The sequence below is a fragment of the Marinifilum sp. D714 genome (assembly GCF_030851345.1).
In the GTDB taxonomy this organism is placed as follows: Bacteria; Bacteroidota; Bacteroidia; order Bacteroidales; family Marinifilaceae; genus Marinifilum.
On sequence record NZ_JALPNU010000009.1, the window covers coordinates 57,672 to 115,342 of the forward strand.

The window sequence follows — 57,671 nt, forward strand, 5'->3', positions numbered from 1 at the left end:
CACCAAGAAGAGTACAAAGGCTCAAGTCGAATCCGATAGGACGACAACAACGCAAACCGAAACCTAACTCAACCGGACGAGTTCCAATTTTTAGTCCGTAAGATTTGATCTTGCGCTGAATCAACATGTTAAATACGTGAGATTTACTTACGTTGAACAACTCTGGATGACCGTGAGCATCATAAGTAAAGTTCACACCTGTACTTTCAATTTCTTCGTCGCTCATAAAGTGGAAAACACCTTCACTAATTACAGCAGCACCATAGTTCAAGCCTAAAATTCTACGCTTAATGATAGATGAGATCACCAATTGAGCAATTTTCTCTGCAGAGATAGCAGTTTTGTTGAACATCTCAGGGATAATAATCATTGGGAAATGACATGCAGCGCCAATTCCGAATGCCAGGTGACCGGCTTCACGCCCCATAGCTGCCAAAACGAACCAGTTTTGAGAAGTTCTTGCATCTTCATAAACCGTTGTTGCAATCTTAACCCCTTCGTCTTTTGCCGAGTGGAATCCGAATGTAGGAGTTCCTTCTGGCAGTGGAAGATCATTATCTATTGTTTTTGGTACGTGAATGTTTGAAATGTTCACATTGTTATCAGCCAAATATTTGCTGATTCTGTTTGCAGTAGATGCCGTATCGTCTCCACCAACAGTAACTAATAGTTTTACGTTGTTATCAATAAAGAATTTGGTTGAAAAATCGCTGTCTTTTGGCTTAAAACGACTCATCTTAAGGTGAGAACCACCTTTGGTGAAAATTGCATCAAGAGTTACAAAGTCTAGTTCCTCCATTTTACGATCTTCAGAGAAAAGACCTTTATAACCTTCGTGTAAACCAATAACTCGGTAACCATTTCTTAAAAACACTTTACCAACGCTACTAATTACAGTATTAATTCCTGGTGCTGGACCTCCACCACACAAAATAACAACAGATTCTTTCATACTATTAGTCTCAAATATCATTTTTATAAAGATTGGGCAAATATAGAGCTTTTGAATTGAATTGATTGATTGCGAAAGCTAATTCTTAAGCAGAATTAAATGATTTGAACAGGATATAAATATTTTGTAAAGCCGATACAATGTTATAAATTTACACCTGACACCACTCTTAATACTTAATTCTAAAAGTATTTCTAACCTTCATTAAAAAAATATGAAACGTAATTATCTGATTTTATTGATTTTTATTGCTGCTCTTGTGTCTTGTGAGCCAGCAAAAGAAAAGATTACAGTACCATCGTACAGTATCGAACAATTCTACAAAAATATTAGTGTAAGCGGAGGATCATTTTCTTCTGATAAATCTAAGTTATTGGTAAGTAGTAACGAAACAGGTATCTATAACCTGTTCGAGATACCTGTTGATGGTTCGGCTCAGAAACAATTAACTTCCTCCGAAAAGGAGTCCTACTTTGCCATTTCCTATTTCCCAAATAGTGATAAGGTTTTGTTCTCGGCTGATCAGGGTGGGAATGAGAACAATCACATTTACATGAGAGATGAAGAAGGGAATATTACAGATCTCACACCTTTCGAAAATGCCAAAGCAAGTTTTTGGGGATGGGATCGTGATGAAAAATCTTTCTTTTATCAATCGAACAAACGTAATCCTAAGTTTATGGATTTGTACCAGGTAAGTGTTGAATCTATTCTTAATGGCAAACCAAATCATAAGCTAATTTACACCAATAATGATGGTTTTGATGTTGCAGCAAAAAGTAAGAATAACAGATACCTGGCCCTTACGCAAAGTCTGACTACTACAAATAATGAGATGTATTTGTACGATAGAAAAACAGGCAAGCGTACACACATTTCGGAGCATCATGGAGATGCAACTTATAATCCACAATTCTTCAGTTTAGATAACAAGTACTTGTATTATTTGTGCAATGAAGATTCTGATTTTGTTTATTTAAACAAGTATAATATTGAAACTGGGGAGAAAAGTTTGGTTTATAAAACCAATTGGGATATTTGGTATGCTTACCACAGTTATAATGAAACTTATCGAATTATAGGTATCAATGAGGATGGCAAAACAAATATTAAAGTGGTTGAAATTGCAACGGGAGAAGAAGTTCAATTGCCTAAAATTCCTGGTGCCGATATCAAATCGATTAGCTTAACCAAAGATGAACAAAGAGGAAGGCTGGTTGTTGGAACATCTGTATCGCCAAATAATATTTATGTATTTGATATGGGAGACACAGAAGCCAGAAAACTTACCAATACGCTAAACCCTGAAATTGATCCGGCAAATCTTGTTGAAGCAGAAGTGGTTCGCTACGAATCGTTTGATGGTTTGCCAATTCCTGCAATTTATTATCAACCCAAAGTTGCAAGTACCGATAATAAAGTACCTGCTTTAGTTTGGGTTCATGGTGGTCCTGGCGGACAATCGCGTGTAGGCTATTTTTCGTTAATTCAATATATGGTGAATCAGGGCTATGCCGTTTTGGCTGTAAATAACCGTGGAAGTAGTGGTTATGGTAAGAAATTCTATGCTATGGACGATAAAAAGCATGGCGATGTGGATTTGAAAGATTGCATCTGGGGAAAGAAATTCTTAATTAATACTGGCGTTGTGGATCCTGATAAAATTGGTATCATTGGTGGATCGTATGGTGGATACATGACCATGGCTGCGCTTACTTATACTCCTGAAGAGTTTAAAGTGGGTGTAAATATTTTTGGAGTAACCAACTGGTTGAGAACGCTAAAGTCAATTCCTCCATATTGGGAATCGTTTAGAAAAGCTTTATATGCTGAAATGGGTGATCCTACTACGCAAGATTCTGTTGCCTTGTATAACAAATCGCCACTATTTTTCGCTGATAAAGTAACCAAACCATTAATGGTACTACAAGGAGCTAACGATGTACGTGTTCTTCAGGTTGAATCGGACGAAATTGTTGAGGCAGTAAAGAAAAACAATGTTCCTGTGGAATACATCGTATTCCCGGATGAAGGTCATGGCTTCCGTAAAAAGGAAAATGAAATTAAAGGATATGGACAAATTGTTACTTTCTTGGATAAACATTTAAAAGGGAAGAAAGATCAAAAAGAATAAAAAAAGAAAAGGGAAACCAAACGGTTTCCCTTTTTACAAATCTATGAAATTGTTATTCTGAAACTTCAACTAGTTTCTCATCTGAATGCCATAATCCGTGTTTTGTACAGAAAGCAGTTGCAGTTAATTTCATTTTACGAGAAGGAACCACGTAAAAATCAACTTCGGTTTGGTTCGCTGCACCACCAAGTACTCCTGAAGAGAAGTTAGCTTGAGTTAACATTTTCTCACCATCCCATAATTGAACCCATGCTACATAGTGATCGAAATCATCTGGATGAGCATAAGCATCACCTATTTTCACTTTTACCTTGAATTTTTCACCTTTTTTTGCTGATTCATCACAGTGAATGAAAGCTGAGTGTCTATCGATATAATCTTTTTTTGCTTCACCTTCGATAGTGGTGATATCTTGATAAGTGTTAATTTTCATGATCTTGTTTTTTTGATTTTAACCACTTAAGTGGTATAGAGATTAATTTTGTTTTTTATTCTTAGTTCTTGCTTAAGTATTCGGCAACACCAGCAGCAGTAGCTTGCATAGCTTCTTCACCTTTGCTCCAGTTTGCTGGACATACTTCACCGTTTTCTTCGAAGTGGTGCAGTGCATCAACCATACGAATTGCTTCATCAACGTTACGTCCCAATGGAAGATCGTTAATAACAGAGTGGCGAACAACACCTTGCTTGTCGATTAGGAATAATCCACGGTAAGCAACAGGAGCACCTGTCGAAACAGCATTTCCTTCAGCATCGTAATCATACTCAGAAGCCAAAACACCGAAGTTTTCTGAAATTGTTTTAGACAAGTCAGCAACAAGTGGGTAAGTTACACCTTCGATACCACCTTTGTTTTTTGGAGTATTTAACCAAGCAAAGTGTGAGAATTCTGAATCAACAGAACAACCTACTACTGCTACATTTCTTTTTTCAAATTCAGCTAATTTGTCTTGGAATGCGATTAACTCAGTTGGACAAACAAATGTAAAGTCAAGAGGGTAGAAAAAGAATACTACTTCTTGTTTTCCTACGAATTGATCTAAAGAAAATCCTTCAACAATTTGATTTCCGTTTACTACAGCGCTAGCCTGAAATGATGGAGCTTTTTTTCCGATTAAAGTTTGCATCTTAGATTTATTTTAAAGTTATTTTTCTTTTGTTTTTGTAACGATACAAATGTAGAATTGATTTGAATAACGCACAAATTATATTAATCAGTTATTTTTATGCCTATATAGAGAGAATTAATAATAGGGTACTGAAACCGCTTAAATATGCAGTGTTTCAGGTAAAACCAAAAAATGGAGAGATCATGTATCGCAAAAATTTTTTATTGGGTTATAATTTTTAGTTTTGTAGAAGTTACAACTTTATTTTGGTAAATACTTGCTCTTAATTTAGATTTTATAAAAAGATAATATCCTGAATATGAATGCCTCTAAATATTGTTTTGAAAGCTATGATGAAATAAAGAATGTCTCTGCTAAAGATGGGAAAATAAGCTTTTTTGTTTTCAATAGCAGATCACGTTCCTGGGTTCCATACTTTGTTTATTTGCCACCCAATTTTTCTAAAGAAAGAAACTATCCTTTGATACTTTTTATGCATGGACAAGGTGGAGATGAGACAACTTTTAATAAATACGTTAATGAAGAACAGCTTAATAAATGGATACTGGATGGAGAAATTGAACCTGTTGTAATTGCTGGAATACGAGGAGATAATGATAGAGAGAATGTGCAATGGTTTACCCCAGAGAATGAAAGTTTAATTGCAGATGGTCAACTAGGAGAGTTTGTCCAGTATTGTCAGAGGAACTTTAATGCAGGTGTTGAAAAGAAAGCTATTTCAATAGAAGGACATTCTCGTGGTGCAGCAGGAGCCATTCATTATTATTTGAAATATCCGGGAAAGTTTGTTTCAGTTGTTGGAATAGGATATGTTAGCGATTATACTTTACCATCAAATAAAAAATTAGCATTACAAAATCTGGAATTATTAAAGGAATTACAAATTCCATTGCGATTGGAGATCGGTACAGAAGATAGCTTTGTACTGACTAAGAATCGCAGATGCATTTACGATTTGCATGACTATTTGAACGAATTAGATTTGGAGCATGAATTTGAAGTTTTACATGGGGTAGAGCATAGGTTCGATTACTTTTGGCATTATTATACCGACGAAGGATTGATTAATGGATTACGACATCTAAAATTTCATGAGAAGGCCAGAAAACTTTTAAAGAAGTAACTTTAGGAATGAATATTGCTGCATCCACTTAAAACACATTAATATGAAACCAAATCTACTTTTACTCTTTTGTTTGATCTTTTTTTCCTCTTTAAGTTATGGACAAAAAACAGTTTACTTCGATGAAAATTGGCTTTCGATAGAAAAAGCTGATGCCAAATACTATAGCGTTATTTATCCCATTTCTGAAGGTAAATATCAGGTTAAAGATTATACAATTTCAGGTACATTACTATCCGAAACGGATTATTTGCCAAAAGTTGAATTTATAGAGTGGGAAAAATTGTATGAAAAAGGATTTCAGGAGTTAGCAGTTGAAGATGGCAAGAGTACAGAATATTTTCCTAATGGAAATAAAAAGAAGCAGTTTTCCTATAAAAAGGGAGTGCAGGAAGGAAATATTCGTTTATGGACCGAAGACGGTAAATTACTACGAGATTTTATTGCACAAAACAACATTGCCAATGGATTGTATCTAGAATATTATCCGAATGGAAAGGCTAGTTTATCGGTAAACTTTAAAAACGATACTTTAAATGGACCAGCTGCCTATTATTACTCAAATGGGGCATTCTCGCAAAAAGGAAACTTTAAAAAGGGTAAAAAAAATGGGAAATGGACTTATTGGTCGGAGAAAGGTGAAGTGGTTGGTACAGAAACCTATCGGAATAGTTTTTTTATTGAAGGACCGGATATCAATATCGGTTTTCCAAAAGGAAATTGGTGTTTGGAAGATCAATTTAAGGATGGTAAGCTGATGAACTTTGTTTTTTCCAGAAGTGCAGCTGTTGAAACACTAAAAAGCGGAGTTGTGCCGTCTTGTATTTTGTCTTTGGAATATATCGGAGAAGAAAATAAACTACTCGACTACTCATCATTTAAAAGAAGAAGGTTAACTGTTGATATTCACAAGGTAATTGCAAAGGAACAAGAATTATTTTCGTTAGATAATTCAATGGGGTATTTGGGTTCCTATAATGATGATGAATCGAAGAAACACACGGTTGTAGTTTTTCATACTATCCAAAAAGGAATTGGTGTTGAAATGATTCTTGATATCAGACATGAAGATTACGAGAATTTAAAGAAAGAGGTAGTTTATATTTTAAGATCCATTAAAAAATAATTTCTATGAAAGTAGTGTCGACTAATAAAGGAACATCAGTAGAAATCAATTATCATGGAAAGCTAGTGAATACAGGCATGTATAAATTTCCGGTTGATGAGGGGATTTATTTGGGCAAAGAGGATGTTAAAGATGATTTTGTAATTGACAGAAGGTATCATGGTGGAGTAGACAAAGCATGTTATTGGTATTCTACAAAGCATTATGATTTTTGGAAGGATAGATTTCCTGATTTGGAATGGAATTATGGCATGTTTGGTGAAAACCTAAGTATTTCAGAATTGGATGAAGGAGAGGTGAAAATTGGTGATGTGTATGAGATTGGTGAATGTTTGGTACAAGTTACTCAACCAAGACAGCCATGTTTTAAACTAAATTATCGATTCTCTTGTGATACCATGGTAAAAGAATTTATTGAGGCTGGTTTTCCTGGCATATATATTCGTGTTTTACGTGAGGGAACCATATATAATGGAGATGAGCTGATTTTGAAAGAACGAAATGAGCAAAGTTTGTCGGTTCGTGAAGTTTATCAATTGCTTTATCAGGAGGATAAAAATCCCATACTTCTTCAAAAGGCAATTGAAGATAAAGCATTAGCAGCCAGTTGTAGAAAAGATTTAAGCAAATAAAAAAAGGACGGGGCACCGTCCTTTTTTTATTATTGGGAATATTATACCTCTAGCTTCCTAGTATTATATCTCTAACCAAAGCTTCAGCATCAACAGCACTAACATCCATATTGAAACCGATTTTGTAGATCAAACCATTGTACCAAGCGTAATATTGGTAAGATCCTGTTGATTCTTTATAAATTCTTTTGTCTGCTTCTACATATTTGTAATAGTCAAACATTCGTGGCCACATGATATCATCCGACTTAGGCAAATAGTATAAAGTATCTGTATCGGTTAATTTTAAGTTCTGGTATCTTCTTTTTTCCAGATCTTCTCTCAAAGTTTCCAATTGCTTTTCACTCATTTCATCAAATGGATTGTTAGGGTGTTGAGTTACTGAAATGGTAAAGAAATCTTTAAAATTGGCCGCATAACTTTCATCATTCTCCAGATATGAGATTTGAATTTGAAATACGAGTTTATTTTTATCATTCCATGAGGTAACTATATTTGCTTTCTGAGTATTTACGTCAAAAGGCAATTCTGATGAGGAAATAAGAGTTATTTTATTTCTCATTTCAGCAGGAATTCTGTTTAAAGCCTGACCAATGCTCACAGGTATATAGTAGTCAACACTTTCTCTTTCCTTCAATATATTAAAATCGTAATTGTAAGTGTGATCGTAGCCTTCAACCTTGCTTAAGCCAACTAATAACTCTTCATTCGGATCTATAAAACCAGTGTGTTTGTCATTTTCCGAACAAGATATTATTCCAATGAATAATAGTGCAATACTAAGGTATTGGTAGGATTTTTTGATATTCATAATTGTATGATAATTGAATTCACAATGAACAATACAAACTTACGTAAAAAAAGAATTTATGTTTTCTTTTTGTTTAAGATTTAATAATCTTACCGAAAAATTATTTATAACAACTTAATGAGAGTTCTTCTAATTTACTCTTGATTAGCCAATTCTATGGCAGTAAGAAAAATTAAACTACTTACTTTTTTAATGGCTTCATAATCTATTTTATCAGGAGTATCGGTGGTTTTGTGATAATCATTGTGTAATCCGTTAAAATAAAAGACTGCAGGTATGTTTCTTTTTACAAATGACGCATGATCTGATGCAGAATAGAGAAAATTATCTGCAGTATCGTAGGAATAATCCAACTCGAGTTTTGGATATTGATTGTTTATACTATCAGTAATGGTTTTAAGCTTTGGGTTCAGATGATTTGCTCCAAGTAGGTATACAAAATTAGTATTCTCATGTCTATCATCTATTCTACCTAACATATCAATATTTAAATTAGCTTTAATATTGTCATGTGGAAACGTTTTATTTTCGACAAAATATTTTGATCCCAGCAGACCTTTTTCTTCCCCCGAAAAAGTGGCAAATAATATGCTTCTTTTCAGTTTTAACCCTGAATTTACTGCCTTTTTTAATGTTCTGGCAATTTCAATTAATGAAGCTGTACCCGAAGCATTATCGTTAGCTCCATAAAATATTTTTTTTCCGTTTGCACCTACATGGTCATAGTGAGCGCTAATAACAATGTATTCATCTTTTTTCTCGGAGCCAGGGATACAAGCAATTACATTTTCGGTTGATTGTGAGTTGTAAGTATTGGAGAACTCAAGATCAATAGTCAATTTATTTTTATATTTAATCTCTAATGGGTTTCCAGCGATACATTTTTTAAGATTTTTTAGTTTTACATTAAGGATTTTCGCTACAACTTTTTCGCTTATTGGACCTTGATAAGTTGTTCTCAACCTTTCAAAACCATGATACAATTTACCTTGTGATATTGAATCGAAAGGATTCTTTTTTTCAAAAATACTTGGGTCTAGTAATTGATTTCTACTAAACATCTTCTTTTGTCGTTGTATAATGTTTTGTATTTGGTGTGGATTATTTGGATTACAATAAAATACAATCTTGGCTTTCGTTTCCTTCATTATATCAATAGCCTTGGCTGGTCCAGCATAAAGGTTTGAGGTTAGAAAAAGAACCGCTTTATCGGAATAATCCTTATTCTTAAAAATGCTATCTTGAGCTAATCCAATAAATACCAATTCAATCTTGTTGCGTTTTAAATTAGAATAACCTGTTATTGAAAAATCTTCGTAGGCTTTATATTCATTTTCATTAATTGACAGTTTAATTATTGGAATATACTTTTTATAAACAGAGAAATCTTGAAAATAACTTAGGCTATCTGTTTTAAACTGATAGCTAATTAATCCGGCTTCCTTAAATTGCTTGTAAATATACGCAGCAGCTAATTTTTGTCCAGGTTTAGCAGTTTCCCTTCCTTCCATTTTCTCAGAAGCTAGTTCATAAACATCTTTTTTGATGTTTTCAGCTGAAATTTTTTGTGATAGATCAATCACATCAATTTGCTGAGCAATTATCTTAAAAGAAATTAAAAAACAGATTGATAGAGCTGTAAATATCTTCATGTAATAATGATTTTAAATCGAGTTATTGGTCAATTGTGAATTTAATAAAATAAATCTCCTTTTAGGTAAATTGGTCATAAAAGATGTACACAAGGATATTTCATTAAGCACTGATAAAGTCGTAAATTTATAGTATACAACTAATAAGGTATATTTCAATATCAAAAATGGTATAAAATGAACTTTAGTTTAATATACGGTTTAGTTTTGCTAATTACTGGTATTGTTATTCCTGTGAGACAAAATGTTCAGAATATGGATTTTAAAGAGCTGAGGTTTAAAATGGTGGCTGAACAGATAAAATCCCGGGGAATAAATGACTCCGAAGTAATTGCAGCCATGCAAAAAGTAAAACGACATTTGTTTGTGCCCCATTATTTGCAGAACTATGCTTATCAAGATCGTCCACTACCAATTGGACATGGACAAACTATTTCACAACCATATATTGTTGGATTGATGTCTCAATTGCTAGAGGTGGAGGAAGGAGAGAAGCTATTGGAAATAGGAACAGGATCAGGTTATCAGGCCGCTATTCTGGGAGAATTGGGTGGCGAAGTATATAGTATAGAGATTGTAAAACCGTTGCAAAAAAGAGCAGCTTTTGTTCTGGACTCTTTAAACTACGAAAATGTTAATACCCGATATGGTGACGGATATGTAGGTTGGCCGGAAAAAGCTCCTTTTGATGGTATAATAGTAACTTGTTCGCCAACAAAAATACCACAAGCTTTGATTGATCAGTTGGCTGAAGGAGGTAAGCTTGTGATTCCTGTTGGATTGAAACATGTGAAGAAATTGGTTCTTCTGGAAAAAAAGAATGGCAAAGTGATTCAACGCAATGTTATACCCGTTAGGTTTGTGCCAATGGTTGATGAAGATGGAAATATGTATTAACCTGAATTCGATTATTGATTTGATTTCTTATAAATCCCTTGAAATTGAATATTCCAACTCTTCCCACCATCAATAGTTGATTCCCAAACTTGTTTTACATTACCATTTGTTAGCTGTGTCCATGTTATTCTGTGTATAGAATTTGGTTCGCCCATATTAGAGTCCAAACCACTAGTGAGAATCATTTTGCCATCAGAAAAAACACCTGTAAGAAGAAGGTTGTTGCCATTTTTATCAATCCAGATTTGATGCCATTTGGCTGTTTTTGAATTGTAGAAACTGTAGCTGGTACCAGTGAAGTTTTCCTTCTCAGAAACCCAATTCTCCTGAATTACATTTTTATTTTGGAGAAATACAATTGTATTTTTGCCAACTAAATTTTCTTCTGTATAAACATCCCACTCTCCAACCCAAAAGTCGAACTGTCGATTTGGATCAATAGTTGGCTTTTTTTCTTGCGCCAATGTAGAGTGGGGAATGTACATTACTGCAATAATTAGGATCAGAAATGATTTCATAGTTAAAGGATTTGTTAATTAATCTTCGAGATAGGTAAGAGAACGCTCCAGTTTCTTCTTTAGCTCGATAGCAAATGGTTGCAACTCTTCGTTTTCAATTACATTAAAAGCTGCCGTTGGATCCATAATTGAAATATCTACATGGCCATTATCCTGTTCGATTACGGTAATATTACATGGCATCATGATTCCAATTTGATCTTCAACTTGGAATGCCTCGTAGGCAAATGTTGGATTACATGCACCAAGAATGCGATATTTTTTAAAATCAACATTAATTTTTTCTTTCAAAGTTGCTGTTACATCAATATCTGTTAAGATTCCAAATCCTTCAGTTTGAACAGCTTTGGTAATTCGTTCAATAGCATCATCGAAGCTAAAGTTTGTACTTCTTTTAATATAGTAGCTCATATTTTAAATTTTAGGTTCGTAATTGTTTATATATCATCCTTAAAACGATCTGTTTGCAGTCCTTTTCTTGGAGACATATCGCAAACTTTAAATAAAGTCCATATTAACACAGGAAATGATAAAATTCTAACATATCCTAGAATGGGTTCATACTCTGGGCCCAATGGTCCTGGAATGTAATTCATAATCATAAAAATGCTTAATGGGATGAATAGTGCGAGAAGAATCATTAGTAATATGGCAGCTTCCTTGTATACGCGTCTGATTAATAAACCTACTCCACATATGATTTGGATGAATCCTGAAATGCTTGTAGCGGTATAGGTCGATTTAAAAATGGTTGAGAATAGATGGCTAAAAAATGTTGGGAACATAATATGTAATGCACCTACTATAATTGCAGCAATACCAAATGCAAAACGAAAGTGTTCGTTTCTGGAAAAAGCTTTTAGATAATTGCTGAATATTGAAACAATTCTAATAAGGATATAGCTTGATAATATCACAAGAATTAGAAGCATGGTTGCATATTTTTATATTCTCATCATCAAGTTACGAATTTGTTGTTCTGCTTGCAAATCAGACTATACTATAAAAAAAGGATCACTTTTTCGTGATCCTTTCTATATATTGATATTGAATTTTTATTTTTTTAATGTAATCTCGATAACTCCTTGTTTTCCTTTTTCTCCATACTTGTCAATGGCTGATTTATCCTTTAAGACATTAATGCTTTCGATTTCCTTAGATTTAATGAAATCCGTTTCTTTTCCTGAAATTATCTTACCATCCACAACGTAGATAGGTCTATTATTATCCAGTTTCCCTTTAATTTTAATAGCAGTGTTGTCAACATCTTGCTTATTTTTTAGTGAAACAAGTACAACTCCATTTTTACCATTTTCACCAAACTGCTCAATTGCCGATTTATTCTTTAAAACCGTTACACTTTCAATATCATTTTGTGACAATTTATTTAAGGCTTTTATTGTTGTTTTCTTTCCGTCAACAATGAATAAAGGAGCATCTTTTCCGGCAAAGTTTTCTAAGCGAAACCGATTGGACGTTTCTTCTGATTCACCTTTGCTTGTAGCAACTACAACACCACTTTCAGCAGCTTTCCCATATAAGGCAGTGGCCGACTCATCTTTAAATAAAGTTACGCTTTCAAAGCTGCTTGAATTAAGCTTTTTAAATTGTTCATAATCTACTGGTTTTCCATCCAAAATAAAAAGAGGGTTCTTTTCACCTGAAACTCCTTTTACTTGAACCAAATGTGCAGATTTTCTTTTGTTTTCAGTGGTACTAATAATAATGGCTCCGTTTGATGCTTCTTCACCATATAATTCGATTGCAGTTTGGTCCTTTAGTACCTTGATTGAATTAATGGTATTGGGATCTATAGAGTTAAAAGTGTTTTTGTCAATTACTTTTCCATCAAGAACAATTAGTAAATTATCAGTTTCAGGGAAATTCTTAATTCGAATGGAATGATTCTTCTTATTATTTTCTTGTTTGATTTGTTCTTCAAGTTCTTTTCTATACTCAGGAGTGTTTAGTTTTTCCAAATGCTTTTGAATACTTTCCTTGCTTCTCTCAAGTTTCTCTTGAAGTTCCTTCTGGTATTCTGGAGAATTGAACTTTTGAATTTGTTTTTTTAAGGATTCTCTTTGTTTTTGAACTTGTTTTTCAAATTCTCCTGATTCCATTTTTTTTAGATGCTCTTGAAGAGATTTTTGAGATCTTTCGATATTATTCTTCAATTGCTCTTTAAATTCTTTTGAATTAACTCTTTCAATCGTCTCCTGAATTCTTTTCTTTATTTCAGCTTTTTCTTTTTCACTGAGCTTTTTGTCAGATTCAATTTCTTTCAACTCTTTACTCAGTTCTTCTTTCTGAAGTTCTTTTTCCAATTCAAGTTGCTTGATTAAATTTTTGCTTGTCAATTCTTCAAGCTCTTGTCTTAGTTCGGCTTGTTGTTCTTGCATTTCTTTCTTAATCTGCTCAACATCCAAATCTTTCAGAGCATTTTCCATTTCCAAGCGCATTTCATCAAAGTTCATTTCTACTTTGACATCCTCTAATTCCTTAGCTGCTTTTTCTAATTCAATTTTTTGCTCCCTAATTATTTCATTTACCTTATTCTGCAACCATTTTTTAGATTTTAAAGAATCTTGAGGAAAGTCAAAATCAACATCAAAATCCATTGGTACTTCCACATCATGACCCAATTCAGCAACAGGTTCTACCTCCACTTCAGGAGCAATTTCTATTACATCTTCCAGCTCTACTTCAGGAACAATTTCAACGACATCATTAATTTCTGGTTCTACTTCAACTGTTTCTTTTACTTTTTTGTTTTTTTTAGATTTCTTTTTCTGCTTATCAGGTGCAAGCAGCATGGCATCAGATCCATTTTGTTGATTTTGATCTAAAACATTAATCTTCGAAAAGAACTGTTTGCCAGTTAATGCATTGCCAGAAATGGCAAAATTCGAAATCAAAATCAATCCACTTAGCAGAAAAACAAATAAACCACTAAAAACGATTTTGTTTGTTTTTTTGACTGATGCTTTTGGTCTTATAATTCGTTGTACTCGATTAAAAAGGTTATCCTTTTTACCTGATAAACCCAATACCAATTCGAATCTCTTTTTTCTAATTGCTTCCATATTATTTAATGCTTTAATGAGGGTTAAGGATTCACCACAAACCTTTACCGCCAGATCATCACAAATGTGTTCTCTTTCGGTATTAACCACAGAAGATAGCCACCAAACCACAGGATGATAGAAAAATAACAATTCTATTATTCCTTGAATAAATTGAAATAAATAATCGTGACGCTTGATGTGCGCCAATTCGTGTGCTATAATAATTTCCAATTGATTTTCCGGTATTCCACTAAGCATGCTTACCGGCAATAAAATTACTGGTTTAAAATATCCTACTAGTGATGGAGTTTGAACATAGCCAGACTCCAATATTGTAATTTTTTGTTTTAAGTTGATCTTTTGAATGAGTTTATCAGCAATGGTTTGCGTTTGTTTCGATACCGGGTAAGTAAGGTGTTTACGCAATTTTATGGTTTGCAGATAATTGAATGTCATGTGACAAGAAAGAATACAAACGCCAATAATCCAAATGTTTACCATGATTGGGAAATATTGGTCGATGTGTAAATTTTCAAAGCTAAATTGATTTAGAGTTTCAGGACTACTATTGAGAAGATACAACAGTAGTTCAGGACTTAAATTCAGATCGGAACCATTGCTATGATTTGATAATGGCAGGTAATGGAAAAATGTAATGGTAAAACTCACAAATATAAATGCCATAGCCAAGTTCGCCACTCCATACCTAAGTTTGGCATTATCTTTTGATATAAACCGAAAAAGAATCCAAACGATAAGTCCAAAAATCACAATTTGCCATACAGAATGTAAAAGGGCCCAGCCCAAAGCATCAACCAACTTGTATATACTAAAACTATTCATGGGATTCAGACTTTTGTGATGACTCGATATCATCAATTAAATTGCGAATTTTATTCAGTTCCTCAGTACTGCATGTTTTATTGCCCAGTGCTTGCAATACCATTCCCGATGTTGATCCGTTGAACAGGGTAGATATGAATTTATCTATGAGAAGATTTTTGGTTTCTTTTTCTTCCACAATAGCCTCATAAATATGGGTTCGAGAGTTTTTTTCTCTTCGAAGCATATTTTTTTCCGTCATGATTTGCATCACCTTCAAAGTAGTTGTGTATCCAACATCTCTGCCGGTTTTTAATTTTTCGTTTACAAAACGTACTGTCGACGGACCATAAGTCCATAATACTTGCAAAATTTCTAATTCTGCTTCGGTTGGCTTAATCTTCTTTGGCATTTTGTGGTGAATTCCGTTATACGATTAATTTCGTAGATAAAATTATACGAAAGAATTCGTAATACAAAATATTAGTACGATAATTTTCGTAGAAAGCTCTGTTTTTTTATTTTTTTAACATTTGAGTGTTTGTCTAGATTCTTTATTTAAAACTCTTTACCCTTTACTTCCATCTTTTTTTTTCGTATTTTAATAGTTCCCTCTAAGACTTATTAAATTGGGATGGAAGTGAGAAAAGAAAGGAATATAACTCAATCGGATTGACCGATTAAAGGCGATGAAGCCTTATGCAAATTGCAAATTTTAAACCATAGAACAAGAACGCTATGCCTATTCGAAAGTTAAAGCAATATTTAGATGAAAGACAGATAAAATATGTTACGATTCGGCATTCTTCAGCTTATACAGCTCAACAGATTGCGGCATCGGCCCATATTCCCGGGAAAATGCTCGCAAAAACGGTAATGATTAAAATAGATGGTAGAATGGCAATGGCTGTATTACCAGCTTCCTATTTGATTGATTTTGACTTGTTAAAGCAAATGTTAGGCTGTAAAAAAGTTGAATTAGCTCACGAACAGGAGTTTAAAGATATTTTCCCTCAGTGCGAAGTAGGAGCAATGCCTCCTTTTGGAAATCTTTACAACTTAGAAGTTTATGTGTCAGAAAGTTTAGTAGAAGATGATGATATCGTATTCAATGCTGGAACTCATACCGAATTAATCATGTTATCGTATGAAGATTTCCACAATAGTGTTGAACCAGTAGTTTTGAAATTTACACATAAGTGTTACGCTTAGAAATTATATAAATGATTAAAAATAAAACACTTTTCTTTTCTTACTTTTTCATTTGTCCCTTATAATCATCAATAATTCCTTCACATAGCCATTTTGCCAAAGCTTGCCTGTTATCAGTTTTGGTAAATCTAATTTGGTCTCTGTAGTTGTTAATATTTCCAAGTTCAACGAATACTGATGGAGGTGTAGTGGTTTTCAGCATGTATAATCTTCTTGTACCAACGGTTCCTGTATATCTTCTGTTAGGCTGATATTTTGCGTATTTTGCTTTCATCTTTTTTTGAAGCGTTAATGCAAGCTTTTTGCCTTTCTTACTATTGGCGTGATGATAAAAGTATACATCGGTCCTGTTTCTTTTACTTCTTGAATCAAGGTGCAATACAATCAAGCGTTGATAGCTTCCTGGTTTCTCTTTCCTGGCTAAAATGTTAACAGCAGCTGCTCTTTGTCTTAAGCGCGGTGTCTGCTTTCTTGGAATTACCTGTGATGGATAGCATATTTCATCTTTATCAGGTTTTAGAAAAGAGGCATCTCTAATTCCATCATTTTTATCTCTAATGATGAAATGCACTTTGGCACCATGAGATATGAGTTCCTTTCCCAACCTTAAAACAATATCATAAGCATACTCATCTTCACAAATTTTATTACCTGATACTTTACCAACTGCACCAGGATCAGGACCTCCATGACCAGCTACCAAATGAATGACTGCACCTTCCAATGAATTGTTGACTTGTTTTACGCTCGCATGTTCTTTTCCAAGTAATGGAATAGAATGGATGTAGTATCGCAGTGGAACCTTGTATTTTTTGCCAGCAATTAAATGACCACTTTTTGTGAAACGGCCTTTATTTAAAGTTTTGAACTTTGCACTATGCTTGGCTGGAGTAAGTTGATTCCTGTACAAAAAGGCGTTGAATCCTTCACCTTTTTTTACAGTTACCCATTTAAAATTGTCTTGTGCAAATATGGGATTGGTTATGCTTAAAATTAATATTATTAAGAGAGAAAGGTATTTTGACATTGAAATGAGTTTAATCTTGGTTCAATAAAAATAAATCAATTTTTAATATAACCATTAATGTCATTTAATTATTGTTTGGATACAATTTTATAATCCAGAGCGTAGCTTGAAAAAATTCCAAAAGCTCCTTCCACATTCGAATAGAGGTTTGTTTTATTAGAAAAAGGGATGTCGCCTTTGTTTTCAAGTGATACAAAAGATCTTTCGTAATTAAAATAATCTTGGCTTATGTGATACAACTCAATTTTATATTCTTGATAACCCACAAAAAAATCATCATTCAAAATATAAAATGAAATCTCAGTTTGTGAACTTTTAAAGTTTTCATCGGAAAAACTTCGGCTACCGCGCAACATATTTTGTTCGAATCCATTATCATTTACATTCAAATTCCCTTCGAACACAATATCATTGCTATAATATTGAATCACATCCGAGATGTTATTTGATATGCCTTTTACAAGTAACATATAGTAATTGCTTTGTGAAGGATCATCAGTAAATTTTAATTTAAAAGTGGTTTTGCCTTCTGATGCATCATCCAAAAGCTTAATGTCATTGATTAATACTTTTTCTGGAGCTATGGTATTTGTTGTTACTTTATTGAAATCTGGATGTGTCATCGTAATTTCATATTCCGTTTCGCTTTCCAGGTATTGATTTGGGAGTTCATAAGTGCCATTTTCTCGATAAGCCAATTTACCTAATTCTTTATTATTTTTATAAGCGGTAACTGTTGCATCAGAGATGTATTTGATTTCAACAGGAGATCCAACACTCTTCGATAAATTAAGCTTAATTAAACTATCTACTCCCATTAGTGAGTTGATTGATACGATTGGATCGGACTTAGTTTGTGGAAGCTCTTCTTCCTCTTCACATGAAACAAGTAGTGAAAATAAAATTAAACAGGTTAATAATTTAAAATAATTCATGTTTAAAGGATTAAAATTTATAGGAATAGCTAACACTTGGTATAAATGAGAACAGGTTGATTTTTTTCAATTTTGGATCATTAGATATATTGTTATCAAAAGATACATACATATAGCTGGTGTTTTTTCTATTGTAAAAATTATAGATGCTAATATCCCAAGATCTTGTTCCATGTTTCTTTTTCTTCATAAAGCTAATTGACAAATCTAAACGATGATAGTCAGGAAGTCTGTAAGAATTTCTTTCTGTGTAAACAGTTTTAGTCTCAAACGAAGAAGGATCATAAGGAGAAATAGCTGCAATTTTGGATGTTGATAAAGTAGCAGGAAGTCCTGTTCCATAGGTCCAGAAAGCTGAAAACTTGGTTTTATTGCTGATGAACTGATTGACCTGAATGGAAAAATTGTGTCGGCGATCATAAGGAGAAGCATAGGACTTACCATTGTTAATGCCTTTAAATCTTACTTTTGATTGAGATAGTGTATAGGCAATGTTTCCATTTGTTTTTCCTAGACTTTTGCTTAGCTCAACTTCCAATCCTTTGCTCCATCCTTTGCCACTTTCAACCATATTTTCCCAGTCAGAGCTAACATCTTGAAAGTATGATGTTCCTTTCAAATCCAGTAAATTTCTGCTTAGCTTGTGATAAAATTCGATATTCAGTTTTACTGATTTGTTAAATGAATAATGTGTTCCAGCCGTATATTGGAAAGAATCAATCGGTTTAATTTTTTTGGTTACCGGAAACCATAAATCAGTTGGTAAGCTTAAGGTACTGGTTCTTACCAAATGAAGATACTGTGTCATTTGAGAAAAACTTCCAGTAAATGACCATTTTGGAGTAAGGAAATATTGTGCGTTTAATCTAGGTTCAATTGTTGAATAGTAGGTGTTATCCACAATGAAACTACTCCAGCGAGTTCCCATATTAACCAATAATTTCTTGCCAAATCTAATTTGTGCCTCACCATATAGGTTAACTTCTTTTGATTTGATCAATTCATCAGTTGAAATTTCGGAATTATTATCACGGGTGTTTTTAATAAACTCACTACCCGGTTTGGTGTGATGCAGGGAAGCTTCCAGTCCAAATTTCAAATAGTGTTTATAATCTGGGATAAAATCAAACTCTGTTTTAAATGAGAAATCACGAATACCAGATTTAAATTCATGATTATAGTTTTCCATGTAATCTGAATCATTGGCTTTTTCACTTCTCTTTTCTTTCAGCAAAAAGGTATACCTACTTAATATCAGAGTGGTGTTACCAAATAAGTGATTGTTGTATACATGATTCCAGCGCAGTGAGTTGGTGAAATTCCCCCAACCGAGTTTATATCTAACTTTTTCTCGGATGTTTGTAGAGATATCTTCAGAGCTTTTTACACTGGCCAAATCACCTCCCCAATAAGTGCTGAAGTATAATTTATCGCGCTGAGAAAATCGGTGCACAATTTTCCAGTTCAGATCACCAAAATAGTAGCCAGCATTTACATTGCTATCAGAAAGGTCCAGAATTCCGTTAACCAATAAATCAAGATAGGTTCTTCGGATTGACAAGTTGAATGTGGTTTTATCTTTTTTGATTGGCCCATTCAAATTGAATTTTGCAGTAAGCAATCCCAAGCTATAGCTTCCTTCTAACTTCTTTGTATTTCCATCTTTCATACGGATGTCTAAAACCGAGGATACTCTGCCACCATAATGGGCAGGAAAACCACCTTTTACCAGCTTTACCTGATTAATGGCATCCTGATTAAAAACAGAGTATAAGCCCATTAAATGTGAAGAATAATACACAGGAACATCATCTAATAAAATAAGATTTTGATCTGGTGAACCGTTCCTGATATTTAGGCCGCCTAAACCTTCGTTGCTGTTTTGTACACCAGGCAAATGTCGTAAATTTTGGAACAAATCATTTTCACCAAAAACACCTGTTTGCTGCATGGTTTTGGCCTGAAAGCTATTGGTACTAACAAATAAATGATTAATGTTATTGGCTCTCTCGTTTGCTGTTACCTTAACTTCCTGCAAAATGGTTTTGGGTTCCAAGGATATGTTAATGATAGTATCTTTTTCCAATTCAACATCTAACAGAACCTCTTTGTAGCCAACAAAAGAAAATTGCAAAAGATGTGTTTTGTTTTTTAAGCTTAAACTGTAAAAGCCAAAATTATTGCTAACTGTTCCTGTAAAGTTACTTAGGTTTGCAACTGTCGCATTGATTAACGCTTCACCAGATTTAGCATCGCTAATGTATCCACTGATTCTGTATTTTCTATCGTAGGGTGGAATCGAGACAATGAAAATTTTACTGCCTTTTGCCTGAATTTTAAAATTCTTCAGGTTGATGGACTGGTTTAGAATATCTCTAATGGATGAAACTGAATCGGATAATTGAACCCTTTTATTGGTGTTTAATTCACTGGTAAAACTAAACTGGGCCTTGGTTTGCTCTGTAATTTCTTCCAGCAGTTCGGATAATTGATAACTACTTTTAGGAAGCTTAATCTCTTGCTGCAGATTGATATTCTGACAATAGGCCGATAGAAAACAGAGTAATAAAGAAAAAGTAAAAATAAATTTTACCATGAATTATAGGATGTGATTGGTTAAGGCCGTAAAAATAATTATTGTCATTATAAACAACAAAAGGAAGCCCATAAGGCTTCCAATTTAATGCATTTTATTTGAATATATTATAATTTCAATAGGCGAGAGGGGGGATATTAATTATTATTCAACCTCTTAAAGATATATCTGGTAATGAAAATTCCTTTACCATCACCTTTACCACTATCACTTTCGACACCACTGGCAACAAAGGCCAATTCCCATCCATCGTTGGTAAGTTTGTTAATTTTCGACGATAACAATGCATCGTTAGAAGCAATATTTTGGAAGTTAATACCTGCAATACTATAGAAATTCAACAATTTGGTTTCTGAGAAAAGGTTCACTTTAGCATCCGATCTTTTTACCGCTTTTTGTTTGCTTTTTTTACCATTGGTTCTGTCTGTGGTGAAATTTGCAGCTTCAATAGGATCCTTCTCCTCAATGATTCTTGATCTACCAATTCCCATAGGAACGATTGACTCTACCGATGTAATCACTTTATATTCTACTTTTTGAGCATTTGATGTTGAGAAAAATCCGAATGCAATTGCTGCGATAATTAATAATCTTTTCATGTATGTTTTTTTTCTTATTATTATTAATAGGTTAATTAATTTTTTGACACAAGTTGAGCCCTTCACTCGAATTATCGAGTAAATAATTCTTTGTATAATACGTTTGGTGAATTTTTAAAATGCGATCCCTAAAGTGATTCCTGCACGCAAGGTAAAGCCATCCCAGCTACCGGTATCAAAATCATCTTCAACACCTGATTCTACATCCAAATCAATATTGGTGTAACCCGGACCAAAGAACCATTCGAAGCTAACTCTCTCTTTGAAAATGTATTGCTGACCAATTATTAAACCAGCTCCCAATCCATTCATTTTTGCTTCATCATTGGCATCATTTTCTAAATTAAAATGTAAATATCGTGCGTAAGGTGCTACAAAAAAACCTTCCGGAGCAGGTGAATCAGAAAGATAGAACCTGTATTCAGGTGTAACTCCCCAGCCTCTAATTTGTGTATCATCCCAGGTTTTTCCAGTGTACAGTAATCCCAACTGTAAACTGCTATTATCGTTTAATTGATGTTCTACAAAAAATGATCCTGTTCGTACCAATGGACTAAGCATATTTGCTTTAACTACAGTTTTTTGTGCTTTTGCAAATGAAACGCTTAGCAATAGGATAAATGATATAAGTGCAATTTTATTTTTCATCTGTTTAAATTTTATTTTTTGGCTAGATGGAACTCTCAATGAATTTAATCATTCTCATGTGTGTTCCCGATAGCTATCGGGATTAGAATGCTAAAATTCATGTTCGTTTCATTGTCAATTTCTAATAGATTTAATTATTCCTTTCCGAAATAATGAGATGCTTGCCCCTTTTCACCGTTTTTACATTCAGATGCAACTCCAGTTCCGATATCACATCTTTAATATCATCATTGTCGAATATGCTGTTAAAAGTCAGCGTATCTATTCTTTCGCATCTGTTCGTAATTTTCACCCCATAATAGTCTTCAATGTATTTAAAAACTACAGGTATTGGTGTTTTATTAAATCTTAGAATTCCAGTTTTCCAGGCATCAAAATTTGGTTCATCATTTTCAGATTCGGTAAGATTGGAATTGTGTAAAATTCCCTTTTCACCTTTGGTTAGATAAACCACTTTTTTAGTTTTCTGATCGGTTAAACTTACTTTTCCAGACTGAACGGTTACTATGGTTCTTCCATACTCATCGTTGCGAACATTAAAGGCGGTACCAAGTACTTCAATTATCGCATTTCCAGAAGTGATTATAAATGGTTTGGTTGGATCTGATTTTACCTGAAAGTAAGCTTCACCTTCCAATTTTACATTTCGTTTTTTACTACCAAATTGGTTAGGATATACCAATCGGCTTTTCTCATTCAAATAAATTTGCGTTCCATCAGCTAAAAGCACCTGATCTTTGTTTATTTCAGTTTTTTGCTGAGCTAATTTTCCAAATCCAGGAGTGGTTTGGTAAAGCAACACAAAACTCAAGCCCATTAAAAGCACAAGAGAGGCTGCATAACGCATGAAAACCCTAAGTTTTCTTGATTTAACCGATGCACCGCTTCTTGATTTTACCAGTTTCCAGTCAGCAGCTACATCAATTTTATCGAATACCTCAATTTCAGAACTCTTTTCCCAAATCTTACGCATTTTTTCAAAAACGGCTTTGTTTTCCGGATTTGATGCCATCCACTTTTCGAATGTTTCTACATCTTCTTCCGAAGCCTTTTGATTTAAAATGCTTAATAATATTTGCTCGTCGATATGTTGTTTGTTCTTGTTCATTTTCGCTTTTCTAATAGTAAGACAAGTAAGAATATCCTCACACGTATTTAAATTTGAAAAAAAATCACATTTTTTCCATAAGCCATAAAATCAGCAGGCTAGCTAGCATTGGCCCTATTTTGTTTCGTAAGATTTTTAATGCTTTACTGATTTGTGTTTCTACAGTTCGTTTCGATATGCCTAACTGATCGGCAATTTCCTGGTTGGTGAAACCATCAAAACGATTCATTTTAAAAATACGCTGACATTGTTCAGGCAATTCATCAATGGCTTGATACAATTCATACTCTAATTCGGTTTGCTCCAAAATTTTGTCAACACCCATTCCAATATCCGAGTTCAAGTACTTGATATTCTCATGATGCTTGGCATGCGTGTTTTTTTGTTTGATTGCATTTAAACATGCATTTCTAACAGAGGTATACAAATGTGCTTTTGCCGAGGTGTGAATCTTAATCGTGTCTTTGTGGTCAATTAACTGAACAAATACATTTTGGACAATTTCCCGTGCATCATCCAAATCGGAAAGAAATTTATTGGCATAGGCCGTTAAAACCGCATAGTGTTCCTTAAACAGTTCTTCAATTCTTTTTTCCGTAAGTAATTCTATAGAATAGTTGGTAGAGCTTTGTGTCATCGATATCGTGCTTGTTATTCCCTTTATTTTCAATTCATATATCAAGTAGGTATATATTGGTGATGAATTTAATATTTTTATTGCAATATTACCTACCCTCATTTATTAGACAATTAAGTTCGATACTACACGTACTCGTGATAAAAACATTCATGATTAAAGGGAAAATACCAACAAAAATGAAAGTTACGGTGCGATGCACCTAAGTAGACACTTAGATGATTGAACTACAAATCTTACGCAGCTCTGCTGCTTTTCTCAAGAATTTGAATTGAGTATTACCTAGGTGCGGAGCACCTTGATATTTGTAGATAGCTTGATAATTTAACAAATATTAAGGTACAGAGTACCGTTATCTATTTCATTAAGATTTTGTAGACTTTCAGAAAAAAAAGATCATTGCAAACGCAATGATCTTTTTTTCATAAGTGTGGTGGTTTAAGCAGGTTCTTCAATTTTCGCTTTAGTCGTTTCGTCAACTGTGAAACCCCATCCACCTAATTTCTTTAAATCTTCCGGGTAATGAGCCTTTAGAAGGTTACGGATTTGAATAATATCCTTTCTTACCGCCTTTGCTTCTTTGTTTTTCTGCTCATTCATTTCTTCTTTCAAACGATTCGCTTCATCAGCTTTTTGCTCATATTCCTGCATTTTAGCCAATCGTGTTTGTAAAGAAACAAAGTTTGGAAAATCTTTCAGAAGACTTAGTTCACCATCAGTGGTGTTTTTAGCGATGATCTTGCTAGCCAAATCAGCAAGTTCATGCACTTTCGATGAAACTTTTACTCTTGACATACAAATTGTTTTAAAATAATTATTTGACAATTGTTAAATTAATAAATCTTAGCTATGGAAAGATCAGGTATGGTGTTGAATTTCAAAATTTATAATCGTTTTAAATAGTATGTTAAGTGGATTTAAGTTTATTAATGGTTCTGTATGTTGTTAATTAGCTTGTGTATAGTGGTGATGATTTCTGTTGTGTTGCCTGAAAATGCAGGCGTGTATAGTTTTATAGTAAGTTATATAAAGGGGGTGCTTTATCATTAAATGATGAACTTTCAATACGAAGTGTGTGTGATGTTACCTAGGGTGTATATGACATAAACATAGAAAAAGACGAGCTGAACGCGGAAAAATATGAAGCTGACGCAGGAAAAACTCATCTGAACGTAGGAAAAAATGAGCTTGACCCTAATTTTTGAGAGGCTTTTGTGGAAATGGATGTCATTTTCCTACAAAAATATGATGCGAACCTATCCAAAATAGACCAAAAAATGAGTTGATATGATTTCGACGTGCGTCAGGCTCATCTTTTCCTACGTTTGGCTCAGCTAAACGTGCGTTCAGATCAAGTAAACCTAGGTCAGCGTCACATCTACCTAGGAATGGAACTCATTCATCCGCGTGGGGGAGAGTGTGATGTATGAAAATATCTTATTACTATGGACAATGTTCATACCCCTGCAATAATACCCCACTATATTTGGTTATTATTTCAGTTACTTCAGATATAGTTAACTCAAACCATTCTCTTTTTAACTTTCTATCTTCAAATTCTAAATGAATTTTTCTCTCTAAATCGAAATAGTTATCAGTTTCAATGTATCCGATAGTTTCTAAATCGTAAGGTAATGAAGTTTGTAATTGTGTAATACGAGTTTGAATGTTCTTGGCTCTACCTATTTTGATTGGAGAATTTTGAGTCTCATATTTAAGAAAGTAAACAAATCCGGAATTATTTCTTATGGCAAACTTCTTTAGTTTATTCTTCTTAATATAAACGTCATATTCTAATTTAGCGAGCTTTAAACACAATAATGGATTTACATTGCCTTTCTTTTTGTAATCCCTGAATGTATTAATATCCCATGAATTTAAAAATGTTTCGTTTTGGATGTGTTCTTTTATTTGATCATAGGACTCAAAGCCACTTAATTTTGGATCTTGTAAAATATCATTGGTAATATCTCCGATTAAATCATCTCGTCCAGTTTGTTGTCTTAACCATGACATAAAGGTTTGGTTGTCTTTACTTTGCTTAATATCTTTAAAATCGATTATTTCAAGTAGCTTTATTGTTGCTGTAAAAGTATCATTGTTAGGTTTGAGTACATTATTTAAATATTTGCATTTAGATAATAAATCCTTAGCAATTTGAGGAGTAACAATTTGTGTAGCATTTCCATTAAATATAGTTGACTTTGTTATTGTATTAAAATTGCCTTCAAAACCTTTCTTTAAGTCAATTCTTACAGCATCGTTAGATTTATCGACAAGGAAAATTTTATAATAGTCATTGTTAGAACCTACTAGATAAACTTCTGTTATCTTATTAATTGGTAAACTTTTAATTATTGAGTTTATTTCAAACATATTTTTTACACTTAGACTTAAAGAGAAGATAATTTTCTTCAATAAAATTAGCCAAATATAAATATCATGAGTAATAAGATGGCTAATGTTTAGATAATTTATGTATATCTTTTTTATTACCTATATCTTAATATTTTGGGTGATTGATTTATTGAAAATGGTAGAAGAAGAGAAGGATTTTTTTGTGACAATAAAAAAGGCTTTGCAATTCTGCAAAGCCTTTCTTTATATGAGGTTTTTATTAAGGTTAGCTCAAATAAATCGCAATGCTCACCCCAATGAAGGTACCAATTACATAGCCCAATATTCCGACTAAGATACCAGGAGTTACCAGCTTTTTTTGTCCCATTGAAGCAGCCATGGGTGCGGCAACCGATGGTCCCATGATATTGGCAGCCGATGAAATAACCACTTCGTAAACATCGAGCTTGAACAGTTTGGCCAATGCCAGTAGAAACAAAAAGTGAAAAACCATGATGGTTAGGTAGAAAGCCAATACTGCTGGTCCGATACTAAAAATTTGTTGAATATTGGTAGCGGCACCTATCACTGCTAAAAACACATACATCATCCATAAACCAACCGAGAATGCGGTGTTTTCGAGAGGTTGTAAGAATTTAGGAAACAGGTTGGCTGCCAACACGGCAAAAACCGTAATGATTAGGATGCTTAAATTGATATCTGTATTCAAAAGACTTTGCAAATAGGGCGATACAAAGCTACCTGCACCTGCTATGAAAGCTGCAATAAATACCGAAACGGCAATTCGCTCCATGGTGATAGGATATTCAGCTTTTTTTGCTGAGCTTTCTTCTACACGATTTTCGGCCTTAGGCTTTACAAAAAAGCGAGCCAAAAACAGGAGAGATGGAGTTAAAAACAGGAATAGGGTGTACAGATTGGAAACAAAGTTATCAACTGCAATGGTAGCTGTAAATAATGGGTTTGTACTAAAATTAAGTGCTTCGGCAGCGGCTATAAAATTTACACTTCCACCCACCAGCGTTGCTGCAATAACTCCTGCAGTTTTACCAGAATCCGGACCTAAATCGATAATGTTGAAGGCCAAAAAACAACCCAAAACAATCCCTATGGCTCCTAAAATGTACGCCACAAGCAATTTGCCGCTTTCCTTTACAATTTTTATAATGTTAGAACTAAACAACAGCATAGGAATGGAAATGGGAATGAAGTACGAAAATACCAATTCGTAAACATCTACCTTAATGTTTGGGTTTGATGCTACAGGAACAACTCCAGCCATTGCCAGTAGGGACATGGAAATCATGGTAACCAAGATACCTGATAGTTTTCCAAACCATTTTTTGTGTTCTGAATAGATTCCAAAGGCGGCAGCACCTGCCACAACGAAAAACAACACCATGTTGCTTTCGGGAGAGATGAGTGATTGCATGTGTAAGATATTGAAATTAGTGTATTAGACCACTTTGCTTGTGGTTAAGCAAAATGAATTACCGAATTTAATAAATATTCAAAAGAAAAGCTCAAACTATATTGGTTTGAGCTCGAAGTATTTTACTTTTTCTTTCTTTTTTTCTTTTTTGGATTCTCGAAGTATTCATCTGCTTCTTCCATAAGTTCTTTTAAACTTTTTGAATAATCTTCCGAAAAGTCGATGGTTGCAGAGTATTCCTGGTGCGAGATATCCATCACTTGAATTTCCCCTCCAAGATAATCTTCAATTTCGTTTAAAAGTTCCTTTTCTGTATCAGGGCAACAGAACGAAATGGCAGTCCCTTTTTGTACGCCACGTCCTGTACGTCCAACTCTGTGTACGTAGTTCTCAGCGACATCAGGAAGATCGTAGTTAATCACGTAATCTACGTTAGGAATGTCAATTCCACGGGCACTTACATCGGTAGCAATCAGAATTTTCACCTTACCAGATTTAAACTCATTTAAGGCTGCCAAACGATCTTTTTGCTCTCTGTCACCATGAATCAATTGAGTTTTTACGCCAACACGATCCATTGCTTTGTGTACACGTTCAGCACGAACTTTGGTTCTTACAAAAACCAAAATTTTACTTTCCTCATGCTCTTTGGCAATTCGTTCCAAAAAGAAACGCTTGTCATCCATTTTTACGTATGCCAATGAATGCTCTACATTTCTTGATACCGGATCTTTCGGTGAAATTTGAATGCGAATGGCTTTTCGAACCAATGAATAAGCCAGCTTCTTAATTTTTGGCGTAATGGTTGCCGAAAAGAATAGCGTTTGTCTGTTTCTTGGCAAAAATTTAATCAGGTCTTGAATGTCTTTAATGAAGCCCAAATCCAACATGTGATCCGCTTCATCCAGAACCAAGGTGTCAATATTTCTCAAATTGATATAGCCTTGACTTGTAAGGTCGAACATTCTACCTGGTGTCGAAATTAAGATATCGATTCCCTTCTGCAATTTTGCAATTTGTGGATCTTGTTCAACACCACCAAAAACGCAAAAGCTCTTTACTTTGGTGTACTTGCCAATTTCCTGGAACACTTCTGTAATTTGTATTGCCAGCTCGCGAGTAGGAACCATTACAACACATTTAATGTCTTTACTGCTCTTATTTTTCTTCGATTTGTGAATTTTATCGATAATAGGAATGGCAAAAGCTGCCGTTTTACCGGTACCGGTTTGTGCAATGGCCAAAACATCCTCTCCTTTTACAATGGGAGGGATGGCTTTGTACTGAATATCGGTGGGTCTTTTAAAACCAAGTGTTTCCAGATTCTTCTTAATATCTGGAGAAAAATTATATTGGCTAAACTTCATTCTTCTTTGTCTTCAAATTTGCGACAAAGATAGTTGTAAAAACTGAGTTTGCGAGTATTGTAATAAAAAGACATTTAGAATCCCTTCTTTGAGTCTGAACTCTCTATGGATATTTTTTATATCGTCATGCCCAATGGGCATTGGAAGGACAAGCTAATTATACGCACTTAAAGTTTTCAAGTAGAAGTAGTTTGTCCTTACTCGCCCTAGATTCTTTGCTTCCTTTCTCATCGATGGAGAAAGGAAGAGCCTTCCGGCTAGAGGATGAAATAGGGCAATCTTTATGAAGCCGTTAATTTTTCAACCTATATAATTTAATCGTTGTTAATGTATTTACTTACCCTTCATTTCTACCCAATATCTAAAGTAGCCATAGCCACCCAGCACAAGGGTTCCAATAAAAGTTAATCCGTTAGATAAAATTCCAAAACTAATTCCCGCATTGGCATCGAGCTGATAGGCCAAAAATAGCTGTAGTAAAAAGAAATGCGTAGTTCCTATTCCTCCTGGGCTTGGTAATGCCCAACCAAGTCCGCCAATAAATAAAATCACTACGGCAAAGAAGATTGAATATTCTGATGTTTCTGGCAAACACAGCAGGTATATGTAATTTAGAATTACCAATGTAATCCAAATTAGGAGAGTAAGTAGAATAAATTTGAATCTCTTTTTTAACAGTAAACCGTGTTTTAGCGATTCAAACATGCTTTGCAAAAATCCAATAATTTTCTTGATAATGGGTTTCTCTGATTTTTTAAGTTTCTTGAGACTTACCAAGAACAAAACGACAAAGAGAATTAGAAGGATTGGTAGGACATAGATGTAACGATATCCGTAAATATGTGAAATGCCACCAATGGTAGAATCAATAATTCCCTGAAGCCTGTCCACTTCGATAAAGAATATGCTTACAATTCCCAATCCCAGTATTAATAAGTCATAGGCACGTTCGGCCATTACACTTCCCATAGATACAGCCACCGGAACTTTCGAGTTCTTCTGAAGTGAGGTACAACGAATGATTTCGCCAAGTTTAGGCGTGAAGCTGTTTACAAAATATCCCAAAAGGAGGGAGGTAAGCACTTTATCGGATTTAGGAGTTTCTCCTGCCTCTTCAATTAATAGTTTCCAACGCAAAGCTCTTAGGTAAAAAACCAAAAACAGGCACAGAAAACTTAGGAAGATGAAAAAATAATCGGCTCCTGCTAAACTTTCCCATACAGGACCTAATGGTTTTTCATGTAGGGTAAGAAAAAGGAATATGGCTCCAATAATTAAACCAGATAAGTTTTTAAGTATGCTTTTTATATTATTTATCATCTTTTAAAATTTCAATGGTAATCAGGGGAGAAGCAAAAATATAAATTATTTTTTCCTCACAGTCCAATAGGCCGCCTTTATCCAATCCTTAATTTGTGTATCAAAATCTTCAGGTTCGGCTATTACAAGCCTATGAAGCACCCTGTTTTTAGATATTCGCTTGCAAAAGATAACCGGAAAAACATCTTCTTCCTGATGCAGTTGATATTCCAATACGAGTCGATCTTTTTTAGGGTAAACCGATAAGAAATTGGCACCAATTTTAAACTGAATGCAGGTTTTTAGGTATAAAATCTCAATACTTTCGAATGTGTTTACATACTCTTCCAATAGAGCAAAGGTATCTACTACACGATCACCCATTTTATTGGTATGTGTTTCTTTATCGGTAATATAACACGAATGATATTGATTTGGTCCGGAAAGAATTCTCTTACAATTGGGACATGTCCAAGGCATACTTTCAATTCAATAATTTCTCGAAAGATACAACAATTCTCAATTTTACTTCGACCGCATGCTAATTTAGTTCTGACTTGCCCAAAGCAATTTGTTGCATGCTATTGTTGATTCTTTTTAAGGCGTCCTGAATATTCTCTTCTGGTTTTATAAAATTACTTTTCCCCCAAAAATTAGGATCATAGGTAGTTCGGTGATTGGAAAAAATGGTTGTTGGATGTATGGATTCCTTGTATTTAAAACGAACAACATCCTCCGATTTTATATTTGTAGTTGCCATCTCGAATGAAGTGGAGAAATAACTGGAGAACAATTTCTTTTTATTTTTCACCTTGAATTTTAAATTTCCCAATGTATGATTTAAATAATATTTTCCGTTGATATCTCTATAACTAACTACATAATTTACCATGGTTGGTTTGGCCTTGGTTTTTGAGCTACCTTTTACAATGAATCTGTCTTTAAGTTCATTCATTCGATACTTTTCGTAACCAAATTCAGCGCGAATTATAGCCAAATTATTGGTTTCAATAAATAACCTTCCTTCCAATAAAGGTTCACTTAGTTTAGGTCTTGGTTTAAACTCAATAATATATACCGAACGATTGTTGTATGTGCTGATATCTACCAAACGATAATTGTACAAATGAGAATATTCTTCGTTCAGAAACTCAGGAAGGCTTTTTACAATATCTAATTGTAAACACCCTTGAATTCCACCCTTTAGTCTAAATGAAATGGTATCTAGTCTGGTAACATCGTAGATTTTACGACTTTTAAAAACTTTTACTCTTTCCAGTGCCTTTTGATTAGAATAGGAACTTTTGTAGATATCCAATACTGATTCAAGATAAATCATGTATTTGTTATTCTTCATCACCGATTCTCGGTAAAAAGAGGTTAGGTTTGTTGATTTTTGAGGATAGTTCTTATATATGTTATTCACGGCTGCACGAACCAAGGTCAAAGGGTCGTTATTACGAATAATTACTTCCTGAAGTGAAATAAAATCTTCTTTCAGCTCCACTTCAATTTTATTGTTCTTCAAATTGGAAACAACAATTTCCTTATTCTGATAGCCGACATATGAAAATACCAAAGTATCATTTAAATTCTCTGAAGATATACTTAGCGAGAACTCACCATCTTGGTTGCTTATGGTACCCACGTGCTTTCCTCTTATTCCGATGCTGGCATATGGTAAGGCTTCTCTTGAATTCTGATCCGAAACAATACCCGTAAGTTTTCTATAGGATATATATGGTATAACCTCTTTAGGAGTTGGTATATTTAAAGTTTCTCTTACAGGAACAATAACAATGTGCTTTTTTGTAACATGAAAATTAAGGTCTTTATCAGGAATTAATTTTCTTAATACACTTGAAAGTTTTTCACTTTTAATTGTAAGATCTAAAGGTTTACGATCTTTAAATAAGTTTGCATTATAGGTAAAATAACATTGGGCTTTTTGTTCAATGCTATCCAGTGCACTCTCAATGGTGGTTCCAGATAAGTTTAGATTTATCTTTTTGTCCAACAAATGAGTTTGAGCTTTGATATTAAAACATAACAATAGCAGAATGAAAAGTATTGTATGTTTTTTCATTAAGTATTTTTGATATGTTTTAATATTGTTCATTGATGCCTAGATACCTTTTTTTAATAGGATGGTTTGACCTTTTTTCTCATATGTCAAATTAAATGACATACAGATATTATTTAAAACATGACTAAGCGATTCCTGATCGAAAGTGGTATTAATTTTCTCTTTTGCAATTTCATCGCTTTCAAATTGAATTTGAACATGATAAGTTCTTTCAATTACTTTGGCAACTTCTTTCAATTCCATTCTTCGGAACACCATTTTTTGTGTTTTCCACGATAAGTAATTATCATCGTTCATTAAGCTTTTGCTTAGTAAGCTTTCTTTTAAAATCGCAAAATCACCTTTCTCCAGTATAACCGATTCCTTATTGTTGATTTCTGAAAATTTAACTTTACCCGATTCAACCAGAACCTCAACTTTATCATCCTTGGCAATTACATTAAAAGATGTGCCCAATACTTTAATTTCGGCATCTTTTGCTGCAATAATAAAGGCTTTGTTTGGGTTTTTAGCAATATCAAAAAATGCCTCACCTTCCAGACTTACATTTCTGGTAACAGAATTAAATTTTCTTGGATAAACCAGCTTGGCTTCTCCGTTTAAAGTAATCGTTGAACCATCTGAAAGAACAATGGATTTGTTACTTTCATGGGCTTGTGAAATAAAAGTTTGATAAGGCGATAAGAAGTCATTGTAAACTTTGTTAGAAATCAGGCCTAAGCCAATTGCTACAATAATCATCGCTGCAAACCGAAGAACTCTCTTGGCATTTAGAGTTATCTTTTTGCCACTTTTCTGATTCTTAATTTGGCCGTTTACTTTGTTCCAGGCAATATCAGCATTGTATTGTTCTCTGATTTGCATTACATCTTCAACCAAACCCAAATCCTTTTCTGATGCTGCAACAATTTGAGCATATTCGGGGTTCGAATCAATCACCTTTTTAAAGGCTATCTTTTCTTCCTCACTCATTTCTCCGCTCAAATACTTCGAAATGATCTCCCATTCAATGTTATGTGATGTTTCGTTCTTCATTTTATTTTAAAGCACAATAATACTAACGTAATCTTTTAAATTTTTGCGAAATGCCTTCAATGCTTTTCCCATATTGGCTTCAACAGTTTTTACCGATATGGAAAGTTTGTCAGCTATTTCATGATATTTTAACCCTTCAAATCTACTCATTTTAAATATCTTACTGCATCTTTCTGGCAAATTTGATAGTGTATTTTGTATAATGGTTTGAATTTCCTTTTCTTCCAGGCTATGATTTGTGGATGAATCGCTAATTCTGGTGTTTTTTAAATGATCTTCATATTGGTTTCTAATTCCTTTTTTTCTTAAGTATTGCAAGCTATTTAAGTAGGTTGCTTTGTACAAATAAGCTTTAAAAGAGGTATGAATTTTTAGTTTTTTTCTGTCTTCCCAAATCTGGCAAAATAAATTTTGAACAACTTCTTCTGCTTGATCTGGATTTTTGACAAATTTTACCGCATAATGACATAACAGTGGGTAATAAAACTTAAATAATTTTTCAAACTCTTCTATATTGCCTTTTTGAATGCTTAATAATATGGTGTTTGTATCTTCCAACATTCTTGTTTTCGTATTCCTTATATATTAGTTTAATTATTTTCTAATATAGGATATTTAGTTATTAATTCCTTAGGATATGTTTAATTTAAAAGTGTGTTTTTCTGATGTATTCTTAAGGAATTAATGGAAAGAACCACATTTACTCTTTGCTATCCCCATATAAAGAGTTTGTAATTCTTTCCATTATCAGTGCTTTATCAGTTAATAGTAGGTTAAGCCATTTATTTAACGAGCTTTTCTTTTTAATTTTCGAATTGCTGCCTCAATAGATTGATCTGGTTCAATTGTGTTATGGGCACCCCAGAAATTCTTATCAGCAAAGTTTCCAATTTCATCAACCATTACTTGATTTCGTTTGAATTTTTCATGTCGATTAAATCTCACAATATTGGATTCATCTCTATCAGTAATTGCAATTTCGGTCATAGCTGTGTAGTTGGTATTGAATAATTTTCTTTTCCAATTGCATTTGAAATTGATCTCACCTCGGGCATAGTTAAAATACCATTTGCCTCCCGTTTCATGATAGTTTACGATATAATCAGCTGAGGTTGGTGTTACTTTAACGCCTATTGGTTTTCTTCGAATAAATAAGCTACTTGCTTCTTCTGGGTTATCAAGATTCAAGCTGAATTTTGCACTTGTCAATGCTAAATTTTCAGTTTCTACATAAAGTAAACCATAATATAAAGGAATTTCAACATCTTCTTTTTGGATAAACTCAATCACATAATGCAATTTTCCATTAATCTGCGTGATTGATTTTAAAGTGAATTTATAGCTTTGGTTAAAGTCTTCTGAAAGTAAGTTGTAAGGATTTTTAATTACATCAAGTAAGAGTGCTGTTGCTGGTCCACCTTGTAGTTTAAAAAGGAGAGTGTCCATTTTTTTAACATCCTGGCTTTTTCTTCCTTTAAAAACCTGTACCTGGTCCGATTTTCCTTGCTTATATCCTGACTTGTGAATGTTAACAACAGCTTCAGAGATTGCTACATAGCTTCTATTCTTTCGAACTGTTTCTCTGTAGAATCCTTCCATCATATTAGGAGAGGTTGAGTAGTTTTCACCTACTTTCTTCAATATTTGTCTTACCAATTGTTCAGGATCTAAAGGATAAATATTGACTTGATTTAGAGGAATAACCGCCATTTGAAGTTGCAATACATTTTTCTTAGGTTTTAATGATTTGATATCAACTTCAAGGTTCTTGTATCCAACATGGCTAATTTCAATTTTACTTACAGGTAAACCTTTGGCAATTTTTAGTATAAATTCACCTTCGCTGTTTGTAACAGTGGCTGCATTTATACCTTTTACAGCAACAGTTGCAAAAATTAGAGGATCTTTAGAATCTTTATCTTGTATTTTACCTTTATATACATTGTATTTTAAGGTATCAATTACATGCTGTACCTTATTCTTTTCTTTCTTCTTTTTTTTCTTCCATTCACCTGCTGATACAGAGATGGATGACAATAATAAAAATGCCGAAAGTAGAATGGTAATTTTGGAAATAAAATTTGTTCTCATGGCAAAATGTTTTTATCTGTTTATATTATTGTTGTTTATATGGAATTGCGATCGTTCAATTTCCTGTTTCTATTACTATGATGCATGAATTTGAATTTACCCTACTAAAAATCACTATTTTTTTATTTATGGGTAACTGCCTTCAGTTCATACATGTAGATTATTAATAATAATTAATGTATAGACATTTCGGATTTTATAGCTAATTTTAGTTTAATTCTATAAGTAAAAAATCATTTTAGGTTACTATGAAAGTTGATTTCTGTAAAGAGGAACTGGTTTTAAAAGTTTACCCTACTATAGGGGGATGTTTTCAAGAAGGATGGAATGTTTTGAAGAATCATTTTTTGATTCTTTTTTTGGCAGTGATTCTTGCAGGATTACTTGACGTTCCAATGGGGTATAAGCAATACCTTGAAAATGTTGATGATTCTTATTCAGTGGGGATTTCTTTTTTTAATTTAATTGGATTCATCTATTATGTGATGATTATTACACCATTTAATTATGGATTTGACTGGATATATTTGACCGCTGCCAGAAAGAAAGAGCCACAATTCGAAGAAATCCTTTCAGGCTTTAAAAAATACTTAGTTGTTATTCTTAGTCATTTATTGGTTATTGGTATCACTGGCTTGGGATTTATATTACTGATTATTCCTGGTATATACTTGTTGTGTAAATTGGTTTTTGTGCCTTATCTGGTTATGGATAAGAATGTAGATCCAATTCAAGCGGTAAAACTAAGCTATTATCTTACCAAAGGTTATTTTTGGACAATTCTTGGAATGGGAATTCTATCTTTTTTTATAATAATTTTGGGCATTATTTGCCTTGTTGTAGGTGTATTTGTTTCATTAGTTTGGGTTCACTCAGCCTTTGCGGTTTTATACAAGGCTGTTGATGAATTACATTTTAAAGAAGCTTGTGTATTAGCAGGGGTAGAAATAAAGGAATAAAAAAAACCATCATATTTGATGGCTTTTTTTTATACAATTACAGATTTAACTGTTTCGACATTTCAAGCATTTTAACAATTGGGGCTTTGGCATTTTCCATGATATCATCGGGAAGGATGATTTCTGGTTGTTCATTTTTAAGGGCCAAATAAATTTTTTCCATGGTGTTCAATTTCATGTATGCACAATCGTTGCACGAGCATGTTTCATCAGCAGGAACAATTAAAAATTCTTTTTCAGGTGAATCTTTTTTCATTTGATGAAGAATACCAGTTTCAGTAGCAACAATAAATTTTTGGGCATCACTTTGTTTGGTGTATTTCAACATTGCTGTTGTAGAGCCAACAAAATCAGCAAGCATTAAAACAGGTTGAGGACATTCCGGGTGAGCGATTAAAGTTGCATCAGGGTTTTCAAGTTTCATTTTCATGATTTTTTCTGCTGAAAGAATATCATGAACCTCGCAAGTTCCATCCCACAAAACCATATCTCTGCCGGTTACTTCATTAATGTAACGACCAAGGTTTTTGTCAGGAGCAAAAATAATTTTCTGATCTTTAGGCAATGACTCAACCAATTGTACGGCATTTCCTGATGTACAAATTAAATCAGAAAGGGTCTTTATTTCTGCACTGCAATTAATGTAGGAGATCACCATGTGATCGGGATATTTTGCTTTGAATTTTGCAAAATCACCTGCTGGGCAAGATTCTGCCAATGAGCATCCAGCTTCCAAATCGGGAAGAAGAACTTTGGTATTTGGATTAAGGATTTTTGCAGTTTCGGCCATAAAATGAACCCCTGCAAATAAAATAATGTCTGCATCTACTTCAGTTGCCTTTTGTGCAAGTGCCAAGCTATCACCTTTAAAATCCGCAATCTCTTGAATATCGGGAGTTTGGTAATAGTGCGCTAAAATAACTGCATTCTTTTCTTTTGCCAGTTGAAGAACTTTCTCTCTCATCAAATTTTTCTTTGCTATAAAGTTGTATAAATACAGATGCAAATATCTTTAAATTCTTGAGAAATACAAATGGAGTCAGTTTTTTTTAACAGGTTCTTAAAAATTAAGCTGAGGGCAGAGAAAATAGAAAAGTACTTCCTTCACCTAATATACTCTCCACTTTTATCTGGCCTCCATTAATTTCTACAAACTCCTTGCAAAGCAGTAATCCTAATCCCGTACCTTTTTCTCCTGCGGTACCTGATGATTTATATTTTAGGTCAATTCTGAATAGTTTATCAATATTCTCCTTATCAATTCCAATGCCTTGATCTATGATATGAATTTCATGAAAATCATTGTGCGGAATAACTTTAATCGAAACCTCGCTATTATTATGAGAAAATTTGATTGCATTATTAATCAGGTTTCTTAACACAGAGCTGCACATGTTTCTATCTGCTTTCACCTTAATTTGTTCAGGGCAAAATTTTGTTAGATTGATCTGTTTTTTATCTGCTGAAGCTTCATACAGGCTTAATGTGTCTGATATCAATTCACACAAATCAAATTCTCTTGGTTCAAAATCAATTTTTCCGGTTTGTGAACGCGACCAGGTAAGAAGGTTCTCTAATAAATTAAAAATGTGTTTTACTGATTCATGAATTTTTCGAATGCCAATTTGCTTTTCTTCCTCTTCTACATGTTCGTAATTCTCATGAATCATCTCGCTAATGGATAGTAAGCTGGTAAATGGGTTTTTTAAGTCATGAGATATAATTCTAAAAAACTTGTCTTTAGTGGCAACCAACTCTTTTAGGTTTTGTTCCGATTCCTTTAGATTTTTATTGGCAATTTTAATTTTTTCGTTTTGTGCACTTAATAGCTTATTGGTTTTGATGTTTAAAAGGTATCCATAAACAAAAACAATGATGCCACTAGCAATTAATATTAGAAAAAGAATAAACCACCAAGTCATGTAAAAAGGAGGTTGAATGCTGATTTGTAACTCCTTGGGAGTTTCGCTCCATTGCCCATAAGGGTTTTGTGCAATTACCTGAAAGGTGTATTTTCCTGGCGATAGGTTAGAGTAGGATGCAAAATTTCTTTTCTCAGAATACACCCATTTTTTTTCCAAACCTTTAAGCCTATAGGCATAATTTACCTTGTCGGGAGAGAAGCTAGATAAGGTGGAAAATTCAAATGAAATGAATCTTTGTTCGTAATCCAATTCGATTGAATCGGTAAAGGCAATGCTTTTTGAAAATCCATAGGTGTCATTTTCTTTGTTGTATGATATTTTATTGCCTATTGAATTTATAGGAAGAACATTTACAGGTTGACCATGGATTTCAAATTTTGTAAGCACAGCATCGTACAATGCATCTTCTGAAATCTCTTTATCTGGATCTATAATATTTAGCCCATAGACCCCTCCAAAATAGAGTAGTCCACTTTTCCCTTTGTGGAATGCTCCTCCATTAAACTCATTACTTTGTAAACCGTCATGTACATCAAAATTGTTACAAGAATAGTTGTTTAATGAGAACTTACATATACCGGAATTGGTGCTGAGCCACAAATTGTTTCTCTTGTCGGGAAGAACGCCATAAATTACATTATTTGGTAATCCATGTTCTGTTCCAAAATGCTCAAACTGTTGAGAGTTTGGGTTGAACTTGTTTAATTTGTTGTTTGTTCCAATCCACAAAGTTCCATTCTTCTCTTCGTAAATGGAGAATACCACATCGTCTGAGATTGTGTTTTGAGAATTGCTGTTGTAGGTATAGTTCTTGAATGACTTTGATTCTTTGTTGTAAACATTTAAACCACCACCATAGGTGCCTACCCAGATGTTTCCTTTTGAATCTTCGAAAATTACCGAATAAACAAAATTGTGGGAAATGCTGTTGGGGACATTTTTCGAATGCTTGAATTGTATAAATTTTTCTGTTTTTGGATCGAATAGATTTAAGCCATTTTGTGTGCCAACCCACAGTAAACCTTCGCTGTCCTCAAAAATAACGCGAACGGAATTGTTGCTAATTGATTGCTTGTTGTTTGAGTCAGTGGTATAGAATTTCCTTTTTCCATTCAATGGATTAAAGCGAACGAGTCCGTCACCATCAGTACCTATCCAAATCAGGCCTTTTCGATCTTCATAAACTTTTCGGATGGCTTTATGAGGAAGTGTTTTGGATTGCCTAAAATCGTACCTGATAAAGGTATCTTGGCTTACCTGATATTTGGTAAGACCTTGGTTGTTTGTTCCAATCCAAACATTGGTGTCTTTATCTTCACAGATGGTCCAAATAAAATTAGCTGGTAAACTATTTTGATCTAATGGATCGTGTCTTAACAAATCGAATTTATGCAATTGTGGATCGTAGATGCTAATTCCAGCTCCAAAGGTACCAATCCAAATAACTCCATTTCTGTCTTCGTAAATACAATTGATAGAGTTTTCAGATAGGCTTTGCGAATCTGCTGAATTGTTCTTGTAGTGATATTTTTTCTGTTCCTGTGTGTCCAGTCGAAACAATCCAGAACCAAAGGTGCCGAACCATAAATTGTTTTTATGATCTATTATAAATGGTTTTTCTGTATTAATGGAAAGGCTATTTGTTGATTCGAATGATTTAACTGACTTTTTAAAATGTATGGCATCTTTAGGTTTATACAATAATGCTTTATTGGTAGAAATCCATATCGTAGAGTCTTTATCGAATATGATTCGTTCTATTTCAATATCTTTTAGGAAATGCTGGGGCTTCGTTTTTAGGCTTTTATCGAGAACATAAAAGCCATCGTTGGTGCCAACTAAAATGGATTTAGGGTTTTGAATTAAAGTAGTGATTCGAATGCTATTCTGACCATCAGAAAGTTTTTCTTTTGTGATTTGATTGGATTTTTGACTGTAGGAGTACAATCCGATATCTGTTGCGATTAAGATTTTATTAGAATTGATCTGGAGAATACCATTAATCCTGGAGGAAATGTTTGGGAAATTTTTAAAACTGATGGAACTTAACTTTTCGACATCAATGCAATTGATGCCATTTAAGGTGCCAACCCACAAACGGTTATGAGAATCCTCATACAGGTGTGTAATGGTATCGTTTGTTAAAGCTTTATTGGTTCCTAGGCCTCTGAATTGATTAAATTGCTCATGAACAGGATCAAATCGTGTGAGTCCGCCTCTAGAACCGAACCATAATTTCCCTTTGCTATCTTCATAAATGTGCTCTATCCATTTGTGACTTATGGTGTTTAAATCATCGGGATTGCTCCGATAAATCACAAAGTTTTTACCATCGTATCGATTTAAACCATCTTCGGTTCCAAACCACATGAATCCTTTAGAGTCCTGAAAAATGCAGTAAACCGAACTAAGCGACAGACCATCATTAATTGTAATGCGTTTAAATCGAATGTTATTTCGTTGTGCGAAAACATTGCCAAATGACAACAAAATAATAAGGAGGAGTAAAATTGTTTTTTGGTGGTTCATGTTGGGTAAATCTGGGTTAATCAATCCACAACAAATTAATGAAAAAAGTTCTTTTTACGTAATTTATAAAATTAAAGATTGTTAAATCAGCTATTTGGAATGGAATGCGATTCTATATTCAAAATTTGTTGTGTTTTGTGAGAAGAGAAAATTACTTTTACCTTTTCAAATCTTAATGTTAGAAAAGAACCTGAGAGAATGTTAGAAATTTGTTGTTATTCTGTGAAATCGGCAATAATTGCTGAGCAATCTGGTGCCAACCGTATTGAATTGTGTGCTGGTGTTTATGAAGGTGGTACAACACCAAGTTTGGCTACAATACAATTGGTAAAAGAAAAAGTAGATATCCCCGTACATGTTATTATTAGGCCTAGAGGTGCCGACTTTTGTTATTCGGATGTTGAATTTGAATGCATGAAGAAGGATATTTTATCCTGTAAAAAAGAAGGCGTAGAAGGTGTGGTATCAGGAGTTTTGCTTGCTGATGGAAAAATTGACAATGAACGTACTAAAGAGCTGGTTGATTTGGCAAAGCCAATGAGTTTTACCTTTCACAGAGCATTCGACATGGTCGAAAACCATATTGAGGCGTTGAAGGAGTTAATGGAAATGGGTGTTGATAGAATTCTTACTTCGGGTGGGATGCAAACTGCAGAAGAAGGAATGGATTTATTGGCGGAATTGGTAGAAAAAGCAAAGAATAGAATCATCATCATGCCTGGCAGTGGTGTGAATGAAAATAACATTGGCAAACTTAGAGATGTAACGGGTGCCAAAGAATTTCATTGTTCTGCGAAAAAGTTGGTACAGAGTAAAATGAAATATCAGAATCCGAATATTAACATGGGCGGAGAGGGGAGTATTCCTGAATTTGAATATTACGAAGCAGATCCTGAGAAAATAAAGAAGGTTTTAAACCAGCTTATTGCATAAAAATAAAAGAGCTGTTTCATAATTGAAACAGCTCTTTTTATTGGTTTGAAAACTTTTAGTATAGGTCTTTGGCAAAACTTCCCTCAACTTTATTGCCTAGTAACAATTCTTCAATTGTTGCTGCAATATCAGCGAAAGTAGTTCTGGTACCCAAATTAACATTCTGTTTGATGTTTTTACCATATACCATTAAAGGAATGTATTCCCTTGTGTGATCGGTTCCTTTGTAGGTTGGATCACAACCGTGGTCTGCGGTTAAAATTAAAATTTCATCTTCTTTTAGCCTTTCTTGAATTTGTGGCAGATACTTATCGAATTCCTCTAAAGCATCCTTGTATCCTTCAGGATTTCTTCTGTGCCCGTAAACCATATCAAAATCAACAAGGTTGGTAAAGATTAAACCTTTTGAATCTTCTTCAAGAGCAACAAGTGTTTTTTCAATACCATCCACATTATCTTTGTTGGTACCTCTTGAATCGGTAATTCCTTGTCCAGCAAAAATATCTTTGGTTTTACCAATTCCAATCACATCCAGACCATTTTCTTTTAAACGATCCAGAACGGTTGGTTTTGGTGGCGTAACCGAATAATCATGACGATTGGCAGTACGAGTGAAGTTGCCTTTTCCACTTCCCAGGTATGGACGAGCAATTACACGAGCTACTGGTTCATGTTCAGAACAAATCTCTAAAGCAATTTCACAAGCTTTGTATAACTCTTCTAAAGGAATTACTTCTTCGTGTGCTGCAATCTGAAATACAGGATCGGCAGATGTGTAAACAATCCAATTTCCTGTTTTCATTTGCTCATCGCCATATTCATCAAGAATTGCTGTTCCTGATGCTGGCTTGTTTGCCATTACTTTTCTACCGGTTCTTTCTTCGAACAATTTGATGGTTTCCTCAGAAAATCCATTGGTATAAGTAGGGAAGGCTTTTTCTAGTTTTACACCAGCAATTTCCCAGTGGCCAGTAGTTGTATCTTTACCTTTCGAAGCTTCAGCCGCTTTTCCATAAGCTCCATTGGCATTATTTTCAGGTTTAACACCATCAATGTCGATGATGTTACCTAAACCAAGTTTTTGCATGTTTGGAAGCTTGATACCTCCGCAATGTTTTGCAATATTTCCGATGGTGTTCGATCCAACATCACCAAATTCTTCAGCATCTGGTAAATAACCAACACCTGCGCTATCCAATACTACGATTGTAGCACGTTCAATTTTTTGAATCATAAAGTATTGTGTTTTTATGTATTTCGAAAAATACAGATGATGGGTTGTTTTGTAGTGCTGCAAAGATAGGGGATCAATTAGTAATTAACAATTAATATTGAATATTATTGAGAATCATTCTAAGTCTGTATGCTTACTGCTTCATTATCAAACAAAAAAACGCAAATGAAAATCCTTCTGGATTTCTGAAATCAAATTAAGAAGCAAGGTTTTATATGGAATATAATGGATAACTAATCAATTATTAATTGAAAAGAATTGTTCTATGATTCTTTAATTTTACTTTGCTCAAGCCGTATGGCTTTTACTTTCTCCATTGATGAGAAAGTAAACAAAGAATCTAGGGCGTGGAAGGACAAGCTCCTTCTACTTGAAAATATTAAGTTCGGCGAGGTGATTTTCTCATTTCTTCGAAGCTTCCCCGTTTCTCTAGATATTTTCTGCGGATAAGTATCTTGTCCTTCCAATGCCCACCAATCTCGCTCAAACAAAGTAGAAATGATCTTTCAATTTAAATTTAATCCAACAAAATCAGTGTAAATCATAAGCCTCATAATAAGCAGCGTCTAAATAAAAAAAAGATCCCCCAAACGCGAACGCCCGGGGGATGAAATATTGAAGGTTTATATAGACTTATACCTGATACATTTTTTCACGTTGCTCTTTAATCTTCTCGCTTGTAATGTAATCATCGTAATCCATCAACTTATCGATAATTCCATTAGGAGTTAATTCGATAATACGAGTACTTACGGTTTGAATAAACTCGTGGTCATGAGACGACATCAATACAGTTCCACCAAAGTTGATTAGCGCGTTGTTGAACGATTGAATCGATTCCAAATCCAAGTGGTTGGTTGGAGTATCTAAAATCAACAAGTTGGCGTCTTTTAGCATCATTCTCGATACCATACAACGTACTTTTTCACCTCCCGAAAGAACATCTGCTTTTTTGTAGATATCCTCACCAGAGAACAACATTTTACCCAAATATCCACGCAAGTAAATTTCGCTGGTATCATTAGAGTATTGTGCCAACCAATCAATCAAAGTAACTGGCTCCTGGAAGAAGCTTGAGTTATCCAATGGCAAGTAGGCTGGGGTAATGGTAACACCCCATTCGTATGATCCGCTATCTGCTTTCGCTTCTCCATTGATGATATCAAAAAGAGATGACATAGCACGAGGGTCTTTTGAAAGGAATACCACTTTTTCTCCTTTTTCGATGGTGAACTCCACATCTTTAAATAAGGTTTCTCCTTCTATGCTTTTGCTCAATCCTGTACATGAGAAAATCTTATCACCAGCTTCGCGTTCCTGCTGGAAAATAATACCAGGGTAACGACGAGTTGATGGCTGAATGTCTTCAATGTTCAGTTTCTCCAACATCTTCTTACGAGAAGTTGTTTGCTTCGATTTTGCAACATTGGCACTAAATCGAGAAATAAACTCCTGAAGCTCTTTCTTTTTCTCTTCAGCTTTTTTGTTCTGCTGTGCCTGCTGACGAGCTGCCAACTGACTAGATTCGTACCAGAACGAGTAGTTACCAGAGAACATCTTAATTTTTCCGAAGTCGATATCTACAATATCCGTACAAACTGAATCCAGGAAGTGACGGTCGTGCGATACAACAATCACAGTATTGTTAAAGTTGGCCAAATAGTTTTCCAACCACATTACAGTTTCAAGGTCAAGATCATTGGTAGGCTCATCCAAAAGCAAGTTATCTGGATTACCGAAAAGTGCCTGAGCAAGCAATACACGTACTTTTTCCTTACCACTTAATTCCTTCATGCTTTTGTAGTGAAATGCTTCTTTTATGCCAAGACCACTTAAAAGTTCTGCAGCATCGCTTTCAGCATTCCAACCATCCATTTCGGCAAATTTCTCTTCCAACTCAGATGCTTTAATTCCATCTTCTTCCGAAAAATCAGGCTTGGCGTAAATTGCATTTTTTTCCTGCATGATAGCCCAAAGCTCGGCATGCCCCATCACTACTGTATCCAATACCGTGAATTCGTCGAATTCGAAGTGGTTCTGCTTAAGAACAGCCATTCTTTCACCTGGTTCCATCATTACTTTTCCTGTAGTAGAATCTAATTCTCCTGAAAGAATTTTAAGGAAAGTTGATTTACCAGCACCATTAGCACCAATAACTCCATAGCAGTTGCCTGGAGTAAATTTTATATTAACATCCTGGAAAAGGGGTTTTTTCCCGAATTGAATTGATAAGTTTGAAACTGAAATCATTTTATCTAGACCATTTATTAATTCAGGGCGCAAAATTAGTAATTATTCTCTTTAATAAAACAAATAGACTATGAAGTTTCTGTAAAATTAAGTATTCCCCTTTAGAGATCTTGATTTGAAATTCTTAATATTACCAAAAAGTTAAATAGATATTTGATTTCGTGGCATCTGGTTTTAAGCTTATTTAGATTCTCAACTTAAAGAGAGACCTTTAAAATCAATAATATGAGTTTTTCATTCACATAAAAGCTAGGGAAATTGCCCAGAATAAACATGAAAAAACTTGTTTTTTTTTCATCAATAGGCTGGAAAGCCAGTGTTTTAAAGGCTTTTGGTGATGGATGTTTTATTGATTTATGGGGTATTTATTGGCAAAAATATATTTATAAATCCTAAAATTATCATTTAGTTAAATACTGAAAAAACGTAAAATAAGGGATATACAAGGATTTCAATTGGTGGCAGAGGTGTTTAAGTGACTGTAAAATAGTAATTAACGCATAAGATGGGCGAGAGCGTTGAAAATGGCATTATCCTGAATAAGATATTTTATGAATATATTAATTGTGTCGGATGAACTGTTGCTACCATACAAATAGCAGGCAAAACAGTGGATCTTATATCTTATCTTACCATTTTGGCATGTAAATAGAAATTGATGAAATTTCAACAATTTACAAACTATAAACAGCTCAAATCAGTTTGTAAATCGCTCAAATTAGTTTGTAAACAGCCCAAATCAATTTGTTTTCGCCCAAAAACAATTTGATTTGGGGTAAAAATTGTTTGATTTTGGCTGTTTATAGTTTGTAAATTGCTCAAATGAGTTTGTAAATTACTCAAATTCGTTTGAAAACAGCACAGGTCAAACTGATTTGAGCTCCATATTAAATCTGTTTTTTCCAACTCAAAATGATTTGAAATTTAATTAAGTTAAGGAAATAAAAAGGCTGAGTACGGGTTAGGTATTTTTTATTGGCTTTGATGATTTTCTGTAATTCGAAAAAAATATTGATGGGAGATCGCCACTCAATTGTTGATTAGATAAAAATTAAGGAGCATTTTCATGTTGAGTTTTTCCCTTTTAGGGAAAAGGATGAAATAAGAGAAATACAATCAAAAAAAACACCCTTCTGTTGTCGCCTCGGCGAAAGCTTTTGGGATCCCCTAAAAGGCAGGGCTGTTAAGTTCTAAATGGTATAAATATTTCCTTAATATCTGTAAACTGATACAAAATGCATTATATATCAGGCTGAAAGCCTTGTTTAGTTCAGCCTGAGGCAAGGCCTCAGGATAATAAATAACTGTTAAAAGCGTCCTGAAAGGGCAATTTAATATTAAATTGTCCTTTCAGGACGTTCACTCGCCTTATTTAACTACCCAAGGCGTTGCCTTGAGGCTTAATTAAACTGCCACTTTGTGGCGATTAAAAAAATGATAGAGTTTGAATTAAAAAAACAACAAAGTTATTTGTGTATGTTGAACTTAACAATCCTACCCTAAAAGGGGAGAATTTAGGATTAAATGATTGTATACGTAATTCTCTTTAGAATAATATTCTGGAAAACATATTGTTCGCCTAAAAGAAAAGAGGCTGTCCAAAAAGTAAGTTTAATTCATGTAGTGTCATGTTGAACAAAGTGAAACATCTGATTCTCAATTGTGGAGATTCTTCATTTTACTCAGAATGACAATGATTTTGTACTTTTTGGACAGCCCCTCTACAAGTTATAAATGAATACTATTTTATTGATGAGATATCGATTCCTCTACATAGATTTTTTCGGCATTTGGCACTGTAAACCTGAAGGTTGTTCCATGCCCTTCTTCGCTTTCTACCCAAATTTTACCACTATTTCTCTCGATAAAATCCTTACAAAGTATCAAGCCTAAACCGTTTCCTTTTTCTCCGCGCGTTCCGCTACTTGTAGTATCCAACTCAAAAATGTTCGAAATTGCTTCATCCGAAATGCCCACACCATTGTCTTCAATCCAGATTTCGGTGTGATCTGCTTTCATTTCAGCCCCAAGAACGATTAAACCACTTTCGGGCGTAAATTTTAAGGCATTATTTAAAAGGTTACGAACAACGGTTTCAAGCATTGGTCGGTCGGCATACACAAAAAGGTTTTGCGAAATGGACAATTCCAGCAATATATTCTTTTGTTGAGCACCAGTTTTGTATATTTCCAGTATGCCGGACAATAGATTCTTAACAGGGATAACAACAGGAGTAAAAGGCAATTTGCCAGATTGATTCAATGACCAGGACAAAAGGTTATCGGTAAGGTTAAGAACACGTGTTACACATTCGTTCAAATCCTGGCTGGTTTCATCCAATTCGTGATACCTTCCTTGCTTTAAAAGAATTTGTATTAAATGGGAAATGCCCGATACCGAAGCCAAAGGGGAACGCAAATCGTGTGAGATGATTTGGAACAGTTTGTTTTTGGTTTGGTTCGATACTTTTAATTCTTTGTTCCTATGATCGAGAAGTTCCTTCGACCACTCGATTCGTGATTTTTGCAAGCTAAGTAATCTTGTTAGCTTTTTGTTTCTGCTATACGAATAGACTATAAATCCGGCATAACCAGCAATCAATATCAAAATAACAACTAGGCCATTACGTTGCATAGCCTTGTTGTTGTTCTCTTTTTTTAACAAAGCAATTTGCGCTTCTTTCTTTTCTGCTTCGTATTTGGCCTGAATCTCGGTTACCTGTTTTAAGCTCTCCTTGTTAATCAAACTATCTTTAAGTTGATCGTATATTTCCCAATAACGCAGGGCGCTATCCGCCTGATGTTGATGGGTTAGGATATGAAATATACTGGATGCACTGTTTTTTTGAGAATCAATATTACCAATCTCTTTACCCAATTGATATGCTCTTTGGCTGTAAGTTAATGCATCTTCCAGATTGCTCATCATGTAGTTTGCTTGGGATAATCCATTTAAAGAGGTAATGATTAAATTCTTGTTCCCTATTTCCTCCTTTAATTGTAAACTCTGTCTTTGGTAGTCGATTGCCATGGCATATTGCTTCATTTCCAGAAAACATGCGCCAATGTTGTGGTAGGTTTGTGCCAGGCGATATTTGTTAGGCTTCTTTTTAAGTACATCTAAGTTTTTCTTGTGATAGCTTAAGGCTTTCTGGAATTTATTTTGAATCGAGTAGATGTTGGCAATATTGGTATTTGAAAGGTAAAGAGTTGAGGTTAAATTATTTTCAGTACATATTTTAGCAGATTTTTTATAATATTGAAGCGCTTTTTTGTAGTCTTTGAATTTTTTGTAAACAACCCCAATACTATTGTAAACTAATGACAAAGCCTTTGAATCTTTTTGTTTTTCAAAAAATATTGAACAATTCAAGAAATCTTTAAGAGCAAGGTTAAGTGTTCCAGTTTTAGTATAAACTCTAGCTCTGTTAAATAAAGTCTTGTTGATTCCAATAGAATCATTTGTACGATTATATTTTTCTATCGCTAGAGAATAGTTTTTAAGAGCTTCTTTATATGAACTTTTTCTTGTTGCGATCAAACCGATTCTAGTATATGCATCACCAGCACCCGAATGGTTATTGTTATGAGTAGAAAGTTCTAAACATTTATTTGCATAAAACAAAGCTTCATCAGGAGATTTTCTGTAGTTCTTACCAGTCCAATCATTCAGGAGTTTGATCTGTTCATGAACATCTTGTATGGAATCCAATTGTCTATCAACAAACGAATTGTTTTGTCCATATGATTGTATGGTGAATGCAAGTATGAATGTAAAAAGAAGTAGTTTTTGCATAGAATTACAATGATAAGCAAAAACTAAGATATGAAAAACTGTAGAATTTTATCAAACAATGATTAAAAATAAAAAACGGACATTAATTATAAATGTCCGTTATGTGCTATAATATAATAAATGCCTAAGGCATTCCTTGGTCTGCATCATCATAATCCACATCCGTTCTGTTGTCTTCTTCAGGATTGGTCATCAATGCGGTATCTACCATTACCATGCTAACGGTTTTAACATCATCGGTTGGGCCTTGTTCCAATGGTACCGAGAACTCAGCGATTTCTGTTCCAATACCACCATTAGAAGTAATGGTTGCCGTAACTGCCCAAAGCTTTTTGCCATCTTTTTCAATTTCTCCTTGGCTAAGAGTATTTAAAGCATAGCCTTTTGGTACCGATACTACCGAATTAAGTGTGTAAACTCCGTTTGATGCTGACTTGATCAAATTCACGTAGGGTTTTAGTAATTTCATATGGCAATTATTTTAATTGTACAATAAATCATTTTTGAAATTAGTAAAAAAGTGCAAATCAACAAATAATTTTCATACATAAATTTATTTCATGATAATAGAGGTGTAGCAATATCCAATGCTTCAAGGACATTGTGTTGGGATTAACTGAGTAGGTATGTCCAGCTAGCCAGAAAATGTATAGAATGTGAGACTTTGTTAAAAAAGACACCAAGTATCGTCGTTTGAGACACGCTTGGGCTTAAAAAAGGCACCACCTATCGTGGTTCGAGACACACTTGGGCTTAAAAAAGACACGGTTTCGATTAAAAATTTTAACGCGAAGTGTGTCTTTACCCGCCTATTTGTTAAAAATTTTGACCCCAACCGTGTCTGGAACCACACTTGCGCTTAAAAATTTTAACCTCAAGCGTGGGTAGAACCACGATCGAGGTCAAAAGTTTTGGCTTTTAGGTCAAAAAATTATTGTATAGTAAATGAAAATGGTTCTATATGAAACATAGTGGGTAGCTATATCAATCATTATTTGTAAAAATTATCCTATAATTTTTTTATTTTACTTCGCTTTGCTCGAGCCGCTTGGCTCATCCTTTTTCCATTGATGAAAAAGGATGCAAAAAATCTAGGGCGTGTAAGCTCAAACTATTTATACTTGAAAAATTTAAGTGCGGCGGGGTGATCTTCGAACAAGTTCTCAGCTTCCCCGTCTTTCTAAAAATTTTTCTGCGTCTAATCAGCTTGACCTTCCAATGCCCACTTTGGAGAAAGGAGGAAGGTAAAGGTAGATAATAATGAATCTAAAGAATTACTTAGTCCAAATCATACAGAGCCATAAAAAAGAAGTAAATGGAAAGTGCATTCAATATATTCTATGAATGAAAGATTGCAAATCTTTTTGATTTGCAATCTAATTATCTGCACTTAAATCTAGTTTGTTAAGATCTTTTCAATTTCTTCCAATTCGAAAATTTCAAAATGTAGGTTGTTTACACTATCGATATTCTGATCGAGTTGAGCAACAGAACTTGCACCAACGAGAACTGAAGTTACACGCTCATCTTTCAATAGCCATGCAATGGCCATTTGTGCCAGACTTTGACCTCTTCTTTCTGCCATTTGGTTTAAGGCTTTTACCTTATCAATTAGCTTATCGGTAATCTGATCCTTTTGTAAGAAACCATGAGATTTAGCGGCTCTCGAATTTTCAGGAATGCCCTTAATGTATTTGTTGGTTAGCAAGCCCTGTGCAAGAGGAGAGAAGACGATTGAACCAATTCCATCTTTTTCGATCTGATCCAGCAATCCATCTTCCACCCATCGATCGAACATCGAATATCTTGGTTGATGAATCAGACAAGGAGTACCCAATTCACGCAAAATTCTTGCAGCTTCGCGGGTTTGATCAGGAGAATAGGATGAAATTCCTACGTATAAAGCTTTGCCCTGGCGTACCACATGATCCAAAGCCATCATGGTCTCCTCAAGTGGCGTATTGGGGTCTGGTCGGTGCGAGTAGAAGATGTCCACATAATCCAAACCCATTCGCTTTAAACTTTGGTCGAGACTGGCAATTAAATATTTGCGTGATCCCCAATCTCCATATGGTCCGGGCCACATATGATAGCCTGCTTTGGTGGAAATGATCATCTCATCGCGGTAGTGACTCAGGTGTTCCCGAAGGATCTTACCAAAGTTTTCTTCGGCCGAACCAGGGGGTGGTCCGTAATTGTTTGCCAAATCGAAATGGGTAATTCCTCTGTCGAATGCTCTGAATAGTATTTGCTTAAAATTGTCGTAAAGATCTACATGTCCGAAATTGTGCCATAATCCTATGGAAATGGCTGGTAGCAATAATCCACTTCTTCCACATCTTCGGTAAGGCATGTTTTCATACCTATCTTCACTTGCTTTGTACATATTTTTATAGTTTGATGAAGCATGAAGATACTAAAAGTTGAAAAGTGAAAAAGTATAAATGTTAAAAAAAGTACCTTTCTACTATTCTACTATTTCACTTTTGGAAATTAGGATAACTGCTTTTTTAAAGAGAAGAAAAACTCTGTACCGCCTTCTTTTCGTGCTTTAACGAAAATACGTCCCTTGTGAAAGCCTACTGCATTTTTAACAATGGATAAGCCTAGCCCGGTACCACCCATTTTTCTTGATCTGCCATTATCGGCACGGTAGAAGCGCTCAAAAATTCTTGGCAAATGATCCTCCGAAATTCCAATTCCATTGTCATGATAGGAGAAATAATGATAATTGTTGTCTTCGAAGTAATGTTTAATTTCTATGGAGCTTCCTTCTCCTGCATATTTTATTGAGTTATCGATCAGATTTCTGAACACAGAATCCAACAATTCAGTGTTTCCTTTGATGTTTAAATCTTCAGGTATATGAAGCTGGATATCCATTTTGGCATGTTCCAATTTTAACTCAAAATCATCCAACATTTCATTCAATAGTTTGCCAATGCTCACATTGCCAATGGTAAACAATTGTTGTGTTTCTTCCATTTTGGTAAGCACCGAAATATCCTGAATTAAATTCGATAATCTGTTAATTTGCACACAGGATCGTTCAATAAAAAGAATTTTCTTATCCTCAGGCATCTCCGGATTGTCTTTAATGGTCTCTAAAAATCCAGAAACTGCAGTAACAGGAGTTTTAAGCTCATGCGCAATGTTCAAGGTCATTTCTTGCTTTATGGTTTTCTCGTTTTCCGATTTGGTAATATCGTTAATCGAGATTTCGAAATTGCAATCGTGGAAAACCACAACCTGGTAAAGAAACATTTTATGGCCAACGGTAACTACATTTTTCGAGCTAATAATATCAACATTAGGAATGTAGTTTTTCTCCAGTTTTTTAATGTTTGATTTAATGAAATCATTAATCTCTGTTAATTCAGGCAACTCGAATATTTCCTGGTAGTTATGTGTTGAAATGTTTGACAGGTAATTGATATAATCGATAAAGTGACTGTTCCAAAGAATTAAATTCCTGTTTTTATCGAAAACGGCTACACCTTCTTGTGCAATCTGAAGGTGCATTATTAGTTTTTCCTTTTCTTTTACCAAGTCTTCCTTGGTTTTGCTCAACTTATTGTAAATTTTTACAATTTGATGGCTGATTTCGCCCAGTTCGGTTTTTCCAAAATTCTCATTTGGATCAATAGGTCTGTTTTTGGCAGCATTAATGGCAAATTTTCGAAGTTTGGCAATGGAGTTTCCAAAATGCTCTGTTGCATAAAGCAAGAACACAATTGTAACGCCAAACAAGGCGATTAGGAAATAGAAAAACAGCTTGTTGGCCTTTAAAAAAGAAACTACACTCTCGTTGTAGGGTAGTGCTGCCCTTACAAAGTGGGTGTAGTAATGCTTTGAATAATAATAATAGGTTTGTCCTGTTGATCCTGATAATCGGATATTGCTTCCTTTGCTGCCATAAATCGACTTTTGAACTTCAGGTCTATTTATATGATTGTCAAGTCTGGTTATGTCTTCAACATCAGAATCATAAACAACTTTACCATCGCTCAAAATAACGGTCAATCGTATATTGTGGTCAGGCATTAAGCTTCTTAATGAATCAACTTCTACAAATTCGTTTTTGGTGATTAAGTCTTTCTGTTTGATTAACTCCTGAACCTGTTCGGTATAAATATTCAACGCATACTCTAATTTTTCTCTTCGATAGGCAATTTCCTGGTTGTACTGGAAACCACCAATAAGCATAGAAAAAATCAACACAATCAAAAAGAAGTAAACAAATAAGCGCTTCTTGTATTTTGATCCAGAGTTAGGAAAGTTTGTTGTCATGTATAAAAACGAATTAATCTATTTTACGCGGGGATCAAAATAATATCCATACCCCGACTTGGTTTTAATTAAATTGTGATATTCTCCAATTTTTTTTCTGATTCGTCGTACATTCACATCAACAGTTCGATCGCCTACATAGGTGTCGCCCTCCCAAATTTTATTCATGATTTCATCACGAGAGTAAATTCTTCCTGCATGGTTTAAGAGCAGGTGTAAAATTTCAAACTCTGTTTTGGTCAAGCCAACATCAATGCCGTTAATCGTAACTTGTTTCGACTCCGAAACAAGTTTCAAATTTTCATATTCGAAACTTGCCTCGTTTTTTGTTTCAGAGAAAACACGTTTGCAAATTACATGAATTCTGGCAATAACTTCCTTAACTGAGAAAGGTTTTGCAACATAATCATCAGCACCTGCTTTAAATCCAAGCAATTTGTCGGTTTCGCTCCCTTTTGCAGTGATAAACAGTATGGGTTTATCCTCCAAATCGGGGTTACGACGAATAATTTTAGCCAACTCCAGACCTGAGATTTCTCCCATCATGATATCTAACAGGAAGAAATCATATTTGCTCAAGTCTAGCTTTAAGGCTTGTTCCGATGAAAAGGCGGTATCCACCTGAAAACCTTCTTGTTCGAGATTGTATTGCAGGATTTCGCACAAATCCTCTTCATCATCGACTACTAATATCTTTAAATCCTTCATTTTTTGGAAATCTTTCCGGGTTTTTTTAAGGTTATTTAGTTTAGTATTCAGATCTTGAAAGTTCCCAGAGCGATCATAGAGTTTATGGGGCACTAATCAAAGGTCACTAGTCATTTAAAAATAGATATTCCAATGAACTATTGACCAAGGATAATTAACTATTCTTCTTCAGATATGTCTTTGTGACGTAAGTCAATTCCTTGTTGGAAATAGATAGAAGCTTCTGCAATATTAGTTGCATTGTCGGCAACTCTTTCAATGCTACTTAAGATACTTCCAAAGTTTAGTAAATTAAAAATCTCGTTTTTATCTATTCCTTCAGGAATTTCTTTTTTCACCATTCGTTTCATTAGTTTAAATCTCATTTCATCAACCAATTCATCGTTTTTAATGGTCCAAATGGCATATTCTTTATCGTTGTCTTCAAAAGAAATTAATGCTTTGCGAACCATTTTTTCACTAATGGATAGCATATTTAGCAATGATTCCCTATGTCTTTCGTGAATAAAAGGAGGATCCATCTTATTCATGAAATTGATTACATTGTTTAATTGATCACCAATTCTTTCGATAAAACCAATCATTCTGAAATAGGAAACCAACATTCGCAATTCACTTGCCATTGGTTGCTGTAATCCCATGGTAAGAATGATATTGTCACTCATTTTTAACTCAAGATTGTCAAGTTTATTCTCATTTTCTTTAAACTTTTCAATTCTTTTAGGATCTATAATATCTAATCCGTATGATACAACTTCATCCAGGATCTCAAATTGTTCTTGAAGAATCAATTTCATTTTACTAAAATCAGAATGAAGCTTATCGAATTTTTTATCTTTTTTGATTGACATACTATATCAATTATGAGTTATAAATTATGAATTATAAATGAAAAAGCTTAATTGCTTATTCAAAATTTAAATAACAGAAAATCAACCAAATTTACCTGTTAGATATTCTTCGGTGCGCTTGTCTTTAGGCGTGGTAAACATTTGCTTTGTTTTGCCATACTCTACCAACTCTCCAAGATACATAAACATAGAGTAATCAGAAATACGAGCAGCCTGCGACATGTTGTGCGTTACCAATACAATTGTAAAATCTTTCTTCAATTTCACCAGCAAGTCTTCAATTTTCGAAGTTGCAATTGGGTCAAGTGCCGAAGTTGGTTCATCAAGTAAAATAATGTCGGGGGTATATGCCAAAGCACGTGCAATACACAATCTTTGTTGCTGACCACCTGACAAGAAAGTTCCTCTGTTGTGTAGGGCATCTTTTACCTCGTCCCAAAGCGCCACCTCTCGTAATGACTTTTCAACGATTTCATCTTTTTCAGATCTCTTTAGTTTAATTCCATTCAAGTTAAAACCTGCAATTACATTATCGTAAATGCTCATGGTAGGAAATGGATTTGGACGTTGAAACACCATACCAATTTTTCGTCTCAATTGAATTGGATTTAGTTCATAGATGTTTTCATCACCCAGATAAACTCCACCTTTGTTATGGGTATTTGGATACAATTCGTGCATGCGGTTAATGGCTCTTAAAAGCGTACTTTTTCCGCAGCCCGAAGGACCCATAATTGCAGTAATTTTATTTTTGGCAATACCTGCAGATACATTTTGTATTGCATACTTATCTCCTCCGTAAGAAACCGATAAATCATCGATTTTTAAAACTGGAGATTCAATATTTTCAATTGGATTCTTTATCACGACGTTCTCTTTATATTTTTGCTCTGTAGGCATTTGAACTTGTTTTAGTATTGTACTTTCCATTTTTTCGCGATTGCTTTAGCTGATAAATTCAGACCTAGGATTAATAGTAATAAGAATAAGGAGGCGCTCCATATCATATTTACTAGATTAGGATCGTTATAAAACTCCCAAACCAAGAGAGGTACAGCACTTGATGGCTCTGTGATATTGGTATTAACAACAGTGCTTCCCAAAGCTGTAAGCATAAGAGGGGCTGTTTCTCCTGCAATACGTGATATCCCAAGGATTACTCCGGTTAGGATACCTGAGATACCGGTTGGTAGAATCACTTTAAGGATCACTTTGTGATAGGGAACACCTAGTGATAAAGCAGCTTCTTTTAATGTGCCTGGTATCATTTTTAATGTTTCCTCTGTTGATCGCACAATTGATGGTAACATCATAATTGATAAGGCAACACTACCAGCCAAAGCGGAGAAACCATTGGTCACTGGCTTAACAATCCAGATGTAACCGATTACGCCCAAAACGATAGAAGGTACACCTTGAAGCATATCAACAATAAATCGAACCAAACCTGCAAATTTCCCTTCGGCATTCTCGGCTAGATAGGTTCCACAAATAATACCAACTGGAATAGCGATTAATGAAGCTAAACCAACAATGATTAATGTACCTACAATACCATTGGCAATTCCACCAGGAATAATTTCGTTGTTTGCAACTGCCACCATTGCTTCCATGGTATCAGGTGCTTCCTCGAAGAAAAAGCTGATGTTCAACTGACGGTATCCTTTTATTGCCAATTGGTATAGAATCAGGAATAAAGGCACACCTGAAAGGAAAGCAAGGAAGATCATTGCATTGGTAAAGATCTTGTCTTTCAACAAGCGTTGCTTCATCTTCCTGTCTGATATTTCTGTAGAGATATTCATTTCTTTATATAATATAGGCTAAGCCGATAATTTTTTCATGATTAATTTTCCGATATAATTTACGATACCGGTGATGACGAATAGGATCAATCCGATCTCGATCAAGGCAGTGTATTTTAATCCTTCTGCTTCGCCAAACTGGTTTGCAATCAAACTGGCCATGGTATTTCCCAAATCGAAAATTCCTGTTGGCATATTATTGGAATTACCAATCAACATGGTAACTGCCATGGTTTCACCAATTGCTCTACCCAGTGCGAGTATATAACCTGCAAATATTCCTGAACCTGCGTTAGGAACAATTACGTTTCTAACTACCTCGAAGCGTGTCGCTCCAAGTGAGTAAGCAGCTTCTTTTAAACTGCCTGGAACCATTGAAATTACTTCGGCACCAAGAGAAGAAGCATATGGAATAATCATGATCGCCAGAATAACCGATGATGTGAATATTCCGAATCCTTGTGCATTAAGACCTAGCTCTGCAACCAATGGTTTTAATGCATAAAATCCCCACAATCCATATACAACCGATGGAATACCAGCCAACAGATCAACTACTGACCTTAAAAAGGAAGGCAAGGCACCATCTTTAAAATATTCACCTAGGAATAAGGAAATGGAAAAGGCGAATGGAAATGTAATGATTAAAGCCAGAATGGAGGTTAGGAGTGTACCGATTATAAATGGCAAAGCACCATAGGTTTCACGTCCTTCTGTTGGATCCCATTCTGTAGAAAATAAAAATCCAAACCCAAACTCTTTAAAAGAAGGGATGGAGCCAACAAATAGTGTAGCAACAATTCCCAAGGCAATTAGCACCATAAGAACACCACTGCTAACTAATAGATATTTGAAGATTTTTTCGCTGTTCATAAGATTTGAACGATTCAGTGTAATAGAAGAACGAGCTTGTACCAGTTGGTAGTCTGGAGAACTTTTTATTTAGCTGTTACAAGCTCGTTGTTTGACCGAAGTCAATTGTTTTATTTTAATGCTTTTCCGTTATAAGTTACCTTACCAAGAACTGCTTTGGCTTTAGCCACTGCAGCTTCAGGAAGTGGAGCATAGTGTACTTTTGTAGTTTCTTTTTGAGCTTCAGG

49 protein-coding genes (2 of these 49 cut by a window edge) are annotated in these 57,671 nt (G+C 34.4%); 8 read left to right on the top strand and 41 right to left on the bottom strand.

Translation table 11 applies throughout. The annotated features are described in order from the left end of the window. Nucleotides 1-973, bottom strand: partial view of a 6-phosphofructokinase gene (locus tag M0051_RS10460; protein WP_306741482.1) — the 5' portion only. Its footprint begins 269 nt before the window's first position; the window shows 973 of its 1,242 coding nt (coding positions 1-973); the start codon lies at nucleotides 971-973; its stop codon lies beyond the left edge, outside the window. 193 nt (nucleotides 974-1,166) lie between these two features. Between M0051_RS10460 and M0051_RS10465 the strand changes: the two genes are divergently transcribed. Continuing rightward, nucleotides 1,167-3,086, top strand: a complete 1,920-nt coding sequence (locus M0051_RS10465) for a prolyl oligopeptidase family serine peptidase (RefSeq protein WP_306741483.1) — start codon at nucleotides 1,167-1,169, stop codon at nucleotides 3,084-3,086. 52 nt (nucleotides 3,087-3,138) lie between these two features. Here M0051_RS10465 and M0051_RS10470 read toward each other — a convergent pair whose 3' ends face one another. Together M0051_RS10470 and M0051_RS10475 are read right to left on the bottom strand one after the other, a co-directional pair. Then, nucleotides 3,139-3,519, bottom strand: a complete 381-nt coding sequence (locus tag M0051_RS10470; protein ID WP_306741484.1) for a desulfoferrodoxin family protein — start codon at nucleotides 3,517-3,519, stop codon at nucleotides 3,139-3,141. Nucleotides 3,520-3,580: 61 nt separating this feature from the next. Beyond that, nucleotides 3,581-4,213, bottom strand: a complete 633-nt coding sequence (locus M0051_RS10475) for a peroxiredoxin (RefSeq protein WP_306741485.1) — start codon at nucleotides 4,211-4,213, stop codon at nucleotides 3,581-3,583. Nucleotides 4,214-4,514: 301 nt separating this feature from the next. Here M0051_RS10475 and M0051_RS10480 point away from each other — a divergent pair, with 301 nt between their 5' ends. The 3 genes from M0051_RS10480 to M0051_RS10490 are packed head-to-tail and all read left to right on the top strand — an operon-like array spanning nucleotide 4,515 to nucleotide 7,097. Next, on the top strand, nucleotides 4,515-5,339 hold the full coding sequence (locus M0051_RS10480; RefSeq protein WP_306741486.1) for an esterase family protein: 825 nt from the start codon (nucleotides 4,515-4,517) through the stop codon (nucleotides 5,337-5,339). Nucleotides 5,340-5,382: 43 nt separating this feature from the next. Continuing rightward, nucleotides 5,383-6,465 (top strand): toxin-antitoxin system YwqK family antitoxin, encoded by a 1,083-nt coding sequence (locus M0051_RS10485; protein WP_306741487.1) that lies wholly within the window; start codon nucleotides 5,383-5,385, stop codon nucleotides 6,463-6,465. A gap of 5 nt (nucleotides 6,466-6,470) precedes the next feature. Beyond that, on the top strand, nucleotides 6,471-7,097 hold the full coding sequence (locus M0051_RS10490) for an MOSC domain-containing protein (protein WP_306741488.1): 627 nt from the start codon (nucleotides 6,471-6,473) through the stop codon (nucleotides 7,095-7,097). Nucleotides 7,098-7,146: 49 nt separating this feature from the next. Here the strand turns inward: M0051_RS10490 and M0051_RS10495 are convergent, their stop codons facing one another. Further along, nucleotides 7,147-7,908, bottom strand: coding sequence for a hypothetical protein (locus M0051_RS10495; protein WP_306741489.1), 762 nt, complete (start codon nucleotides 7,906-7,908; stop codon nucleotides 7,147-7,149). A gap of 134 nt (nucleotides 7,909-8,042) precedes the next feature. Then, complete coding sequence (locus M0051_RS10500) at nucleotides 8,043-9,560, bottom strand: M28 family metallopeptidase (protein WP_306741490.1); 1,518 nt, start codon at nucleotides 9,558-9,560, stop codon at nucleotides 8,043-8,045. Between the two features lie 177 nt (nucleotides 9,561-9,737). On the opposite strand from M0051_RS10500, the gene M0051_RS10505 reads away from it, so the two are divergent. Beyond that, the gene (locus M0051_RS10505) at nucleotides 9,738-10,457 is read left to right on the top strand and encodes a protein-L-isoaspartate(D-aspartate) O-methyltransferase (protein WP_306741491.1); all 720 of its coding nucleotides are present in this window, start codon (nucleotides 9,738-9,740) and stop codon (nucleotides 10,455-10,457) included. A gap of 11 nt (nucleotides 10,458-10,468) precedes the next feature. On the opposite strand, the gene M0051_RS10510 is transcribed toward M0051_RS10505, so the two are convergent. The 5 genes from M0051_RS10510 to M0051_RS10530 all read right to left on the bottom strand — a co-directional run bounded on the left by M0051_RS10510 (nucleotide 10,469) and on the right by M0051_RS10530 (nucleotide 15,274). Next, nucleotides 10,469-10,975 carry a hypothetical protein gene (locus tag M0051_RS10510; RefSeq protein WP_306741492.1) on the bottom strand — a complete coding sequence of 169 codons (507 nt, stop codon included), beginning with the start codon at nucleotides 10,973-10,975 and terminating at the stop codon, nucleotides 10,469-10,471. 18 nt (nucleotides 10,976-10,993) lie between these two features. After that, nucleotides 10,994-11,386: a DUF302 domain-containing protein gene (locus tag M0051_RS10515; RefSeq protein ID WP_306741493.1), complete on the bottom strand. Its 393-nt coding sequence runs from the start codon at nucleotides 11,384-11,386 to the stop codon at nucleotides 10,994-10,996. 26 nt (nucleotides 11,387-11,412) lie between these two features. Further along, nucleotides 11,413-11,907, bottom strand: a complete 495-nt coding sequence (locus M0051_RS10520; protein ID WP_306741494.1) for a hypothetical protein — start codon at nucleotides 11,905-11,907, stop codon at nucleotides 11,413-11,415. A 123-nt stretch (nucleotides 11,908-12,030) separates the two neighbouring features. Continuing rightward, nucleotides 12,031-14,883, bottom strand: a complete 2,853-nt coding sequence (locus M0051_RS10525; RefSeq protein ID WP_306741495.1) for a M56 family metallopeptidase — start codon at nucleotides 14,881-14,883, stop codon at nucleotides 12,031-12,033. Further along, nucleotides 14,876-15,274, bottom strand: a complete 399-nt coding sequence (locus tag M0051_RS10530) for a BlaI/MecI/CopY family transcriptional regulator (RefSeq protein WP_054718117.1) — start codon at nucleotides 15,272-15,274, stop codon at nucleotides 14,876-14,878. The genes M0051_RS10525 and M0051_RS10530 overlap by 8 nt, the downstream gene beginning before the upstream one ends. 326 nt (nucleotides 15,275-15,600) lie before the next feature. Here M0051_RS10530 and M0051_RS10535 point away from each other — a divergent pair, with 326 nt between their 5' ends. After that, complete coding sequence (locus M0051_RS10535) at nucleotides 15,601-16,074, top strand: aminoacyl-tRNA deacylase (protein ID WP_268191616.1); 474 nt, start codon at nucleotides 15,601-15,603, stop codon at nucleotides 16,072-16,074. Between the two features lie 40 nt (nucleotides 16,075-16,114). On the opposite strand, the gene M0051_RS10540 is transcribed toward M0051_RS10535, so the two are convergent. The 17 genes from M0051_RS10540 to M0051_RS10620 all read right to left on the bottom strand — a co-directional run bounded on the left by M0051_RS10540 (nucleotide 16,115) and on the right by M0051_RS10620 (nucleotide 35,292). Further along, complete coding sequence (locus M0051_RS10540; protein ID WP_306741496.1) at nucleotides 16,115-17,101, bottom strand: N-acetylmuramoyl-L-alanine amidase; 987 nt, start codon at nucleotides 17,099-17,101, stop codon at nucleotides 16,115-16,117. Nucleotides 17,102-17,169: 68 nt separating this feature from the next. Then, a complete protein-coding gene (locus M0051_RS10545; RefSeq protein WP_306741497.1) occupies nucleotides 17,170-18,036 on the bottom strand; it encodes a DUF4249 domain-containing protein in 867 nt (288 codons plus the stop codon). Between the two features lie 10 nt (nucleotides 18,037-18,046). Next, nucleotides 18,047-20,632, bottom strand: a complete 2,586-nt coding sequence (locus M0051_RS10550) for a TonB-dependent receptor (protein ID WP_306741498.1) — start codon at nucleotides 20,630-20,632, stop codon at nucleotides 18,047-18,049. A 137-nt stretch (nucleotides 20,633-20,769) separates the two neighbouring features. Beyond that, nucleotides 20,770-21,231: a hypothetical protein gene (locus M0051_RS10555; protein WP_306741499.1), complete on the bottom strand. Its 462-nt coding sequence runs from the start codon at nucleotides 21,229-21,231 to the stop codon at nucleotides 20,770-20,772. Nucleotides 21,232-21,345: 114 nt separating this feature from the next. Beyond that, nucleotides 21,346-21,879, bottom strand: coding sequence for a DUF3575 domain-containing protein (locus tag M0051_RS10560; protein WP_306741500.1), 534 nt, complete (start codon nucleotides 21,877-21,879; stop codon nucleotides 21,346-21,348). Nucleotides 21,880-22,009: 130 nt separating this feature from the next. After that, on the bottom strand, nucleotides 22,010-22,987 hold the full coding sequence (locus M0051_RS10565) for a FecR family protein (RefSeq protein WP_306741501.1): 978 nt from the start codon (nucleotides 22,985-22,987) through the stop codon (nucleotides 22,010-22,012). A 64-nt stretch (nucleotides 22,988-23,051) separates the two neighbouring features. After that, the gene (locus M0051_RS10570; protein WP_306741502.1) at nucleotides 23,052-23,624 is read right to left on the bottom strand and encodes an RNA polymerase sigma-70 factor; all 573 of its coding nucleotides are present in this window, start codon (nucleotides 23,622-23,624) and stop codon (nucleotides 23,052-23,054) included. 438 nt (nucleotides 23,625-24,062) lie between these two features. Beyond that, nucleotides 24,063-24,419 (bottom strand): hypothetical protein, encoded by a 357-nt coding sequence (locus tag M0051_RS10575; protein WP_306741503.1) that lies wholly within the window; start codon nucleotides 24,417-24,419, stop codon nucleotides 24,063-24,065. A 648-nt stretch (nucleotides 24,420-25,067) separates the two neighbouring features. Continuing rightward, nucleotides 25,068-26,000 (bottom strand): GIY-YIG nuclease family protein, encoded by a 933-nt coding sequence (locus M0051_RS10580; RefSeq protein ID WP_306741504.1) that lies wholly within the window; start codon nucleotides 25,998-26,000, stop codon nucleotides 25,068-25,070. A 247-nt stretch (nucleotides 26,001-26,247) separates the two neighbouring features. After that, on the bottom strand, nucleotides 26,248-27,414 hold the full coding sequence (locus tag M0051_RS10585; protein WP_306741505.1) for a DUF819 domain-containing protein: 1,167 nt from the start codon (nucleotides 27,412-27,414) through the stop codon (nucleotides 26,248-26,250). Between the two features lie 122 nt (nucleotides 27,415-27,536). Beyond that, nucleotides 27,537-28,781, bottom strand: a complete 1,245-nt coding sequence (locus M0051_RS10590; RefSeq protein ID WP_306741506.1) for a DEAD/DEAH box helicase — start codon at nucleotides 28,779-28,781, stop codon at nucleotides 27,537-27,539. Between the two features lie 333 nt (nucleotides 28,782-29,114). Next, entirely contained in the window at nucleotides 29,115-30,101 is a 987-nt protein-coding gene (locus M0051_RS10595) for a lysylphosphatidylglycerol synthase transmembrane domain-containing protein (protein ID WP_306741507.1), read from the bottom strand. A 45-nt stretch (nucleotides 30,102-30,146) separates the two neighbouring features. Further along, nucleotides 30,147-30,560, bottom strand: coding sequence for a DUF5655 domain-containing protein (locus M0051_RS10600; RefSeq protein ID WP_306741508.1), 414 nt, complete (start codon nucleotides 30,558-30,560; stop codon nucleotides 30,147-30,149). A 61-nt stretch (nucleotides 30,561-30,621) separates the two neighbouring features. After that, the gene (locus M0051_RS10605; protein WP_306741509.1) at nucleotides 30,622-32,166 is read right to left on the bottom strand and encodes a carboxypeptidase-like regulatory domain-containing protein; all 1,545 of its coding nucleotides are present in this window, start codon (nucleotides 32,164-32,166) and stop codon (nucleotides 30,622-30,624) included. A gap of 39 nt (nucleotides 32,167-32,205) precedes the next feature. After that, nucleotides 32,206-33,201 carry a FecR family protein gene (locus M0051_RS10610; protein WP_306741510.1) on the bottom strand — a complete coding sequence of 332 codons (996 nt, stop codon included), beginning with the start codon at nucleotides 33,199-33,201 and terminating at the stop codon, nucleotides 32,206-32,208. Nucleotides 33,202-33,207: 6 nt separating this feature from the next. Then, a complete protein-coding gene (locus tag M0051_RS10615) occupies nucleotides 33,208-33,762 on the bottom strand; it encodes an RNA polymerase sigma-70 factor (RefSeq protein ID WP_306741511.1) in 555 nt (184 codons plus the stop codon). A gap of 225 nt (nucleotides 33,763-33,987) precedes the next feature. Continuing rightward, nucleotides 33,988-35,292 carry a carboxypeptidase-like regulatory domain-containing protein gene (locus M0051_RS10620; RefSeq protein ID WP_306741512.1) on the bottom strand — a complete coding sequence of 435 codons (1,305 nt, stop codon included), beginning with the start codon at nucleotides 35,290-35,292 and terminating at the stop codon, nucleotides 33,988-33,990. A gap of 248 nt (nucleotides 35,293-35,540) precedes the next feature. Here M0051_RS10620 and M0051_RS10625 point away from each other — a divergent pair, with 248 nt between their 5' ends. Next, nucleotides 35,541-36,251 (top strand): hypothetical protein, encoded by a 711-nt coding sequence (locus M0051_RS10625; RefSeq protein ID WP_306741513.1) that lies wholly within the window; start codon nucleotides 35,541-35,543, stop codon nucleotides 36,249-36,251. 37 nt (nucleotides 36,252-36,288) lie between these two features. On the opposite strand, the gene nadA is transcribed toward M0051_RS10625, so the two are convergent. Beyond that, on the bottom strand, nucleotides 36,289-37,215 hold the full coding sequence (nadA, locus tag M0051_RS10630) for a quinolinate synthase NadA (RefSeq protein ID WP_306741514.1): 927 nt from the start codon (nucleotides 37,213-37,215) through the stop codon (nucleotides 36,289-36,291). A 103-nt stretch (nucleotides 37,216-37,318) separates the two neighbouring features. Then, nucleotides 37,319-40,705, bottom strand: a complete 3,387-nt coding sequence (locus M0051_RS10635; protein ID WP_306741515.1) for a two-component regulator propeller domain-containing protein — start codon at nucleotides 40,703-40,705, stop codon at nucleotides 37,319-37,321. Nucleotides 40,706-40,903: 198 nt separating this feature from the next. Between M0051_RS10635 and M0051_RS10640 the strand changes: the two genes are divergently transcribed. Next, nucleotides 40,904-41,638 (top strand): copper homeostasis protein CutC, encoded by a 735-nt coding sequence (locus M0051_RS10640; protein ID WP_306741516.1) that lies wholly within the window; start codon nucleotides 40,904-40,906, stop codon nucleotides 41,636-41,638. A gap of 55 nt (nucleotides 41,639-41,693) precedes the next feature. On the opposite strand, the gene M0051_RS10645 is transcribed toward M0051_RS10640, so the two are convergent. The 12 genes from M0051_RS10645 to pstS all read right to left on the bottom strand — a co-directional run. Next, nucleotides 41,694-42,872, bottom strand: coding sequence for a phosphopentomutase (locus M0051_RS10645; protein ID WP_306741517.1), 1,179 nt, complete (start codon nucleotides 42,870-42,872; stop codon nucleotides 41,694-41,696). 633 nt (nucleotides 42,873-43,505) lie between these two features. Next, a complete protein-coding gene (locus M0051_RS10650) occupies nucleotides 43,506-45,122 on the bottom strand; it encodes an ABC-F family ATP-binding cassette domain-containing protein (protein WP_306741518.1) in 1,617 nt (538 codons plus the stop codon). A 1,746-nt stretch (nucleotides 45,123-46,868) separates the two neighbouring features. Beyond that, a complete protein-coding gene (locus M0051_RS10655; protein ID WP_306741519.1) occupies nucleotides 46,869-48,917 on the bottom strand; it encodes a tetratricopeptide repeat protein in 2,049 nt (682 codons plus the stop codon). A 124-nt stretch (nucleotides 48,918-49,041) separates the two neighbouring features. Continuing rightward, nucleotides 49,042-49,386 (bottom strand): hypothetical protein, encoded by a 345-nt coding sequence (locus M0051_RS10660; RefSeq protein ID WP_306741520.1) that lies wholly within the window; start codon nucleotides 49,384-49,386, stop codon nucleotides 49,042-49,044. Nucleotides 49,387-50,313: 927 nt separating this feature from the next. Continuing rightward, nucleotides 50,314-51,303 carry an L-glyceraldehyde 3-phosphate reductase gene (gene mgrA, locus M0051_RS10665; RefSeq protein ID WP_306741521.1) on the bottom strand — a complete coding sequence of 330 codons (990 nt, stop codon included), beginning with the start codon at nucleotides 51,301-51,303 and terminating at the stop codon, nucleotides 50,314-50,316. 107 nt (nucleotides 51,304-51,410) lie between these two features. Further along, nucleotides 51,411-53,207, bottom strand: a complete 1,797-nt coding sequence (locus tag M0051_RS10670; RefSeq protein WP_306741522.1) for a cell wall metabolism sensor histidine kinase WalK — start codon at nucleotides 53,205-53,207, stop codon at nucleotides 51,411-51,413. A gap of 18 nt (nucleotides 53,208-53,225) precedes the next feature. Further along, on the bottom strand, nucleotides 53,226-53,915 hold the full coding sequence (locus M0051_RS10675) for a response regulator transcription factor (protein ID WP_306741523.1): 690 nt from the start codon (nucleotides 53,913-53,915) through the stop codon (nucleotides 53,226-53,228). Between the two features lie 158 nt (nucleotides 53,916-54,073). Next, nucleotides 54,074-54,766 carry a PhoU domain-containing protein gene (locus M0051_RS10680; protein WP_306741524.1) on the bottom strand — a complete coding sequence of 231 codons (693 nt, stop codon included), beginning with the start codon at nucleotides 54,764-54,766 and terminating at the stop codon, nucleotides 54,074-54,076. A gap of 81 nt (nucleotides 54,767-54,847) precedes the next feature. Continuing rightward, a complete protein-coding gene (pstB, locus tag M0051_RS10685; RefSeq protein WP_373568313.1) occupies nucleotides 54,848-55,666 on the bottom strand; it encodes a phosphate ABC transporter ATP-binding protein PstB in 819 nt (272 codons plus the stop codon). 11 nt (nucleotides 55,667-55,677) lie between these two features. Further along, nucleotides 55,678-56,571: a phosphate ABC transporter permease PstA gene (pstA, locus tag M0051_RS10690; RefSeq protein WP_306741526.1), complete on the bottom strand. Its 894-nt coding sequence runs from the start codon at nucleotides 56,569-56,571 to the stop codon at nucleotides 55,678-55,680. 18 nt (nucleotides 56,572-56,589) lie between these two features. Next, a complete protein-coding gene (pstC, locus tag M0051_RS10695; protein ID WP_306741527.1) occupies nucleotides 56,590-57,444 on the bottom strand; it encodes a phosphate ABC transporter permease subunit PstC in 855 nt (284 codons plus the stop codon). 110 nt (nucleotides 57,445-57,554) lie between these two features. Continuing rightward, on the bottom strand, nucleotides 57,555-57,671 hold the end of the coding sequence (gene pstS, locus M0051_RS10700; protein ID WP_306741528.1) for a phosphate ABC transporter substrate-binding protein PstS. Its footprint extends 954 nt past the window's final position; the window shows 117 of its 1,071 coding nt (coding positions 955-1,071); its start codon lies beyond the right edge, outside the window — the gene reads right to left on this strand; the stop codon is at nucleotides 57,555-57,557.

Bases quoted from the DNA above. Each gene is read 5' to 3' on its own strand.
- M0051_RS10465 (WP_306741483.1), top strand. From the start codon at position 1,167: ATGAAACGTAATTATCTGATTTTATTGATTTTTATTGCTGCTCTTGTG.
- M0051_RS10470 (WP_306741484.1), bottom strand. From the start codon at position 3,519: ATGAAAATTAACACTTATCAAGATATCACCACTATCGAAGGTGAAGCA.
- M0051_RS10475 (WP_306741485.1), bottom strand. From the start codon at position 4,213: ATGCAAACTTTAATCGGAAAAAAAGCTCCATCATTTCAGGCTAGCGCT.
- M0051_RS10480 (WP_306741486.1), top strand. From the start codon at position 4,515: ATGAATGCCTCTAAATATTGTTTTGAAAGCTATGATGAAATAAAGAAT.
- M0051_RS10485 (WP_306741487.1), top strand. From the start codon at position 5,383: ATGAAACCAAATCTACTTTTACTCTTTTGTTTGATCTTTTTTTCCTCT.
- M0051_RS10490 (WP_306741488.1), top strand. From the start codon at position 6,471: ATGAAAGTAGTGTCGACTAATAAAGGAACATCAGTAGAAATCAATTAT.
- M0051_RS10495 (WP_306741489.1), bottom strand. From the start codon at position 7,908: ATGAATATCAAAAAATCCTACCAATACCTTAGTATTGCACTATTATTC.
- M0051_RS10500 (WP_306741490.1), bottom strand. From the start codon at position 9,560: ATGAAGATATTTACAGCTCTATCAATCTGTTTTTTAATTTCTTTTAAG.
- M0051_RS10505 (WP_306741491.1), top strand. From the start codon at position 9,738: ATGAACTTTAGTTTAATATACGGTTTAGTTTTGCTAATTACTGGTATT.
- M0051_RS10510 (WP_306741492.1), bottom strand. From the start codon at position 10,975: ATGAAATCATTTCTGATCCTAATTATTGCAGTAATGTACATTCCCCAC.
- M0051_RS10515 (WP_306741493.1), bottom strand. From the start codon at position 11,386: ATGAGCTACTATATTAAAAGAAGTACAAACTTTAGCTTCGATGATGCT.
- M0051_RS10520 (WP_306741494.1), bottom strand. From the start codon at position 11,907: ATGCTTCTAATTCTTGTGATATTATCAAGCTATATCCTTATTAGAATT.
- M0051_RS10525 (WP_306741495.1), bottom strand. From the start codon at position 14,883: ATGAATAGTTTTAGTATATACAAGTTGGTTGATGCTTTGGGCTGGGCC.
- M0051_RS10530 (WP_054718117.1), bottom strand. From the start codon at position 15,274: ATGCCAAAGAAGATTAAGCCAACCGAAGCAGAATTAGAAATTTTGCAA.
- M0051_RS10535 (WP_268191616.1), top strand. From the start codon at position 15,601: ATGCCTATTCGAAAGTTAAAGCAATATTTAGATGAAAGACAGATAAAA.
- M0051_RS10540 (WP_306741496.1), bottom strand. From the start codon at position 17,101: ATGTCAAAATACCTTTCTCTCTTAATAATATTAATTTTAAGCATAACC.
- M0051_RS10545 (WP_306741497.1), bottom strand. From the start codon at position 18,036: ATGAATTATTTTAAATTATTAACCTGTTTAATTTTATTTTCACTACTT.
- M0051_RS10550 (WP_306741498.1), bottom strand. From the start codon at position 20,632: ATGGTAAAATTTATTTTTACTTTTTCTTTATTACTCTGTTTTCTATCG.
- M0051_RS10555 (WP_306741499.1), bottom strand. From the start codon at position 21,231: ATGAAAAGATTATTAATTATCGCAGCAATTGCATTCGGATTTTTCTCA.
- M0051_RS10560 (WP_306741500.1), bottom strand. From the start codon at position 21,879: ATGAAAAATAAAATTGCACTTATATCATTTATCCTATTGCTAAGCGTT.
- M0051_RS10565 (WP_306741501.1), bottom strand. From the start codon at position 22,987: ATGAACAAGAACAAACAACATATCGACGAGCAAATATTATTAAGCATT.
- M0051_RS10570 (WP_306741502.1), bottom strand. From the start codon at position 23,624: ATGACACAAAGCTCTACCAACTATTCTATAGAATTACTTACGGAAAAA.
- M0051_RS10575 (WP_306741503.1), bottom strand. From the start codon at position 24,419: ATGTCAAGAGTAAAAGTTTCATCGAAAGTGCATGAACTTGCTGATTTG.
- M0051_RS10580 (WP_306741504.1), bottom strand. From the start codon at position 26,000: ATGTTTGAAATAAACTCAATAATTAAAAGTTTACCAATTAATAAGATA.
- M0051_RS10585 (WP_306741505.1), bottom strand. From the start codon at position 27,414: ATGCAATCACTCATCTCTCCCGAAAGCAACATGGTGTTGTTTTTCGTT.
- M0051_RS10590 (WP_306741506.1), bottom strand. From the start codon at position 28,781: ATGAAGTTTAGCCAATATAATTTTTCTCCAGATATTAAGAAGAATCTG.
- M0051_RS10595 (WP_306741507.1), bottom strand. From the start codon at position 30,101: ATGATAAATAATATAAAAAGCATACTTAAAAACTTATCTGGTTTAATT.
- M0051_RS10600 (WP_306741508.1), bottom strand. From the start codon at position 30,560: ATGCCTTGGACATGTCCCAATTGTAAGAGAATTCTTTCCGGACCAAAT.
- M0051_RS10605 (WP_306741509.1), bottom strand. From the start codon at position 32,166: ATGAAAAAACATACAATACTTTTCATTCTGCTATTGTTATGTTTTAAT.
- M0051_RS10610 (WP_306741510.1), bottom strand. From the start codon at position 33,201: ATGAAGAACGAAACATCACATAACATTGAATGGGAGATCATTTCGAAG.
- M0051_RS10615 (WP_306741511.1), bottom strand. From the start codon at position 33,762: ATGTTGGAAGATACAAACACCATATTATTAAGCATTCAAAAAGGCAAT.
- M0051_RS10620 (WP_306741512.1), bottom strand. From the start codon at position 35,292: ATGAGAACAAATTTTATTTCCAAAATTACCATTCTACTTTCGGCATTT.
- M0051_RS10625 (WP_306741513.1), top strand. From the start codon at position 35,541: ATGAAAGTTGATTTCTGTAAAGAGGAACTGGTTTTAAAAGTTTACCCT.
- nadA (WP_306741514.1), bottom strand. From the start codon at position 37,215: ATGAGAGAGAAAGTTCTTCAACTGGCAAAAGAAAAGAATGCAGTTATT.
- M0051_RS10635 (WP_306741515.1), bottom strand. From the start codon at position 40,705: ATGAACCACCAAAAAACAATTTTACTCCTCCTTATTATTTTGTTGTCA.
- M0051_RS10640 (WP_306741516.1), top strand. From the start codon at position 40,904: ATGTTAGAAATTTGTTGTTATTCTGTGAAATCGGCAATAATTGCTGAG.
- M0051_RS10645 (WP_306741517.1), bottom strand. From the start codon at position 42,872: ATGATTCAAAAAATTGAACGTGCTACAATCGTAGTATTGGATAGCGCA.
- M0051_RS10650 (WP_306741518.1), bottom strand. From the start codon at position 45,122: ATGATTTCAGTTTCAAACTTATCAATTCAATTCGGGAAAAAACCCCTT.
- M0051_RS10655 (WP_306741519.1), bottom strand. From the start codon at position 48,917: ATGCAAAAACTACTTCTTTTTACATTCATACTTGCATTCACCATACAA.
- M0051_RS10660 (WP_306741520.1), bottom strand. From the start codon at position 49,386: ATGAAATTACTAAAACCCTACGTGAATTTGATCAAGTCAGCATCAAAC.
- mgrA (WP_306741521.1), bottom strand. From the start codon at position 51,303: ATGTACAAAGCAAGTGAAGATAGGTATGAAAACATGCCTTACCGAAGA.
- M0051_RS10670 (WP_306741522.1), bottom strand. From the start codon at position 53,207: ATGACAACAAACTTTCCTAACTCTGGATCAAAATACAAGAAGCGCTTA.
- M0051_RS10675 (WP_306741523.1), bottom strand. From the start codon at position 53,915: ATGAAGGATTTAAAGATATTAGTAGTCGATGATGAAGAGGATTTGTGC.
- M0051_RS10680 (WP_306741524.1), bottom strand. From the start codon at position 54,766: ATGTCAATCAAAAAAGATAAAAAATTCGATAAGCTTCATTCTGATTTT.
- pstB (WP_373568313.1), bottom strand. From the start codon at position 55,666: ATGCCTACAGAGCAAAAATATAAAGAGAACGTCGTGATAAAGAATCCA.
- pstA (WP_306741526.1), bottom strand. From the start codon at position 56,571: ATGAATATCTCTACAGAAATATCAGACAGGAAGATGAAGCAACGCTTG.
- pstC (WP_306741527.1), bottom strand. From the start codon at position 57,444: ATGAACAGCGAAAAAATCTTCAAATATCTATTAGTTAGCAGTGGTGTT.